The sequence below is a fragment of the Vibrio ruber DSM 16370 genome, from assembly GCF_900163965.1.
Taxonomy (GTDB): domain Bacteria; phylum Pseudomonadota; class Gammaproteobacteria; order Enterobacterales; family Vibrionaceae; genus Vibrio; species Vibrio ruber.
Genome location: NZ_FULE01000032.1, coordinates 1 through 57,671, shown reverse-complemented (window position 1 = coordinate 57,671; position 57,671 = coordinate 1). Strand labels below are relative to the sequence as shown.

Sequence of the window (57,671 nt, the reverse complement as noted above, 5' to 3'; positions counted from 1 at the left end):
ACAGCACTGAAACTCATCACCACAATAAGCGAGTGTTTGAACACCGTTTTTGACCATGCTTCGAAATTATCTGCAGTCATGCGCCGGAATGTCACCCGAGTCCACATGAAACAGACCGCAGAAGCAACGACTAAGTATTCATAACCTGTATTTCCGACCAGGTATAATCCCAGCGCAACGGCATTAAAAGCAATCACATAAGCCATCATATGTTTGCGAGCCTTATCGATCCCGGAAACTACCGGCAGTACCGGAATCCCCGCCTGACGATAGTCCTGAAGTCTGAACATCGCAATCGCATAAGAGTGCGGCATTTGCCATAGGCAGAACAAGCTGAACAGCAAAACACCTTCCAGACTGATATAGTTGGTCACCGCCAGATAACCAGCCAGCGGCGGGACAGCACCAGAAATACTGCCAATCAACGTGCCGTAGACAGACGTCCGCTTGTACCACATCGTATAAAAGAACACGTAAAAGACATAACCCAATAAAACCACAACCGCGGTCAGCGGGTTTGTCTGTTGGTACAGCAGCGCTGTTCCGGCGAGTAATAAGACGATGGCATAGATAAATGCATGATCAACATTAATCTCACCACGCACCAGCAATCTCTGACTGGTACGAGCCATTCTGCTATCGATATCACGGTCAAAAATATTATTAATGACACACCCTGACGCGATGATCAAAGCCACCCCGGCCAGCGTACAAAGCAGTAGCATTGAGGTCGCTGATTCTGCTTTGGCTGCGAGAAAAAATCCCGCAGCCGTAGAGATCAGGTTACCCACGATAATGCCTGGTTTGGTGATCGATAGATACCCTTTAATCATCAGTCTGCGCCTACATCATCATATTGATGTTTAGGTTCCACATAATCCAGATAGAACCAGCGATCAGAATCAGAACGACAATCGCAGAAAACACCAGAGAAATGAAATTCCAGCGACCTTCATCCGTCTTGGTTTCCATATGCAGGAAGTAGACAAAATGAACAATCACCTGAACAATGGCACAACCGAACAGAACAGCAAATGTTGTTCCGGTCGATAGGCTTTGTGTCGCAGCATAGTAGAAAGGAATAATCGTTAAGATCAGAGAGGCAACGAAGCCAATCACATATCCCTTCACTCCTGAGTCAGCGTGTTGGTTACTCATGATGTCACCCCAACTAAGTAAACGAATGTAAATACACAAATCCAGACGATATCAAGGAAGTGCCAGAACAAGCTCAGACAGCCGAATCGAGTTTCGAGCATGTCGGTCAGGCCTTTGGTATTCAATTGCCAGAAACAAACGAACAACCAAATCAAACCAAAGGTCACGTGCAGACCATGCGTGCCAACCAGCGTGAAGAATGCAGACAGGAACGCACTTTGATCGGGGCCGTAGCCTTCAACAATCAGGTGATGGAATTCATAGATTTCCATGCCGATAAAGCCTGCACCTAACAGGAAAGTCACGACCATCCATAACTTCAGAGCACCGAGCTGTTTGCGTTTCATCGCAATCATGCCAAAACCGAAGGTAATACTACTCAACAGCAGTAACATGGTTTCGACAAAAACAAATGGCAATTCAAAGATTTCTTTACCGCTGGGGCCACCAGCGGTTGCATTGGCGAGCACTGCATAGGTTGCAAACAATGTTGCAAACAAAATACAGTCACTCATCAAGTAAATCCAGAATCCGAACAGTTTGTTACCACCGGTATCATGGTGGTGCTCATGCGCGTGATCTGCGACAGAATTAGCCTGCATAGTTCACCTCCATATCATCTTTCGATTGAGATCCGGCTTTTGCTTTCGCAACTTGATCGCGGTGTTCATCTTCAATCGCTTTGATTTCATCCACCTGAACATAGTAATCAACATCATCGTTAAAGCTATGCCAGATACTTGTTACAACAATACCGATAAAGCCGATAGCAGCCAGCCACCAGATATACCAGATCATCGCGAAACCAAAGACCAGAGACCATGCAGAGACATACATACCTGTCGGTGTGTTTTTCGGCATATGAATCGGTTCGTATTCAACTTCTTTATCAAGCGAATGCTCTCCACGCTGTTTCTGATACCAGAAAGCATCGATTTCATCCCCTTTCGGAATCACCGCAAAGTTATAAAACGGTGGTGGAGAAGACGTAGACCATTCCAACGTCCGGCCATCCCAAGGGTCGCCAGTGACATCACGATTTTGTTCGCGATCTCTGATACTGAGAACGATTTGAGTCACCTGACAAAGCACCCCGAGCGCAACAATCGCAGTACCGACGGCTGCTGTGGCAAGCAGTGGGAAGTAATCAGAACTGATATCCTGACTCAAACGACGAGTCATACCCATAAAGCCGAGGGCATATAAAGGCAGGAAGGCCATCAGGAAGCCGATTAACCAACACCAAAAGGCACGGCGTCCCCATGCTTCATTCATCGTGAAGCCTGTTGCTTTCGGGAACCAGTAAGTAATCGCAGCGAAACAACCGAAGACCACACCGCCGATAATCACGTTATGGAAATGAGCCACGAGGAATACACTGTTGTGCAGGACAAAGTCAGCACCGGGAACTGCCATCAATACGCCTGTCATCCCGCCAATACTGAAAGTAATCAGGAATCCAATCGTCCATAGCATCGGTGATGTAAACTGAATGCGTCCTTTGTACATCGTAAATAACCAGTTAAATATCTTCACCCCTGTCGGGATCGATATGACCATGGTTGCGATACCAAAGAAGGCGTTGACATTTGCACCGGCTCCCATTGTAAAGAAGTGATGCAGCCAAACAATAAAGGCCAGAATCGTGATGGCAATGGTTGCCCACACCAAAGACGTATAGCCGAACAGCTTCTTGCGTGAGAAGGTTGCGGTCACTTCAGAGAACACCCCGAAAACTGGCAGCACGAGGATATATACCTCTGGGTGACCCCATGCCCAAATCAGGTTGATATACATCATCATGTTCCCACCCATATCATTGGTGAAGAAGTGGAAACCCAGATAACGGTCTAACGTCAGCAGTGCAATAGAAACAGTTAAAATCGGGAATGAGATAATGATCAGGATGTTTGCACACAATGAAGCCCAAGTGAAAACTGGCATCTTCATCAGTGGCATTCCCGGAGTACGCATCCGCATAATGGTAACAAAGAAGTTTACCCCGGTGAGTGTCGTCCCGACGCCCGATATCTGCAATGCCCAAATCCAGTAGTCAACGCCGACCCCCGGACTCGCAGCAATCCCTGACAGTGGTGGATAAGCCAACCAACCGGTACGGGCAAATTCTCCCAAGCCCAGAGACAAGTTCGTCAGAATCACACCCACAACAAACAACCAGAAACTCAGGTTGTTCAGATACGGGAAAGCAACGTCACGCGCACCAATCTGTAGCGGCACAACAATGTTCATCAAACCGATCACCAGTGGCATCGCCACAAAGAAAATCATGATGACACCGTGCGCAGTAAAGATCTGGTCATAATGGTGTGGTGGCAGATAACCGGCTTCACCAGCAGCAGACAGCGCTTGCTGGCTTCGCATCATTACCGCATCGGCAAAGCCACGTATGAGCATCACAAATGCGACAACAATGTACATGAAACCTAATTTTTTGTGGTCTACTGAAGTAAACCATTCATTCCATAGATACTGCCATTTACCAAGACGTGTTACCCAAATCACGACAGCCAGACCGACAACCGCGATTACAGACAGCGTAATCATGATAATGGGCTCATGGTATGGAATGGAGTCCAGTGTTAATCTTCCAAACATAATCTCATTACCCTTCATGCTCAGCCATCGAATGATGACCCATTGGTTTATCCATATCCTGTCCCTCTCCGTGCATATTCATGCCACCCGGGAACTGGGTTACCACTGAATCGAACAGGCCATCAGGAATATGAGAATAATAAGTGACAGGGACATCGATGCTTGGCTTCGCCAAAGCACGATAATCAGAGAAATCATGGATCTGCTGTTCAGAAGATTTCACTTTCTCAACCCACTGTTCGAAGCTGGCCATGTCCGGTGTTGCCGTCGCAGTGAATTTCATATGAGAGAATCCGTCACCACTGAAGCTCGCAGCAATCCCTTTATAATCCCCGGCATGATTGGCAATCAAATGCAGACGCGTCACCATTCCGGGCATCGCATAAAGCTGGCTCCCCAATCGAGGGATAAAGAAAGAGTTCATGATGTTATCTGACGTCAGTTTGAACTTCACCGGAACATCTTTTGGAAATGCGACATAATTAACCGTTGCAATTTTTTGTTCCGGATAAATAAACAACCATTTCCAGTCAAGCGATACGACTTCAATCGTCATCGGCTTCACATCACTTGCTAAAGGATTAGAAGGTTCAAGATGATGCGTTGAACGCCATGTGATTGTCGCCAAAATAACAATAATGATGATAGGGATCGTCCAGACAACAAACTCAATCTTTGTTGAATGGGACCATTCTGGTGTATATTCTGCGTTCGAATTACTTGATCGATATTTATACGAGAAGTAGAGCGTCATCAGTATCACAGGGATAACAACGATCAACATCAGGAGCAGAGCTGTAATGATCAACTCTTTTACCTGAACACCCACCTCTCCTTTGGGATCAAGTAGCGCAAACTTACACCCTGAGAGCATCAGCACTGTGAGTAACAGTCCGAGTCTCGATATGATGCTTTTATATCGTGAGGCTTCCATTTACTTGTACTTTCTCTTTTTGGCAGAGAACCTGATAACCGACACTACCTTATCAAGACTCTGCGGTTGTTTTTAATAAGAGTATTTGAATCTGTAACAAAATTATCCTTACCTGCGACAAATCCATTCAACTCTACGAAATCGTGATAATTCACATCCAGCTTATCGAGAAGGCAAATATATTTGTTACAAGAAAGAACACTTTGCTACATCCGACACATCATAGTAACAATACGTCGAGGGACACTATATTAAAGTGCAATCTTAAGTTACGCAAATCTGACGTTCAGAAAAAGTGGATCCGCCACATCTGCGATGTCAAATATATAATTCCTTGTTATCTATATATTTTTTAGAACAAATTTCACCTTATTCCACTCTTTCCCCATAGCTGTTTTTTTTTTCGTTATAATTTATGAACTCTATCACGGAATGTAATGCAATTTCTTTTATAAACCCATGAATATGAGAGTGTGAAAAAAATCATGATTTGTGATGGCTGTAGAGAATCCCCAAGGCATAAAAAAACGCCCCATGTCATCAGGAGCGTTTTCATCTGTTTTGTCATGAAAGCGAAATAGAGTGACTACTCAATGTCCGCATTATGATAAACCTGTTGTACATCATCACTATCGTCCAACAGATCAAGAAACTTCTGGAATTTCTCAGCATCTTCTCCGGCAATTTCAGTCCGGTTTTGCGGCACGAATGTTATCTCTTCCACATCCAAAGTGACATCAGGGAAAGACTCAGTCAATGCCGTCTTTGCTTTAAAGAATTCTGTATGTGGGGCAAATACTGTTATCACACCGTCTTCCAGCTCAATATCGGTGACATCAACATCCGCCATGACTAACGCTTCTAATACAGTCTCTTCATCATCACCTTTAAACTGGAATACCGCTTGATGATCAAACATATGGGCAACCGTCCCCGGGCTACCGATCTTCGCACCTGTCTTCACAAAGCACTGACGGACGTCCTGATAAGTCCGGTTACCGTTATCGGTTAAACAGTCAACAATCACACTGACGCCACCAGGGCCAAACCCTTCATAACGAGCAGGCTGGTAATCTTCACCAGATCCTCCCGAGGCTTTATCCAGCGCTTTGTCGATCACATGTCCGGGAACCTGATCTTTTTTCGCTTTCGTGATCAAATGCCGCAAAGAAAGGTTGGTATCCGGATCGGCCCCACCATTTTTTGCACACACATAAATCTCTTTGCCGTATTTGGAATAAACTTTAATCTTTGCGCCTTGAGTCTTCGCCATGGAAGCTTTACGCACTTCAAAACTTCTTCCCATCGGGATATTCTCTCTCATTAATTGAACGCGACGGATTGTAGGAAAAACACAGAACCATTTCAATTTCTGTCGGCTCAGGGAGCGGCTTACATCACGCCCATGATCCTTTTATATTTATCCACTGATTGCTGAAAACATGTCTGTTCATCGGTTGTTCGCAACGTTTCCTGATGTTGTATGAATACATCAGGCCCGGCTTTCCCTTGTTTCAGTTTCCATACTAAAAAGGCAGCCTGTTTATCCAGCTCGATCCGATTCTTCTCTTCAGCACTCAGTTCTGCAAGATTAAAAGACATGAAATCACCCGTCATCTGTAAACAAGTTGTGCAATATACCACAGGAATCAGGAAAATTAAGCGCTAACTGATGACAGTTCCGCTACGCACCATCGAGAAAAAAGAAGGGGCAGCTTGGCTGCCCCTTCTATCTGATATCAAGATTAATGAAGTAAACCTAGTTCTCTTGCTTCTTCAATAGTCAAACCACTTTCACGAATCTCTCTCATCACCTCAATCCTACGTCGGGCTTCAGCTGATTTAAGATTTTTCGTGGGTTTTTGCAATTCAACTTCGTCCGTGAAGTCCCATTTATTTGCGATATTCGTCATGTCATCATGGTCGATTGAATTGATAGACATAAATCACCTCCGGACAAACCATGTTAGGGACACGTATTCTATAGCGAAGCTGAAAAACCTTGTTAAGCAAAATTATCCAAGAGTGTGATAGTGGCTATAGTTCTGTAAAAATATTGATAGATGTAAAAATAAAATTTTGCGTCTATTTGAACAGCACAGTATTTTTAGAAGATTGCTATCAATCTTTTGCTCAACTCATCCCGCCACTTTTCCGACAATTTTTCTCATATCACATCTTACCCGGAACAATGATCAAGGACGTCATCCCATGTATCGAACGCTGCGTTGATTTGATGACAGTGGCAGGATTTGTATGAGTTTACTTTTCTGACAGACAAAAAAAAGCGAGCATGGGGTGCTCGCGAAAATGCTAAGTATGAATATAACAACGTGAACCTAACCAATGACATCGGGTAGGATATAGGTTGTCTTTCGGGATAAAGAATAACGGCCTCCCTCCCCTGCTCTGTCAGGAAGATGTCAAAGCTATGCAAAGACGGGGGGGTTTGTAACCTTCGTTCCATTTTAGTGCACATCTGTCTTTGAGAGCTCTAAATACCAATCGCTACTTCATCAAGCACCAAAAACACCGACTCATCCAAATGCCCTTCGCTGATCTGTTTACACACTTTACGCCGCACCGCTAATCCAGAGATCAACCGTTCAATGGACAGATGCTTGTTACGGCTCCGAGAATTGTATAGCTCAATTGTCTTACTCAAAACCTCATAAGGCAGCACTGTATCACCGACTCTTAGCCAATCAAGCTTATCAATCAGCTCCTGACACTCTTCTCTGATTAATGATGGGGAATGTCCGGTCATCGCTGATAAAGCGCTTATACTGCGTTCCAGGGCTTCCTGTGAGGTATATTTTGATAAAGTGATCGTGATTTCATCAGCATTGATCTCAACCAGATGTTTACGCTGTTTGACCCGACGTCCTAAATTGCCTCTGGGAGAAGGCGCTTTACGTTGTATGGGTTCAAATTCACCATCGATAATGGATGAAAGCTCTTCCAGCTTCTGCTTAGAAACCATCTCATGACGAAGCGGATTGGGCAGTGTCGGTGCCATATTGCGTTTACCGGCATTGGTTGTTCTCGCTCGGGAAAAACGTAAGACCTCTTCAACATCACATTTAATATCAACCTCATAGTCTGAGATCTTGCCTTTGGTATGTATGGATCGAATGGAAAGATGATATCCCCATAGATTGACGGCAAATAGATCCTCATCCCCTTTCCCTTCGGACAGACGACGTAACTCACGGATGAGATCCATTGAAAAACGGCGCCATTCGATATTGCGGGCTAATTTCTGATTCAATTCCGACAACAGCATGGTTTCATGATGCCGACGGGACATCCGGCTCCGAAAATAAGAGTAGAGTTGGAATACCAACGTATGCTGTTTCAGAATTTCTGGTGGAAACAAGAAAAAATAATCGCGGGTCAACAATTCTTCATAAAATGATGGCTCCCACACCAGAATGTACAGGTTGGGCTTAATCCTGATCTCTCCGTCAGCGCCTTCAACCGGGGCTTCTTCAGAAGCTGTGATCGTCCGAGCCAGAAAGCGAAAACGATCACTTTTAAACCCTTCGGGCATATTTTCACTGAGCCAACGTCCGGTCAGTTCATGCAGCTGAAAGTCCGTAAACTCAATGCGATCGATACTGTCGCGGATGGAATCTCTTGCCGGTCCACTATCCTTTTTGCCCCGTAGTGACAAAATATCTGTGATATAGAGCGGAGTTTTATTCGGGATCTGTTTTGCGTTGAGGTGATATTCTTCTCGCTGATGATCATGGTACTGAACGGTTAACGTAAACAAGGCAAACAGTGTCATCAGATCATCGACGGTCATAATATTTTTTGAGGATCTTGTTTCGATCACTGCCCGAGTTCCGGAAATTGAAACCATTGATTTCTGATAATTTTTACGTGTTCTTGGCGGAGCCAGCGCTTGGTCAATAATTCCGGCCCAATTGGTTGGTGAAACGACAAACTGGTCTGCTTCATCTTTGATTGCCGGAGGCGTATTTAATCCATATTCATTTAATAAGCGCTGATTGACTTGTGTTTGTGCCAGTGCTTTGGAGCGTTTTTGTTTCTCTGACTGCTTTACTGATTCGGTAATCAGGCTGGTACTTCCTAATGAAGAGATAAGCTGACTGGGATTAATAAACTTATGCAGCATTGTTTTCCCGGCAAGGCCTTCTTCGAACCGGACAGGAATTTGTTCGAAGAGACCAATATTAACCGCAGCACGCAATCGTTGCTGAATCGCGGCTCTGGTTAACTGTCCATCTGCGGCTTCTATCAGCTCTGTTGTTGAAACTAAGCCGTCTTTGCTACTCATCCCCTTCAGAGAAACCAAATTCAAAAGCTCAATGATGCTTCTGGTGACACCTTTAAAATGTTGATATTGTTCAATCCAGTTAATCGATGCTTCTGATACCTGAAATAGATGTCCGTCTTTATGATTTCTGGGAGCTTTAATTAATATTTTTTCGTGAGTGCTCATTTTCCTGTCCATATCACATTTGATGTAATATTGATATTTTTCCGAGCATAAAGAAAAATATTCTATAAATAAAGAAAAAAATTATTGCTCTTAAAAACTGATCTTTTTGATTATTAATGATCTTAAATGGTTATATGATCTTATGATCTGAGTAAAAAAATGTCCGTAACTACCTGTTATAAAATAATATTTTTATAAGACTTCTGAAAGCATGATCATGGTATGTCAGGAACGATGATCAATAAGATATTGAAAGCATGATCATTTATTGCCTGAAGCATGATCATTTGCAAGACGGAATCATGATCATTGTCTGCTTTGAAGCATGATCAAGATACACTCACAACTTATCCACATGCTTGGTTGACTGTGGATGGTCTATCACCTCTTCTGTTGTTGTTATTTCGTATATCACCGTAAGCATGATCAAGGGAGATTGGTTTTTATTCCCTTCTCTCTGTCGTTTGTTCAATTTTTGATGGATTGAAAAACACATTTTCATCGTTCGGCTCAGTATATATATCATTTGTTCAGCTACGTAAGCATGATCAAGGTATGATGTTGTACGACGTTTCAACTAATATGTCATTTCAACTGAGATACAGACCCTGATAAATTCTACCAATCCCCCAATTGAACTGACATCATCCGTAGATACAGGTGAAAAACTCATGCTTCCGAGCGGCATTTATTCTTGATCATTGTTCCGATCAATTGATCATAAGATCATGAATGTGTTGACTGAATTTACATCCGTGATTCCCCTTGATCATGCTTCTATATTATCGATAGAGCATGGAAAGATGATCATGGCATGCTACCTTGATCATCTTTCCGAGATGGTTATTGCTACTGTCCTGATTCATCATGATGTGGTTTACCTTGCATGTTGGCGATTTACGATTGATATTTTTCTTTCCTCTGGCATTTCTGGTGATTTTTTTGGCAAAATAAACTTAATCTTTGTCTGACAGCCCCTAGTATGCAGTTGAAATCACAATCACCGTAAGTATTGGACTTCTTTCAATCGTTCCGGTATGGAAGATTGATGGATCGGCACGAATCGCGTCATTGTGTTGTGTGTTGATAGAAACAACTGATCTCCCGTTTTTTACTCTTAGAAAAAAGACTCACAGGGATGAGATGAAATTTACAATGTAAAGTGTGACGCTGTAACACTTTCATGAAAAGTTGTTTTGAAGGCTGGGTAAAGTGATTTTTTTTGATGTAAATTTTCATTTTTTCATTAAATCGGCACTTATTAGACACTTTACTGTGATGTTTATCTAAAATTGATTGTACACCTTTTTATTGTCAACAAATAAAATTGCTGTACAATAGTAATATGTCACTCATTATGGATATTGGCAATGAAGAGAGAACAAACCATAGATAATCTCTACCAACTCGCTGAACAAACCAAACAAGTTCAGGCTGACCGGATTGAAATCGTTCTTGAGGAGCGTAAAGATGACCACTTTCCCCCAATGTCCAAGGCATTGATGGAAACTCGTTCCGGTCTCACACGAAGAAAACTAGATGAAGCCATTGCAAAAATGGAAGCTGAGGGGCATCAGTTTACTAAAAATAATGCCAATCATTATTCTATCTCTCTTGCTGAAGCACACATGCTGATGGATGCGGCCGGCGTATCTACTTTCCATCAACGTAAAAAGAACAGTGATAATAAACCTTGGATTATTAATGTTCAGAATCAAAAAGGCGGGACGGGAAAATCGATGACAGCGGTTCATCTGTCTGCCTGTCTGGCTTTAAATTTAGATAAAAGATATCGTATTTGCTTAATCGATTTAGATCCTCAAGGATCATTACGTCTGTTCTTGAACCCTCAGATTAGTACCGAAGAAAATGAGAATATTTTTTCTGCGGTGGATATCATGTTAGACAATGTGCCGGATGGCACGGTAGTCGATCGGTCGTTCTTGAATAAGAGTGTCCTGATGTCCACACAGTACCCGAATTTGAAAACTATTTCTGCTTTTCCTGAAGATGCCATGTTTAATGCTGAAGCATGGCAATATCTGTCACAGAATCAGTCTCTGGATATTGTACGTCTGTTAAAAGAAAAGCTAATTGATAAAATTGCTGACGATTTTGATATTATTGTGATCGACACAGGGCCACATGTTGATCCTTTAGTCTGGAATGCGATGTATGCTTCAAATGCACTTTTAATCCCATGCGCAGCGAAACGTCTGGATTGGGCATCAACCGTTAATTTCTTCCAGCATTTGCCTACGGTTTATGAAATGTTTCCGGAAGACTGGAAGGGCCTTGAATTTGTGCGTTTGGTCCCGACGATGTTCGAAGATGATAATAAAAAGCAAGTTTCTGTTTTAACGGAGATGAACTATCTGCTCGGGGAGCAGGTTATGATGGCAACGATACCGCGTAGTCGGGCATTTGAAACCTGCGCTGATACCTATAGCACGGTGTTTGATTTAACTTCCGGAGATTTTGAAGGAGGCAAGAAAACACTGGCGACAGCGCAAGATGCTGTTCAAAAAAGTGCATTAGAGCTTGAAAGAGTGCTCCATACGCATTGGTCGTCGTTGAATCAGGGGTAAGAGAATATGGCAATGAAAACATCAGAATTAAATGCAAAACTGTTTGGTAAAGCAGATAAGCGCCGGGCAACGACCCCACAAGAGGCGCAAAACGCTGCAAAAGAAAAAGCCCATGTCATTGAATTGGCTGTGGCCGGTAAAGATTTAGTGACCTTTGAATTACAGCGTATACCAGCAGACAGTATTGCGGCCCAGACGACCGTTTTTGAACGTAATGCCCGTGAACAGTCGTTCCTGAACGAACATGCATTGTCTGATATTCTGAGCACATTGCAAGATCGGGGACAGCAGTATCCAGCCGTCGGGCGACGCTCGGCTGACGGTATGATTGAAGTGCTCGACGGTAGCCGGCGTCGGATGGCCTGTATTCTGGCGAATCAGGATTTCCTTGTTTATGTTGCCGACGGGATTAATGAAGAACATGCCAAATTCTTATCCGACGTCGCGAATGCACACAAGCCGTTGTCTCTTTACGAGAAAGGCAAAGAGATGCAGGCGAAGCTCGATAGTGGTGAAGCTGAGGATCAAAAAGCCTTGGCGAAAATGTTTCAGTGTAGTGAAGCGCTCGTCAGTGGTGCGCTCAAGGCTGCTGCTTTACCACTTGAGTTACTTCAGGCCTACCCGAATGTTGTTGAGCTTGGCCGACCAACGATCGTTAAGCTTCATAAGCAATATAGTGTGCTGGATGAAGAGCAACGAGAGCAGCTCTTAGATAAATGTCGTGACGGTGGCGGATTTATCTGGCAGAAAAGTGATGCTCAAGGTGTCGCTCGATTGACAAAAGAAGTGACAGAAACTCTGGAACAGTGGATGGCCTCACTGGCACCGAAGCAGAAAGCTGCCTCGCATAAAATTGAACTCATCAAAGGACGCGCGAGTTATACTCGTAAAGGGAGTCAGTTAGTGCTGAATCTGAAGCGAGTCGATGATCAGTTGATGGATGAATTGTTTGAATTTATTCAGAGTAAAATGAATTAAAGCTCCGATACTTTCCTAAAATCAGTCAGCCCGGTGAATTTGAATTTCACCGGGCTTTTTTTAGCCCGGAATTCCTCACGAGAAACACTTCCCTTTCCGTAGATGATTTGTATGATGTGATATCAATATTCTTGTTTTACGGTCTTGCAATGATGTCTGCTTTTTCTGAGGTTATTTCTCCATTACAGTCTTATCTAGAACAAACGTTTTACCGTGCCGGTATTGTACTGAGAGGGACACCTGAATGGACTGAAGCTCAACTACTACAATTAAAAGACTATTTTGATGGTCGACACATACAGCTCGGTGGGTATCCCAGACAATCCTATGAATGGTTTGATATCAAATCTGGTCGCCGTTTATTAGGCCAGGAATGCGGACTGTTATTGATTGATTTGTCGGCCGGATTTGACGCCGATAGTTTTAATGCTGTACTTGGGACGCTACAAGGTGGTGGGCTGTTGGTATTTATTGGGGCGCCAGAGTTGGCTGATAATTTAAATCCAGCCGAACAATGGTTACGCCGTGCACTGGATAAACTGATATTAGTGGATGAATTACAGCCGCCTGCAAAAATGGACTTTCCGCGGATACTACCGACACCGATCGATCAGTTTGAGCAACAGGAAAAAGCAATTGAAGCAATTGTTCATGTTGTCGAAGGACATCGTAAACGCCCTTTGGTATTGACTGCGGATCGTGGGCGGGGAAAGAGCAGTGCATTGGGCATTGCAGCCTCCGAGTTAATGAAGCGTCGTTCCTCCATTCAGATCATCGTCACTGCCCCAGCCTTTGCCACGGTTGAGCCAATGTTTAGCCACCTTCAGCGAATGCTTCCGGAAGGACAAGCGCAAGCAAAGATATTTACCTATCAACAAGCGAAGCTCCGGTTTATCTCACCGGATGAACTCCTTCATCAGCGTCCGGGCTGCGATGTTTTGTTGATTGATGAGGCAGCTGCGATTCCTGTACCGATGCTGACTGCTTTAACCAACCACTACCATCGTTTAGTTTTCTCTACAACAATTCACGGTTATGAAGGATGTGGCAGAGGATTTACGCTTAAATTTTTACCGTGGTTAAAAGAAAACAGACCCGATTTAACACACCAGAAATTATCAACTCCGATTCGCTGGGCTGAAGGTGATCCGCTTGAGCAGTGGCAATATCAGACATTTCTGCTTAATGCGGAGTTACCGACCATAGAGGCAGCCGGAGATAACCCGATTCAGTATCGTTGTCTGACGCGTGAAATATTACTGAATGAACCTGAACTGTTTGCAAATATATTTGCTTTGCTAACCAATGCCCATTATCAAACGACACCGAATGATTTAATGGGGATTCTGTCTGATTCCAATATCTCGGTTCTTGTTGCGCAGAGCGCTCACCATGTTGTGGGGTGCATTCTTGCGATACAAGAGGGGCCGTTATCGCCTGCTGCCGTTGATAAGATTCAACATGGTCTGCATCGCCCTAAAGGACATCTTGTGCCGACATCTTTGGTGAATCAACTCGGGCTGTCGGATGCGGCTGGCTTGTCTTGTTGTCGAGTGATGCGTATTGCGATCCATCCGGCTTGGCAAGGGCAAGGATATGGTTCTGCGCTTCTTTCTGCACTGACTCGTCAATACCCTGCTGATTATATTGCCACCAGCTTTGGAGCCACTTCCGCACTACTTCAGTTTTGGGGGAAAAATGATTTTCATCCTGTGAAAATTGGCTCGCGCAGAGATCAGGCAAGTGGCTGTTATTCTATCGTCATGATTTACCACAATGCATATCCGTGGTTTGATGCAGCAAAAAGACAATTTTCATACTATTTCCCACATGCCTTGAAAACTGAACTCACTCGGCTAGAGTCCGATATTGTCCGGCAACTGCTAAAGATGAGAGCCAGTTTACCGATAATAGATATACCGACAGCATTGATTGAGAATTATGCTCAGGGAGGCTCCAATTATGAGAGTGTCGCTGTATGGATTGCACTTTATATTTCAGCGCTTCCCCGTGAGCATATTGATATGATTGATGACTTATTGATAGAGAAAGTGTTACAGAATCAGACATGGTCAACGATTGTTTCTCATACATCCGTGACTGGCAGAAAGCAAATTGAGCAAAAAATCCGAGATAACCTTTCATCGATCAATATGAGTTTACACTGTAAATTGACTCATAATCAGTAAATCGAACTTGCTTATTTACACTGTAAATCTGCTAAGTTGGTGACCCAGCACTGAATTTTCAATGGTGCTTATTTAGTTGCTGTAATGAGATGAGTAAAATGTAAGCGAGCAGAATGGATTGCGATACGTACGATAAGGGCGACTAGATGTGGAAAAGAATCTTATCTATTACAGAAGATAAAAAGTCAGTCATCGCGAATCTGAAACCGATAGAAACGCTGAGTAAGAAATTATCGAAAAGCGGAATCATGGAAGCTTTAGCAAACTTAGGTGCCTCTGAGTTCTATTTGGATCACGATGTATTAGAACGCTTTATCAATGATGCGAATGAAGGCAAAGGAGAAGCTTATAAAGACTGTGTCATTGCAAAGCGTCTTCATGCGCAGGTGGTAGTCGAGCTGGCTGAGCAAGATATGCTTGCGAGTATGGTTGTTACAGGTGCATATGGTGGTCGGGGATTACTCGGCAGTGATTTGGTTCATGCTCTTGCCCAATCAAAAGTCATCAAAGGTATCAATAAGGCTGCGCTAAAAAAAGTTTTAATTATGAGTAGAACGCTCTCTCCCGGAGAGGTTTTCGTTCAACCTATCGCGCAAGGGAAAATGCCAGTCAATGGTGTCGATACGAAATTCATCCCGTTAGTTGATGATGTGAATAAACGGGTATTGGCGCCACAGCAGAAAGAAAACTCATCAAAACTCGATATGAGAAATTTGGGAGAAACCATCACGGTAGGAGAAGGCGATGAAGTGATGCGTCGGATTCCTGCGACAAAAGGAACGCCCGGCTATACGGTTCAAGGAACGATGATTCCTGCAAAACCGGGAAATGACTCGATGATGAAAGAGGGAAAAGGAACCGCTATTTCATCGAAAGACCCTAATATTTTAGTTGCCACGATCTCTGGAATGCCGCTGATCAAAGAACGAAGTATCGATGTTGATAATGCATTATGTATGCAAAATATCAATGTAGGAACCGGCCATGTGAAATTTAAAGGGGCTTTGATTGTAGCCGGTAATATTGAATCCGGCATGATTGTACGCGCGACAGGTTCGATCACTGTCGGTGGCTTTATCGAATCTGCGGATGTTCAGGCTCAGGGGGATATTCAGGTCGGGAAAGGGATCATTGGCCATACGACGACTGATAACGAACCACGCACCTGTACAGTGAAGTCTGGCGGGACAATTAAAGCCAATTATGCACAGTATTCTGAACTGCAGGCACATGATGATATTCATCTGACCGTGCATAGTATCAGCAACAATATTCGTTGTGGTCAGGATTTGTATGTTATCGATGAAAAAGAGAAGCAAGGGACGTTAAGTGGTGGCATGGCTAAGGCCGGCGGTAAAATTATTTGCCTCAATCTCGGTGTTGAGGGAGATACAGCCACTCGAGTTGAAGCGTTCGGGTGTTATGCGAGTCATCGGAAACGGTTGGAACAATATAAAGAACAGTATAAACAGACTCAGGCGACAACGATGGATATCGTCCGTCGGGAATTAGAGTTTAATAAGAAACCGAAAGAAAAACGCACAGAAGAAGAGCGTGAAGCGATTGAGCGCCTTAAACAGGAAACGAGCGAGCAGATGGTTAAAGAAAAAGAGATGCTCGCTGTGATGGAAGATGAATTTGAAGACATGCTGAGAGAAAATACCATTGAGGTCAAAAGTAAAGTATTCAGTCATGTGATCGTTCAGTTTGGTGATGAACGGATTGTGATCAAGCGTTCTCATGGTCCTAGCATCTTTAATTTCACCCAGTACGAAATTAAATGCCGTTCTTTATTAGATGAAAATGATGTGGTCTCTGAAATTTGAATGCATCACATGACCAACATCACTTTGCTTTTTACTGGCGTGTTAAACTAAACGGCTCGGACATTTCCCTGCCGCAGATTGTTTAGCACTTCTTCTTTGGCACCATCTGCAATCACATACCCTTTTTCCATCACGATAATTCGATCAACAATATCCAGCATTGATGTTTTATGCGTGATGAGTATCAGAGTCTCGTTCGAAGAGAGTTGTTTAAATTGATGCTTCACATGCATTTCTGAGCGGTTGTCCATCGCACTGGTGGGTTCATCCATTAATAGCACCGGAGGGCGGCCTAACAGCGCCCGGGCAATCGCAACCGCCTGTTTCTGTCCGCCGGAAAGTAATTGTCCGCCTTCTCCGACTTGGCGCTCCATGCCTGCTGCATCCTGTTGAGTAAACATTGTTACACCGGCACGGTTTGCTGCATCAATAACATCCCGGTCATCAACCAATGGTCTTCCGAGCGTAATGTTTTCTCGAATTGTTCCGTAAAATAGCAGGCTGTCTTGTGGTACACAGCCAATATTTCTACGAATATCAATGTGGTGTAGTTGGGAAATATTGGTGTCATCAATACGGATATGCCCTTCTGTGGGCTTATATAATCCCATGATTAAGCGTTCTAATGTGGTTTTCCCTGAGCCCACTCTGCCAATAATTGCAACTTTTTCTCCGGGGTTGATAGTGATACTGACATCCCGAATCGATGCGTTAGCTGAGCCCGGATAGTGAAAAGTCACATTATCTAACTCGATTTTTCCTTTAAAAATTGGTCGATGAATATAGCGTTTGCCTTCCTCTTGTTCATCTGGCATAGACATGATGTTTTCGATCAAGGTGAACGCTGATTTTGCCTGAGTATATCGAGTAGAAAGTAAGGAGAGCTGAATCATCGGTGCGATGGCCCTGCTGCTGAGCATTGTGGCTGCAATCATGCCCCCCATGGTTAAGTCACCTTCAGAAATTAAATAAACACCAACAATAATCATCCCGATGTTACTGACTTGTTGGACAAATCCCGCAGCGTTTTGAATACCATTGGTTATTTTTCTGCTTTTAATATTCCAGTTCGCCATGTGTGCGACGGCCTCTTCCCAGCGGTATTGGAACTGACTTTGTGCACCGAATAGTTTGACCGTTTCTAAACCGGCAAGGCTTTCAATCAAGTTGGCATATTTCTGAGATGCGAGCCTGGAGCCTTCTTCAATGGCAACTTTCAGTTTGGCCTGAATCAGATAAGAGTAACATGCCAGTATCACCACACCGATAATCGGTACGATGACCAGAGGGCCCGACATTAACCAAATGAGAAATAGAAATAAGAATGCAAATGGTAAATCAATCAGTGATGAGATTGTCGCAGAGGTAAAAAATTCCCGAATCGATTCGAATTCTTGCAGGTGTCTGGCAAATGCACCGACAGAAGGGGGGCGATTCTCCATCCGGATGCCCAGTACCTTACTGTAAAGCTTGGATGAGATCAGGATATCTGATTTTTTGCCTGCAACATCAATGAAATAACTTCTGAGCAGTTTTAAGGTGATATCAAACAGAAAAATACAGACGATACCGCTGGAAAGCACCCAGAGTGTTTCAAATGCAAGGTTCGGGACGACTTTGTCATACACTAACCGGGAAAACATTGGTGCCGCAATGGCAAAGGCATTGATCAGCAATGAAGCAATCAGGACATCACGGTAAATATTTTTTGATTGCCAAATGGTACTCCAGAACCAGTGTCCTTGGTTTGTTTTTAAAACCTCCGGAGAGCGCTCATCATAGCTAAACTGCTTTTTAACCATAAAATAGCGGCCGATATAGCGCTGTTCCAGCTCCTGAATAGAGTAGGATATCGGCACCATACCGGATGACTCTGTGACGACTTCAGCTTCTTGTTGATCTTCATGAATACTGAGTAATACACATGACTCACCGCCTTTAAGTAACAGTATGACCGGAAATATCAGTCGGGGAATATCGGTCAATGTTGCGCGGTTTTCTTTGGCAACTAACCCAGCTCTTTCCGCAGCCCGCGGCAGCAAAAATGGCGTGAGCTTTCCATCTGCTAACGGTAATCCGTTAATCAGTGCTTCTGGTGAGTTGGCTAAGCCATAATACCGACTGATATAAATCAGCGAATTGAGTAATGTATCTTGCATTCAAGCTGACCTTTTCTATTCTTCCATCACTTATCGACAATAAAGCCTTGGAATACATCAATAAAGTGTTCAGCCAGAAAGTCTAGCTGCTCTTGTGTTTCTATCCTTGACGCTACTGTTGTAATGTCGAGGTTATGTGCGGCTCTTGAAATCGACGCTAGTGTATATGTCTGTTTCTCATCTTTTAGATTGTGCGTGAATAAATAATCCAGTTTTACGTAATGCGGTCTGAATTCATTGAGATAATCCAGTGTCTGGAAATGACGGCCATAGTTATCGACACCAAAATCTGCACCCGCATCTCGAATGGCATGACAGAACAGTGCTGTATAGCTGGCATTTTCAATAAAACAGGCTTCGGGAATTTCAAAATGGAGCCGCTTCGCGACTGATGGATTCTGTGTGAGCAATTGAGATATCCAGCGAATGAAGCTCGGATCCGAAATACTGCTTTCAGAAATGTTAATTGCCAGAATGTCGTCACCGTCTTCGTGAACTAATTTGTCGAACATTTGCTGAATCACATACTCGTCGAAAATGTGGCTGACATTCAGTTGCTCCAGCGCGAACAGATATTGCGCAGCACTATATCGCTGACCATCTTTTTCGATTGAGGAGAACACCTCTTGGTGTAAGGCATTACCATTCTTATCACATGCAGCCTGAAACCGAAAATGTACCCAATCTTTTTCCATTGCTTCGTCAACCAGTGCTTTCCACTGTTGTTTACCCATCACCAGTTGATTTTCGTCACTATTGATATAATGGTATGGCTTCGCCCGATCTGCTTTTGCTGAAGCTAACGCATTATCCAGAAGTGATAAAATGTTCGATGTCGTTGTTTTTGAGCGATTCAGCACTATGCCCAGATAAGCTTCCGGCGAAACGAATCCTGTCGGATCCGGTGTCATGTCAGAGACGCAATTTATAATATCTTCTGCGATCGACTGAATTTCATCGTCCTCAGCATGGGGGAAAAGAAAGGCAAATTCACTACTTGATAAACGCGCAATAATCGTCCCCGGAACGTTGATCGACAGCTTGAGGTGCTCTGCCAGTGTTTTCACCTGAGCATCTCCGCTCTCATAGCCTTGAGCGTCATAACTTTCCTCAATGAAGGCAGCTTGCAGCATCGCAACGGCACCGTATCCCCCTTCACTTAACCAACTTTCCAGCTGATTCATGTAGTAAGAGCGATTGCCCAGCTTTGATACGGCATCGAGATAGGCTCTATCCCGAAGTTGCTGCGCTTCTCTTGCCTGAGCCATGAAGGATTTTTCAACCTGAGAGGACATACGGTTGATTCCATCAACGACATGGACAAGATCTTTCGTCATCGGGGGCGGTAACGGTTTACCAAACTGGCTGCGCGCGACTTGTTCCATTTTTATCACGATTGCGTGAAGTGGCCGTAGAGAGTGCTTAATAATCAGCGCAATTGCGATTAGCCCGAACAGGAATACACAGCCGAAAACAATGCTCAGGCGGATGAGAGCATCCCATAATTGCCGGTAGGCTTCGCCCGGATGGCTGACGATTTCGACTTCGGCCAACTGCATCCAACCGCTGGTTACCACGCGACTTTCATTAATTGGTTCGAATAAATCAAGGTGAGTAAACCATGCCGGCACACCGTTTGGTGTGATGGGATACGTTCGCACAATGGCTGGCCGGTCATCGAAAAAGGTTAATTTAACCAATGAATAAGTGCTGCCATCAAAGAGAGCATTGATAACCGACTCGGCTGCAACCGTGTCTTTATCTTCTAAATATGGCGCCAGTGCCAGCCCTACAGTATTGATGGTATTACTGACTTCTGAACGTTGCTGTTGTTCAAGGTTGCTGCGTGTCGTATTAAATTCAATAATAAATACACAACTAATCAGCAAAATAAACAGCGCAATCATTCCCATAACGATTTGCTTGTAAAGAGTCATATTTCCCTACCCATCGTAACTAACTATCGGTTTATTCAAAATGAGTGCCCGTTCCCGATCTCTTAAATCATTCCATAGGCTGAGTCTAGACGAATCGCCCGCCAGCTGACCATTTTTCGATTTCATCAGCCATAGGTTTCGACCATTGAAGCTGTAGATCGGCAATAAATCTGTCCTGCTTGTCGCGGGTTTGATTTGAGGTATCAGATTATCGAGGATGAGAGGCTCTGCATCGGGTGTGTTGTAATAAGCCAGTACCATGTGAAACTGGTTTAGTTTTATCGCCTTAACATAGACTAATCTCAGTTTGCCATCCGGTATGCCTATTTCTCTGAGAGAGAAATATTTGGCAATTGTAAAATCTTCGCAATCACCGGCATTGGCTCCCAGAAATTCCAGTGGGGTTGCCCAGTAATCTTGTTTACCCCATAAGTTGATATCGCTGACAAAGTGGAGTTGATTGAAAAAGGCATTTACTTTTTCCAGTTTTTCTTGCGTTGAAAGCGGTTTATATTCAGCCAAAGCATTACGCCAGGCTTCTACTCGTTTACCCGCCCGCTCACCGTAAACATTTGTCACGGCAGTGATCCACTTCTGTTCCGTGGTATCAAGGGCCTGTAATGACGATACCATCAGTAGTAATAGCATAAAGATGACTGTCAGCCAGCGTTTCATAATGCCTCTATTTTTCTGATCGGATTGTTCATTGGCAGATGTCGGGCTCCATTATTCTTTCAGTGCATTTTCCTGTGCACCGAGTATCGGCTGTAAGAGATACTCCATCACGGTTCGTTTTCCGGTGATGATATCTACTGATGCGGTCATTCCCGGGATTATGGGGAGGTCTCCGTCATGATGTAATGTGGTGGAAAACGTCCTGACCCGAACAATATAGAAACTGTTGCCCTCTTCATCCTGAGAGGTATCGGCGCTGATATGTTCAAGCGTACCTTCCAATCCACCATATTTACTAAAGTTATAGGCACTAAATTTGACGATAGCATGTAAATTCGGACGGAGGAAAGCAATGTCTTGCGGGGCAATTTTGGCTTCAACGAGTAATGTATCTTCTGATGGAACAATTTCAACAATGTCCATCCCCGGTTGAATAACGCCACCGACTGTATTGACATTGAGTGTTTTGACCGTGCCGGCAACCGGAGAGACGACCACGGTCCGGTTGACTCTGTCTTCCAGGCCGACGGCTGATTCGGTGAGTGCCGATAACTTATCCTGAGCCTGATTTAACTTGTCTTGTTGTTCGGAACGGAAGGTTTGTGCTGTATCGATACGGCTATACATCGCTTCTTTGAGGGCTGCTTTTGCCAGTGGGATTTTTAATTGACCCGATGTCATATCACGACGGATATCATTTACTTGCCGTTGTAATTTTAAGATCTCAATCTCTGGCACAACCCCTTCTTTTGCCAGCGGTTCAGTCATCTGAAGTTCTTTTTGCACGTACTCATAGCTTTGCTTCAAATTTTTGACTCTGGCTTGCAATTCAATCAGATCCTGATTTTTTTGTTTGATTTGCTGGTCGACCACCGAAAGTTGGTTTCTCAAGTTATCCAGTGACTGAATGTACTGTGCTTTTTGTCTTTCCACTAATTCGGTTTTTTTTTCGGCCAGTGTCGGCGGAAACTTTAAACGATTGTAGGTGACGACAACACTTTTCTGCCAGTTGGTTTCGTCAAATTTCTCATTAATTTGCACACTGTCAATCGATGCAGACAGTTGGACAACGCTGGCAGTCAAGTTGGCAACTTCTTGTTCCCGTTCGCGGTAATCGGACAAAAAACGGGTGTCATCAAGGAGTATCAGCTGTTGGCCTTTTTCGACGTGCTGACCTTCTTTAACCAGAATTTTTTTGACCAGACCACCTTCTAAGTTTTGGACAACTTGGATCTGAGAAGAGGGGATGACTTTTCCACTGCCGACGGTCACTTTGTCAATTTCAGCAAAAGAGGACCAGATGGTTGCGATGACAAAAAACGCAACCATGACCCATAGCATAATCCGAGCACTATTCGGGGTATTGAGCAGAAGTGCCGCTGTTTTATCGTCAACATATTCTAACTCTTCTGAAGAAAGCGCGCTGTAGTTGTCTTTACGCATCAAGACATCCTGTTTGGTTCGGATTACTTTATTGATTTTATTACTAGTCCGGTGAAATGTTAAGAATTGACACCAGACAGATGCTGAAAATCGCTGAATTCCGCTATTTTCGGTAGAAACTGTACCATATCTTCGTGAGATTGCTTGGTTTTTCTGAAATTTGTTGCCGTTTTGGTCGGGGGGTAATGTGATACTTGTTTTATCGATATGAAAGGCGCACAATCACGAAAAAAACGCAGGAGCGCTCATGAAACTCTCAGATATTCGTCGGGAATATATTCAAGGTGGTTTGAGAAGAAAAGATTTGATGCCAAGTCCTTTTCATCAATTCGATTATTGGCTACAACAGGCGATTGATGCCAATATTTCTGATCCGACAGCAATGACTGTGGCGACTGTTGACCCCGATGGACAACCTTTTCAGCGAATCGTTTTGCTGAAAGACTCCGGAGAGCATGGGTTTATTTTTTATACCAATCTTGGTAGTCGCAAAGCGCAGCATATTGAACATAATAATCGCGTGAGTCTTCATTTTCCGTGGCATATGCTTGAGCGTCAGGTTCATATTACCGGGCGGGCTCAGAAGCTTTCAGCGATGGAAAACCTCAAATATTTTTCCTCTCGTCCGAAAGACAGTCAGCTTGCAGCGATTGCGAGTCATCAGAGTCAGCGTATCTCTGCGCGCGGTATACTGGAAGGGAAGTTTCTGGAATTAAAGCAAAAGTTTGCCAAAGGTGAGATTCCTGTTCCCAGCTTTTGGGGGGGGTACCGAGTGGTTCCTGAAAGTTTCGAATTTTGGCAGGGTGGGGAGCATCGCTTGCACGACCGATTCCTTTATTCCCCAAATGAGGGGCTTCAAAGTGAAGGGACGTGGGAGATTAACCGATTGGCTCCTTAACCGCGCTTGATGAATTCCTCGCTAACGCGTTCATCAACAATCCGTTGACGACAGATACAGAAAAGGGAAGCGATGGCTTCCCTTTTTGATTGAATGATGGGTGGCTTACTCTTTAATTTCTCTTACGACCCGAAAGCCAATGTAATTAGCGGCTGTTGAGGGTTCTGAGAAGAGTTGGCTATAGAGTACGGCATTGAGCGGTGAGAAGCTCCAGGCGCCGCCTTTGAGAATGCCTTGAGGTGCGCTGGTCCATTCCCAGACGTTGCCGACAACGTCATACAGCCCCAGAGGGTTGGCCGGGAATGATTTGACGGGAGAGGTACTTTTGTTTGCCCAGAAAGAGCCGCTCCAGCCTGTATTGGCTAAGCCAGTCGCAAAATCATCGCCCCACCAGTAATCAGTTTGAGTGCCGGCCCGGGCTGCAATTTCCCATTCATCTTCGGTCGGAAGGCGATACTTAAACCCGGTTTGCTTTGAAAGCCAGTTGGTAAATGCTTTGGCATCATTTTGGCTGACGCAAACAACCGGAGAACGTGAGGATTGCTTAAATCCGGGATTGCGCCAGTAATGGCCGGACTGTGGGGTCATTTGGTTATTGATCATCGCCACGCACATTTTCGTGAGTTCTGCATCAGAACGGTAACCTGTTTGAGTGACAAATGCTTTGAACAGTCCAACAGTAATCGGGGTTGATGAAATTGCGAAAGCATGATCAAGGAAGACTTGAGTCGATGCGTGTTCCCCGATAAAGAATTTTCCTTGGGTGATTGTCACCAACTCTGGTCCGGAAATGTCTTGTGATAATGCGTCCGCGAATGCATAGCCTGTTTTCAACTGGTTATGCTCTTCTTTTAACACTGCCCGAAGCTGACTGTCTGACTTCAGATCAATCTCCGTGTGATATGGAATATAACCTGTTTTTTCGATCCGAACCTGATGAACACCTTCTGATAATGTTAATGTCAGTGGTGTATGACCATAACGAACATCATCAATGATCACTTGGTCGTCATATAGATTGGAACGCAGCGTCAGGTTAAACCAAGCTACTTCCTGTTGGATTGGCTGTTGCTCATCAATAATACAATACTGGGCATCGATATCTAAAAGCTGGCAAGGTGCCGCATTGTCTGGTCTTGCCCCGAGCCGCGCTTCAACAACCGTTTGATAACGGCTGGCATCAGAAAAACCGGATTGAACGGTCTGATGTTGAAGCACATGAATATTCAGGGAAGCTTTCGACGCGTTTTTCATTGCGACCGAAGATTCGCTAACACTATTGAGTAAAGAAGTCTGAAACTGTTTGACTGCTTTTTGCAAAGCCAGTTTGATAGTTTGTTGCTCACATGCAGCAATGGTCATCGATGGATGACAACGGTTCGTAAAACTAACTTTTTCGGTGCCTTCTTTTAACAGCTCGATTCTCAAACGTTTCGCCCGGGCCTTCAATTTATTTCTCTGAAGGTCTGCGATATTTTTCTTGAGCAGCGAAACGGTTGTTTCCTGATCTTTGAGTAATCCTTTCTGTTCTTCCAGCTTGTTATCCAATTCAAACAAGCTCTTCTGGTTTTGTTTGTATTTTGACCAAGCATTCTGGTAAGTGGACTGATAGGAGGTGATATCCAGTTTGGGATCCGAAATCATCTTTTGATAAGCGCTTTCTAAATCTTTTTTAGTCTGATTCAGTTGGGCCGAAAGTTCTTTATCTTGCTGACGAAGTCTTTTTAGTTCGGTCTGTTGATTTGCGACAGTCTGTTGCTTTTCTTGCAAAACGTGCTGGGCTTTGTCCAGCTCAGTATTTTTACTGAAAAGGGCATCGTCAATTTGATTGACTAAAGGTGCGGCTTTTTCTGGCAATGCAGTATCTTCAGCCAGAGTGCTGAATGATACAAAGCCAAGCAGAAGGGTTGATAATAGAGCAGTTATTCCTTGTCGCATGCTTTTGTACTTCAATGTTGGATCGTCAAGTCGTCTGATCGATTGTAAACGAAAACGCCATCCGGCCATAAGTCATCATCAATAACTTACAGACAAAATGGCGTCGTAACCATATGTTTGTGAATCGTACCAAAAAATAATTCACAAATTGGCATTTAGCTTTGCTTATTCGGACGAAGTTTGACCCATACCGTGTCATTACTATTGACTGTAATGACCTGATTATATGTCTCATACCCGTCTTTGGAGACTGTAAATTGATGGCGACCATGCGGTAAAACAATCTCAACCGGGGTACTGCCATAACTGACACCATCAATCGTCACAGAATCCTGATATTGGTCAGAGCGAACGGTAATGTTTGCCCACTGTTTTTCTTTTTTCGGTGTATAATTTTTCTGTCCTTGCAGACAGTATCGTGTTGATACACCCAACAATTTACATCCGGCAGTTGCTTCCGGCCGCGCCTGAAGTTGTGCCTGGATTTTGGTGTAATAATCGTTGTTACCCTGAAAACCACTCGACAAAATCTGGCTATCCTGAATCGAAACATTCAGATCGACATTTTTCAGATTTTGCTTGGCTATGACAGACTCTGTCAGATTATCGAGTAATTTATCCTGAAAAGCAGAGACCGCTTTCTGTTTGGTTAGATAAACACCTTGGTTCGCACATTCACCCAACGTCATCGTCGTCGAACACGTTGTTTTATAATTGGCTTCAATGGTGTTGCTGTCCATCAGCTCAGCATTAATGCGTTTGACGCGGGCTTCAACCCGTGACTCTTTCAGATTATCAAGCTCGCTCTTCAGACGAGCCTGTTTCTGTTTGAGCTGAGAAACTCGCATTTCACTTTCAGTAATCGTCTGTTCGTTATCCAGTCGCGCTGCCTGATTTTGTTTCAACTCATTCCAGACTTCTTGATATTTTTTCTGAAAGGTTGCTAAATCGATGTCCGGATCTTCGAGAAGTTGGCTATATTGTTTGTCCAGATCTGATTTGGCACGATTTCTTTTCGTTTCCAGCTTATCGCCTTCACGTTTCAGACGCTCTTGATCGTTTTTCAACTGCTGGAGTTTGGTTATCTCCGTGTCGTACTTGGATGAAATGGATTTTATTTCATCTTGTTTTGTATCTATTTTTGCATCAATTGTCGCAACAGGATCAGTCTGTGCGACATTTGCTTCATCAGCATATACAAATGCTGGTCCCAAAAGAGGGCTGAGCGCCAATACGAGCGCTGGGATGTGACGTACTATCATAGGTCCCTGCAACAATTTTTAACGTTTAGCCACAGTAACTCTGTGGAGAAGACAATGACTCGACAACTAGAGAAATAATGAAGTAGCTGTCTCATAATTCTTACTCTATTGGAAGCATAAATAACACAAAATGTAACCTAGGTCTCTGATTTTGTATATTTTAAACATGCTATTTCCATTTTGAGCCGAATGAGAAAATATGCAAGTATTTCACCTCAATCTCTGCTCTGGTTTTGCGTTTGAACAAACATTCTCCGTAATTTATGTGCACTTGATCATTGTTCCGGATTCTGCTCAAACGTTCAGCGTCAGACTTACTCGAAATTTACCGACCTGCCTAATATACATGAACGGCAATTATTTTCACGGAATTAGTTACAGATTTGAATTCATCACTTCTGATAATCATCAGTATGCTTATCTATTTTTGTTATGTTTGAAAAAATAGCTGTTCTGAGGTAAAAATCTACTAAGCATATTGTTGATACTATATTGCGCATCGCGATTGTTGCACCGGATTTTGAGGAGGATGTGGGATGTCTGTGCAAAAAAAAACTTCCCTGCCTGTGTCCAATCAAACTCCGACACCGAAACCGGCGGAAGTCATGACGCTGCCTTCGGGAATGGACTGTCATGCTCATTTCTATACACAGATCGTTGTGTGCCTCAATGGGATGACCGAGTTTGAAATCAGCGGATATGGCAACCGCGTTGGTCCGGGGCAGGGATGTATTGTCCACGCCGGGGCTAACCACGCTTTTGGCGGGATTGTTGAAAGTGCCGATATTATGGTTCTCAATTTGCCATTTCCGACCACAGAAACACCAATTATGATGCAACGACTCAATGATCTGTCGAATTCCGGGTGCTATTTTTGTCTTGATGAACCGTTTAAAAACCTGATTCGAATTTTGGGACAGGAGATGTCTACCACACCGGAAGATTATCGGTTGAGTCAGGCTTGTCATGATACGCTGGTCTCGATCTTACCTCGCCATATCACCGGCTATGCACCGCATGTGAAAGAATCCCGGTTTGATATGGACATCATTGATCATTACATCGAACGCAATATCGGACGCCCAATCACGGTTGCCCAACTTGCCGGCAGCGTGTTTCTCGGCGAAAGTCAGTTCCACTCCCTTTTTAAAGCGACCACGGGTGTCACACCGTATCAGTATGTGCTGAATAAGCGGGTTCAAATGGCGAAGCGATTTATTGAGCAGGGCGGGTATACATTGGGACAGGTTGCCGATATCACCGGTTTTTCTGGTCAGAGTTCTTTCTCTCACGCATTTATCCGGCTGGTGGGTGTCTCTCCGTCTGCTTACAAAAAACGCTATCAAAAATAAGATATTACTCTCAAATTACACTTCTCTTCCTTTTTTTTCTTCTCATCTGTTTTTCATCTCATCGAGCGGATAAACAGCATTGTTACCGAATCGTTTTCCCCTGCGTTAATGTATTTATTTCTTTAGATATTCGCTAAAAAAAGATGTCGATACGTTGGCCTAATTGATGTGATTGTGTTTTTAATTTGTTAAATATCGGAGCTTTTCACAAAAAAAACGGAGTTTTTGACAAGTAATCCTCAGATGCCCAGAATACACTGCTAGCTATTGTAAAAGACCCGTTCGGGATGACGTTGAGGGAAAACGCATGTTTACTGCAAATGATGTGTTGAAGTCGGAGTTTGTTGAGCAGCCACTGAACAAACTTTGGGCTCTTATCTCGCCACTGTATATGGCAGATGAGTCACAATGGCTACAGGAGTTGTTACCGCTGGCAACACCGACCAATCAAGAAAAGCAAGAAATCACGGAAAAGACGACTCAGTTGATCAAGGCGATCAGAGCCGATAAAAAGTCAGTGCAAATGATCGACGCGTTGCTTCTGGAATATAGTCTGGACACGCAGGAAGGTATTTTGCTGATGTGTCTCGCGGAGGCATTGATGCGTATTCCAGATGCTGAAACAGCAGATGCTTTTATTAAAGATCGGCTGAGTGTTGCAGACTGGCGTTCTCATTTAAAGAACTCTGACTCGGTTTTCGTCAATGCTTCGACTTGGGGACTGATGATTACCGGCAAAGTGCTCGAGTTGTCAGACATTCAGAGTACCAGCCCGATGCAGGCATTAAATCGGTTAGTCAATCGCTTCTCTGAACCGGTGATTCGTCAAGCAATGCATCAAGCTATGAAAGTCATGGGGCGTCAGTTCGTGTTGGGTCAGTCGATCGATGAAGCGCAGAAAAATGGCAAATCAATGCGTGACAAAGGATATACATACTCCTTCGATATGCTTGGTGAAGCGGCACTGACCAGTGCCGATGCGGATAAGTATTGTCAGGATTACCTTTCTGCAATTGAGTCGGTTGGTAAAGCTTCAGAAGCGGGAACGCTTCAGTCGTCGCATTCTGTGTCGATCAAGCTGTCTGCATTGCATCCCCGCTATGAAGTCGCGAATCAGGAACGGGTCATGACCGAGCTGTTAGAGACGCTGGTGGTACTGGTGAAGCGGGCAAGAGAGGTTGATATCGGTATTTCGATCGATGCGGAAGAAGCGGATCGGTTGGAACTGTCCCTGAAACTGTTTGAGAAATTATACCGCCATGATGTCAGCCGCGGGTGGGGTAAACTTGGGATTGTGGTTCAAGCTTATTCAAAACGAGCTTTACCGGCACTCACCTGGCTGACTGGTCTGGCAAAAGATCAAGGCGATTTAATTCCGGTCCGGTTGGTTAAAGGCGCCTACTGGGATAGTGAGATTAAGTGGTCACAGCAAAAAGGTTACACAGGGTATCCGGTATTTACCCGCAAAGAAGCATCGGATGTTTCTTATCTGGCTTGCGCTCGCTTTTTATTATCGGAGCATGTTCGGGGGGCGCTCTTCCCTCAGTTTGCCAGTCATAACGCTCAGACGGTGACCGCCGTTGCTGTGATGGCGACGCATCGTGATTATGAGTTCCAGCGTTTACATGGCATGGGTGATGCGCTGTTTCATCAGGTAATGGAAACCTATCGACCTGCGATCAGAATTTATGCGCCTGTGGGCAATCATAAGGATTTATTGCCTTATCTGGTTCGGCGTTTGTTAGAAAACGGTGCTAATAGTTCTTTTGTTCACCGTTTGGTGGATGCACGCTGTCCGATTGATTTACTGAATCGTCATCCTGTTGATGCACTACAGGAATTTGAGACATTGCATAATGCTGCCATCCCGCTGCCGCCGGATATCTATCCTGACCGTCGCAATTCTTACGGGGTCAACATTGATATCGAAAGTGAAGCCGCTCCTTTTGAACATAAAGTCTCTGAGTATTTACACCAGCAATGGCACGCAGCACCAATTATCCAAGGCAAAGATCAATACGAAAGCATGATCAAGGAGAGTGCGCCAGTGACTCCGGTCACTGCACCTTATGATCACCGCATCGAAGTCGGAAACGTGATCATGGCAAATGAGCAGCAGATTACGGAATCTATTGAAATCGCGCAGGCCGCATTCCCGCAGTGGCGCGACACAGGACTTGCCGTTCGTTCCGGCTATTTGACACATTTTGCCGAATTGATGGAAGCGCATTTACCCGAGTTTGTCGCCTTGTGTCACCAAGAAGCCGGTAAAACGATTCATGACAGTATTGATGAAGTCCGGGAGGCGGTCGATTTCTGTCGTTATTATGCCACTCAGGTGATGCAACTGACGCCGACATCACACCCTGATTTTAATGGTGCCGAGCGGCATACCCAGTATCTGGGACGTGGTGTTTTTGTATGTATCAGCCCGTGGAACTTTCCGTTAGCGATTTTCGTTGGTCAGGTGGTTGCTGCTTTGGCTGCGGGAAATACGGTGATCGCCAAACCGGCGGAACAGACATCACTCATCGCGTTTCGTGCCATTCAACTGTTGTTGGAAACAGGAATTCCTGCCGATGTGGTCCATTTATTGCCGTGTCATGGTAAAGAAAGTGGTCACTTACTTACATCTCACCCTTCAATTGCCGGTGTTGCTTTTACCGGTTCAACCGGAACGGCTCAGCGGATCAATCAAACATTAGCAGCAAGACCTTGTGATCCGGTTCCTTTAATCGCTGAAACCGGCGGGCAAAATGCCATGATTGTTGATAGTACGGCATTGCCTGAACAAGTTGTGAGAGATGTGTTGCGCTCGGCATTCGCTTCGGCCGGACAACGTTGTTCTGCGTTACGTGTGTTGTTCATCCAAGAGGATGTCGCTGAGCGGGTCATCACATTGATTCGCGGCGCAATGCAGGAGCTTGCCGTCGGTGATCCCAAACTTCACTGTACCGATGTGGGGCCGGTGATCGATAAAGCTGCCCAGAGTCGGTTACAGGCACATATTGCTGAGATGAAACAGACTCAAACTCTGGTTGCTGAGCTGGCGTTGGATGGTGAATGTAGCCACGGCGTATTTGTTCCGCCGACAGCATTCGAAATCAGCGGCATTGAATGCCTCAAAGAAGAACATTTTGGGCCGATTCTGCATATTGTCCGTTATCGGGCAAAAGATTTACCCGATATTGTTGAACAGATAAATCAGACAGGCTTTGGTCTGACGCTAGGTATTCATAGCCGGAATGAAACCACGTATCGGTGGATTGAAGCACATGCCCGAGTCGGAAATTGTTATGTCAACCGTGATCAGGTTGGTGCTGTCGTCGGGGTTCAGCCGTTTGGCGGGCAAGGATTGTCAGGAACAGGGCCGAAAGCTGGCGGGCCTCATTATCTCTATCGGTTTACCCGCCCTTTTTATAGTGAAACAGCGATAAAACAAGGAGGGGAGCATGGTGAATAAAACAACATATTTTTCCGATGCCGCTTTAGCATGGCAGCCGTGGAATTTAACGGATTTTAGTTCTAAAAGTGAGCATTTACTTCGTCTTGCTCAGTCTTTGGAACTTGATGCTGCTGATTTATCGCAGGTTATCACTTATCACCTTAATAATGCGAGAACCCGGATCGCTGATACACAGCTTTTAGTCGGTCCGACAGGGGAAACCAACGAACTCTATAGCTCTGGCCGAGGTGTTGTCGTGCTCCTGAACAAACGCAGTGGCCCTGATGCTTCACGGGCTGTGGTTGCTCAGTTAGCAGCAGCTTTAATCGCCGGAAACAGCATTTTACTGTGTTCAGATGATGAGACGCTGAATTCGCGTTTGGCGTCAGCATTGGAAAACAGTAGCTTTCCTGTCCATCTGGTACAAATCGTTGCGGTTGATGCATTTCATCAGATCATGGCGTGCGATGTGCGTCAGGTCGGAATGATTTGTGAGCCGCAAGATGCAAGACAGGTCAATCAAGAACTGTCCAAGCGCCCGGGAGTGATTATTAGTCCGGTTATCGAAACGGACTTGGATCAGCTCCCGATGGCGCATGATGCAGCACTCGTGTTACGTTTCATCACGGAACGGACACGCACTATAAATATAACAGCGATAGGGGGAAATGCTTCTTTATTAGAAATGGGAAGCTCGAACCACTAAAACCTGCTTTTCTGGCGTCTGTCGGGCTTTAGACCGGCAGACGTTCGGAGAGGAACAGGGAAGGCGATCAATATATAAAGAGGAATGAATTATGGAAAATAGCTTTGCTATTACAACAACCTTTATCGTGTACCTCATTATGATGTTAGCGATAGGGGTTTATGCATACTTACGAACGAAAAACTCAACCGACTACTTTCTCGGTGGACGTTCTCTGGGGCCTTGGCCTGCGGCATTGTCAGCCGGTGCATCCGATATGAGTGGTTGGTTGCTGTTGGGGCTGCCCGGGTATGCTTATGCTGCCGGATTAGAATCCTTATGGTTAGCTGGCGGATTACTACTCGGGAACTGGTTAAACTGGTTCATTGCAGCAAAACGTCTCCGAACTTACAGTATTACCACCGATGCGATTACCATTCCTGAGTTCCTATCTCGCCGTTTTAATGATCAGTCGAAGTTGATTCAAACAATTTCTGCATTTTTCGTTTTGTTATTTTTCCTCTTTTACACAAGCTCTGGCTTAGTGGCTGGTGGGAAACTGTTTGAAACAGTCTTTGGTCTCGATTATACCACTGCGGTGATTATCGGTACGATTTGTGTGGTGTCATATACACTGTTTGGTGGATTCCTTGCCGTTGCATGGACTGACTTAGTTCAGGGGCTGTTAATGGCAGCGGCCTTGCTGATTGTACCGATGGCTATGATGCAAGATGGTTTTTCGGTGTTGGGTGACAATTTAACCAGGATTAACCCCGAATTGTTGACCATCTGGCGTGGGATTGACGGGCAGCCATTAGGTGCGATTGCGATTATTTCTCTGGCAGCATGGGGTCTTGGATATTTTGGCCAGCCGCACATTCTGGCGCGTTTTCAGGCGACCCGTTCAAATAAAGACTTGCGCACGGCACGCCGGATTGCAATTGGCTGGTCTGCACTAGCGATGTTTGGTGCAGTGATGGTCGGGCTTGTTGGTTTGGTTTATACCACAAACCACCCAACGATTACCTTAGAAGATGGCGAAAAAATCTTCATGCTATTGGTGAATGCCGCTTTCCATCCGGTGATTGCCGGTATTCTGTTAGCTGCAATCCTTGCTGCAATCATGAGTACAGCCGATTCTCAGTTGTTAGTTTGTTCATCAGCATTAGCTGAGGATTTTTACAAACAAGTCATCAAGAAAGATGCAACCTCTGAAGAAATCGTCCGGGTTGGCCGTCTTTCTGTCATGGCAATTTCCATCCTAGCCTTGGTGTTGGCGATGACACCAGATAGCTCTGTTTTGGGATTAGTTTCTTATGCATGGGCTGGTTTCGGCGCGGCATTCGGTCCTGCGCTCGTGATTAGCCTGTTCTGGTCTCGTATGAACCGTAATGGTGCTCTGGCGGGAATCATTGTGGGTGGTGTGACGATTGTCGTCTGGAAGCAGTTCACCGGTGGTATTTTTGATGTCTATGAAATTGTACCGGGGATTATTTTCTCAATTATTGCAATTGTTGTGGTCACATTGCTGAGCCGCGAGCCGGAGTCATCCGTTCAGGCACAACACCATACATTCTTAAAACAGCTCGAAGAGCTGGATTAAGACACGAAAATGATATCAGAAACCCCTCTCATGAGGGGTTTTTTTCGATGTGGCTTAACGGGTTTAGCGATTCATAATTACTGTGGATATAAACGATTCGGATGATTTAGGAATAATCAATAAAATTTTAGTGATTTATGCCACAAAATTAATGTTGAACTTTGAGAAAGTGTTTCTATATGGATAAATACGCTTATTATTAGCAATAAGTAGTTTACTTGATGAGGTTTGTCATGTCTGAAGCATATTGTCCTGTGTGTCATAAAGTCACCCCACATAAATCAATAATGCGACGCTGTCAGACTGGACACTGCTCGCGGTGGCAAGAGATTCAATTGTTCATTTCTTCACTGATGCGAGGGAATCACTATTACAAGATGGAAAGACTACATTTCTGCCGGGTATGCAATCACCAGAATGTCAGACCTGCGCGCGCTCTCCCGAATAACCCACAGAATGAACCGCGAATTTCTTAGCCTTGTTGTATCGATTACTCAGGCTAAAATCTCCCTCTGACGCTTTACAGTGTAAATTGAAGCGATAACCGATATGGTTAGTCAGACGCCACATATCGTGATTTAAAGCGCCTCTCGTTTAGAACATGGGACATTAACCTTATATCGTAGCACGACATATTCCCGCTTGGCGTGCTACGTAGTAAAAGGGCTTTCAACATTGAGCATATTACATATCTCGACAATCGCGAGGGATAGGCTTGATTTAATGACTTGTTGCCGGCGGTTCAACTGTAATTGATAAAGTTGCGTATCTGTGCCTTCATCTTCGTTTAGCGCTGGTGTTAACTGAAAGATTCCCATTTTTTTGAAAGCGCTAATTTTGTGAATCGCATCCAAGATTTTGGGATCCGTAAAATGATACTCAGTGCCATCTTTGTTCAACTGATTTCTGAGACGAATGATTGCCTCGATGTCATGATAGATGTCATCCGGTATCACTCCTAACCCGAACAGCAGTTTGATCCGCACACTTAAATCGCCAAGTGGTCCCGAAGACTCCAAGAGTGGATTAATCACGGCTTTGACTGCGAGATAATCACTCCGGAAAATACGTTGTACCAGTGAATCGATAGATTTTTCAAAGATATTGACAGCTGCAATGAAAAAACCTCTGACCGATGAGGCTGCATTCAACTGCTCAATAATGTCTGCTTCGTTAATTTTCTCTACCATAAAGAAAGCATCATAGTTAAAAAGGAGACGGGGGCAGGAGCAGGCCCCCAGCCTCACTTATTATTTTTTAGAGGGTGTTATAGATAGCTTCGACTTGCTTAGCTTCTGTCCCGTGTTCATCCAGATTGGCATAGTGAGCTAATGTTGCCAGGACACCATGCTGACTCAGATATGCCTGTAATTCGACGGCCTGAGGATCTGAAGCGTTTGTGTATTTTAATGCAGCAGCAATACCTTTCAATAGTGCTGCGTTTGCAATACCGTACCCCATTGTACCACGTAATGGTTTGATTAAGCGGTCATTTTCTCCGAGCTTACGGATGGGCTGACGTCCGACCCGTTCAACATCATCGATTAAATATGGATTGGCAAACCGGGACAGAATTTTTTCGATATAAGCGGCATGAGCCTGACGGTCAAATTGATAACGATGGATTAAAACTTCTCCGCTTTCGGTCATTGCTTGTTTTACATCAGCATAGATTGCTGCATCTTCAATTGATTCTTTAACCGTCTGAAATCCCTTGAGACAGCCCAGATAAGCGGTAATACAGTGACCGGTATTGAGCGTGAACAGTTTGCGCTCGATGTAGGCCATCAGATTATCCGTTTTTTCCATGCCCGGAATTTCAGGAATATCGCCGACAAATTGTAATTCATCAACGATCCATTCACTGAAACTTTCGACGGTGACATCCAGAATATTGTCGGATGTTTCTGCCGGAGGGACAATGCGATCAACGGCTGAGTCCACAAAGCCAATTAAGGTATCAGCCTTGGCATGGTAGTCTGCCGCCAGATGCAAATAGACTTGTTCTTTAAGATGTGAGGAACCCCGGATCATGTTTTCACAAGCAATGATATTCAGGGGAGTTGTGTTACCGCTATCGAGCCGTTTTTGAATGCCTGTCGCAATGGTTTTTGCGATGATATCCAGTACGTTTGGCCCGACAGCCGTGGTAATTAAATCAACCTGAGTGATGTGTTCATCAATCTCGTCACTGGCAGAGTTCACTGCCGTGACATTTTTGACCGTTTGCCACTGGCACTCAGAGCCAACTATTTTGACTTGATACTGTCCGTCTTGACGTAGTTTTTGGACGATTTCCTGATTGACGTCTGCAAAAATAACGTGGATTCCCGCATCTGCCAGAAGTTTGCCAATAAATCCCCGTCCGATGTTACCGGCACCAAAATGAATTGCCTTTTTCATAGACTTTTACCTACAAATTGTAATCAAAGAAAAGTAGAGGTGGATTCCCTCTACTTATGAGCCTTATGCGGTGGGATTTCCCAACACTTCCAGAATGGCGTTCACATCATTGGTTGACGTGAGCGTGGTGATCGCATCCGGGTCATCAAGCGCATTGGTGATCGTAGAAATGACCGCCATATGTTCATCGTTCTGTGCTGCGATACCGATAACCAGTTTGGCAATGCCATCTGGCTCATCGGTAAACTGAACACCGTCCGGGTATTGGCAGATGACAATGCCCGTTTTCAGAACGTGATTTTTCGCTTCGATGGTTCCGTGCGGTACCGCGATGGATTCACCCAGATACGTAGAGACCATCTTTTCTCTTTCAAACATGGCATCGATATAGCTGGGATCGGCATATCCGAGTGCGACGAGCTGTTCTCCCGCATAACGGATGGCTTCTTCTTTGTTACTTGCTTTGAGGTTTAAGTGAATGTTACGGGCTTCGATTTGGAATGCCGGTTGGCTCTCTGCGTCCGTGTTTTGAGGCGCAACGGATTGACCGGCATCAGACTTTTTTATCTCATTGACGAGATTGTTATACAGTTCGTTATCCAAAAAGTTGGTTAAGGAAATGTGGCGTGCCGATGGTGCATGTTTTCTTGCCCGATCGGTTAAATCTTTGTGCGTAATGACGATATCAACATCCTGGGGAAGATTATTAATGGCCAGATTGGTGACCTGGATATCCAATTCCGCTGCCTGTATTTTTTTACGCAGCATACTGGCGCCCATCGCACTTGATCCCATGCCTGCATCACACGCAACAATAATCTTTTTGATATCACCTGTGAATGACTGTGCAGTTGATGAACCTTTAGATTCAGCTTTCATGCCTTGCATTTGAGCGGTCGCTTTCTCCAAAGAATCATCGTCATCGGTTTCTTGATTTCTTTGGGTTTTCATCAACAGTGACGCAACGATGAATGAGACGGCCGCTGCGGCAGTGATTGAACAAAGCACGCCGATAATTGAGCTCTTCGGTGTCATGAGTAACACGGCAAAAATCGAACCGGGTGATGCTGGTGATACCAAACCGGCACCAAATACAGTTAATACAAAGACTCCTGTCATACCGCCGGCAATCGCTGCGAGAATTAGACGAGGGTTCATCAGGATATATGGGAAGTAAATCTCATGGATTCCGCCCAAAAAGTGGATGATGGTTGCACCACCGGCTGTTTGTTTTGCGGTTCCTTTTCCGAACACAATATAGGCCAGCAGAATACCCAGCCCCGGCCCCGGATTTGCTTCAATCAGGAAGAAAATAGATTTCCCGGTTTCACTGGCCTGTTGGATACCCAGTGGTGAGAAAATGCCGTGGTTGATGGCATTATTCAGAAACAAAATTTTAGCGGGTTCGACAAAAAGTGAAGTTAAAGGAAGCAGCTGAGCTTTGACTAAGACATCCACGCCCGTTGCAAGCGCTGTGGAAAGAACTTTGACGAATGGACCAATCAGGAAAAAAGCGATGATCGCGAAGATCATTCCGATAATACCGGCTGAGAAATTGTTGACCAGCATTTCGAAGCCACTTCTGACTTTTCCATCGACCTTTTTGTCAAACGTTTTAATCGCCCATCCACCGATTGGACCTGCAATCATCGCGCCCATAAACATTGGAATATCTGCACCAACGATAACGCCCATGGTTGTAATCGCACCGACGACAGCGCCTCGCTCACCACCGACGAGTTTACCACCGGTATAACCAATCAATAGCGGTAATAAGTAGGTAATCATCGGGCCGACAAGTGCAGCCAGTGTTTCATTCGGTGTCCATCCTGTCGGAATGAACAATGCTGTAATAAATCCCCATGCGATAAATGCCCCAATGTTCGGCATAACCATGTTGGACAAGAACCGGCCAAAATTTTGTATCTTGACCTTTGCATCTGGTGATATCATATGGATTCCCCGTTCGATGTACTCATTTGATGTTGTTGTGTTGACGGCTCGCCAAAGCCGTGGAATTGAATCGTTCAAAATCAATCTAGCACACAATTTTTCAATTAAACTGAGAACGGGTTTTTTGTGACTGAACTCAAAAATTTATGGGGTTCCAAGTGTCTTTTTAGTGATTTAAATCTATTTTTAGCATTGTAATTTTGTTACATATTTTTTAATTTTAAAAAGTCAATTTGTTTTTTGATGTCAATGTCTCTTTTTTGATAATTTGTTTTTTGCATTTATAGTGATATCGATCACTATTTTAATAGTTTTTATCTGTGGAAAAAATATAAATGTGATTTATATCTTGTTTTGCTATTTATTTTAATGTGTGAAATAAATCAGCTAAGGATTGGCTATCTATTTTGTAAGAAATGAACAGTTTTTGTCGGAGTTCGTGGCTATCTTTATCTCAGGTGAATGATGACGGAACAATTGATTATGGAAGAAGAAATGGTTGGTTTGGCGTTCGTCGGGAAATGGCACTGCAACATCATGACAGAGAAGGGAAAACGAGAAGAGCACCCCACAGTAGTTGAGGGGCGGGACAGACCGGATCACAAAGAGCAGAGAGAACTCTACTCTATGTATGTTCTATGACAAGTTATCCGGGCGCTCAGCTTTCTGTCTCGATATCTGAATCATCAACAAACTCGTCGAGCGCATCCGGTTTGTTACGACCATTCAGGGTATGGAAGCGTTTTCTGCCACGCGCAAGACGGACATATTTTAACCAGACTCGCTCAAGTTTTGTCGTCGCTTTTTCTGGCTGTTCGAGCACGAGAAGAAAGCGTCTTTCATCGGCATTAACCGGTTCAAGGACACCGGATTCCAACTGGGACATGGTTTCGCCAAACTGAATGAGCAGCTCTTCTTCAGCCAGCGTGAAATCCCCTGATTTAGCAAATCCCCGCGGGAATTTCTTATTGTCGTAAAAACGCTTCTTTCCGTAACGGAATTCAGTCTCAGACATATCAACCTCGCATCAATGCAGCATTACACTTTTGTATTGAATTACGGCGAAAGTTAGGCGTAATCTAAGGAAAAGAAAAACAAAAATTTTTTATCGTCATCATTGCATTTCATTATGTATATGCGTATATCGTAAATCACTTTAAGATGCAGTTTCAGCAAGAATAAAGGGTTGCTATGGACGTCAAAGTCTTTCGTACTTTTCTGGAGTTGGCTCGGGTGCGCCATTTTGGCCGGGCAGCAGAAAATCTATATTTAACGCAGGCAGCAGTCAGTGCACGTATCAAGCAACTTGAAAGTTATTTTGATACCCAGTTGTTTACCCGGGATCGCAATAATATCAAGTTGACCTCCGCCGGAGAGCGTCTGATTAGCTATGCTGAAGTCATGGTAGCGACCTTACAACAGGCGAAGTTCGAACTGTCACTGGAAAGTGGTAAAGCGCTCCAGTTAACAATTGGTGGGACGCCAAATATTTGGGATGCTTATTTACAACACTGTCTGAGTAAAGTGACGGATACGTTTACCGGCTACGGATTTATCGCTGAAGTGATGGGGCGGGAGCAACTGAGCCGCGGGTTGCTTGAGCGTACACTGGACATGGCATTTGTTTTTGATCCGATTAAAGCTGAAGAGCTGCATTGCCGTAAAGTGACGGATCTGACGCTTTTATTTGTTTCAACCCAGCCGCAGTTTATCGATGATGCATTTAAACATCACTATGTCTATGTGGATTGGGGAGCCCGGTTTGCCGCTGAACATGCGGAACGACACCCACATGTGACAACACCGTTTTTACGGACGTCAACGGCCAGAATCGCCCTCGATTTTATTCTTGAAAAGCAAGGAAGTGCTTACTTACCTGCATCACTCATCGAACCCTTTCTTCGGACCGGCCAGCTTCACTGTATTGAAGGGGGATCTGAATGGAAGCGGCCCGTTTACCTCAGTTATCGTAAAAACAGTTCATCTGTTGATGCGATCGGGCAAGTGGAGATGTTGGTAAAAGATATCGACCCGCTGACGGCTTTTTCATTGCAGCAAGCGGGTGATATCGGCAGGGATTAGTGTAAATCGGTTATGATTTGAGGGTGCGCAGGATAGCTTGATCCAGACTCAGTTTTCCGGAACCGGAGAAAATGAGCGAGGTACAGACTGCCAGAAGGGCAAGCGCATACTCATAACCGTTATTGGACAGAAACAGACCGTTATTGATGTGTACGGAGAAAATCGCGACGAGCATCGTAAAAGCGGTTACACATGCTGCCGGTCTGGTGAGGAGTCCCAGAAGCAGGAACATACCGCCGAAGAACTCACCGCTACCGGCAAGGAATGCCATCAGCATCCCCGGCTCAATGCCAATCGAGGCCATCCATTGGCCTGTCCCTTCGAGACCATATCCACCAAACCAGCCAAAGAGTTTCTGAGCGCCGTGAGCCATCAGAATGATGCCGACCGGAACCCGGAGAATCAGTGGCGCGTACTGCGTATTTGAACTGAGTAATTTACGTAAAAAAGGCATATCATCATTTCCTATATCAAAAAAGTTGAACTTGCTCTGAGGTTGTTGAGTCTATTAAAGGATGAAATTAACGGATGATAAATATATTATTTTGAATAAACTTATTTGAAAAAATTGAATAATGAGTGTGAGACAATCATTGGGATATGTAAATCGATTCGGTCAACGACGGCTATACTGTCATTAACCTCCGGCTATCAAAATCATGAATGATTTGTGAGGTAGTTGGTACGTTTTTTGTTAGGAAATAGCGTACTCTGGTGAAGGAGGAGGAACAGATATGAATCAATTTAAATATACTATGAAGTCGTATCTGGTGGTTCTATTATCTTCTCTGTCACTGTATGGATGTTTTCAGGAAGAGTTAGAGCATTGGATCAATAAAGAAACCTATGCGTTTCAGGGGACTTATGAAAATCAGCACAACACGGATCTGATCGCGTTTCACCAAGCAAAAGCATCGATTCAGAGTGAAGGAAAATCAATGGTTGTACCTTTTCAGGTCGATGGTAATTTTATTTATATTCAGGTCAGACAAAGCTCTAAAGAGAAGAGGGAAGATATTGTCATGCGGATTCACGGTAATGGTGAAGTGCTGACATGTAGTGCCTGTGCGAAATATCATTTGAGTAATATTTGGGTACGGACTGTGCCTGACATACCAACGGAATAACGCTGATCGTTGTGGATTTTAATATGTCATTCGCACCGTCCGTTTACCTTCATTTTTTCATTGTGCAGTATCACCTCCGTTGGTTTTTTATTCATGATAATTTAAATGATGCCACCTGCTGAGAAAGCTTCTGGATAGATAATGTCACTTCACTGATTGCATTATTCGCTTCAGATGCATTAACCGTTACCTCTTTTGAACTTTCACGCATTTGCTCCATATTGCTATTGACTTGATTGACAACCACACTTTGTTCTTCTGTTGCCGCTGCTATCTGGACAGAGAAATCGGTAATACTATTCACTCTTTCGATAATCAGGTTCATTGCTGAGCCTGCAGAATCGGTATAGCCCGATGTTTCCACTGCTTTTTCTGTGCCGGATTTTATGGTATCTACTGCTTTTTGGACACCAGCATTCAACTCCGATAACGTTGTTTGAATGCTTTGGGTGGATTCCTGTGTTTTTTGAGCCAAAGCACGGACTTCATCGGCAACTACAGCAAAACCTCTCCCGGAGTCACCCGCCCGGGCGGCTTCTATGGCGGCATTGAGCGCCAGTAAGTTCGTTTGTTCTGCGATCCCGCGGATGACATCAACAACAGAGTTGATGCTCTGACTGTCTTGCTCTAATTTGCTGATCACACTGGCAGCTCCTTCCATTTCCTGAACCAATTCGGTGATCTGATGAATGGCATTTTGAATCCCCTGATGAGAGTTCGTGACATCGGTTCTGGCATGATTGGATTCATCGGATGAGCGCTGGGACTGTTGAGCGACTTCAGAGATAGCTGTATTCAGCTCAGAGATTGAATGGGCAATATCATCGAGAGCTGCATTCTGATGTGCGGCACTTGTCCCGGTTTTGGATGTCAGACTTTTTAGCTGACTAGCATGGTGATGGATACCCGAGACTTCGTTTTCAATGGTCAGCAACATATTGTGCAGATAAGTGATGAACTCATTGGTTGCTTTTGCAAGCAGGGAAAGTTCATTGTTGCCCGTGTCCGGGAGGCGGATGGTTAAATCACCACCGGACTGACTCAGCTCTTTCATCTTGTCAGTCAACGCTTGTAACCGAGTCGAAATCAAGCGTGGAATATAAAATAGGAACCAGAGCCCGATAACCACAGACACGAGACAAGCCACCGTCGTATATTGTTGTTGCTGTGCTTCTAAATGGTGAATTTCTGCAGCGACTTGTCTACGCCGTTCTTCTAATTTTTCACCGAATTGGTCGTAGTAAATCCTCAGCTCAGAGAACATTTTTTCCTGATCTTCCGTCAGGACGACGTTCGCTTGTTCATATTGACGATTATTGACGAAGCTGATGATCTTTTCTGAGATGTTTTTCCATCCATTGAAGGCATTAATATAAGTTTGATGTTCCTGAGGAATCAGTTTAATCCCCGCAGCTTCCCCGAGTTTTCTTGAAGCGAGCATTCTGTCATAAGCTTGTTGCTGGTTGTCATGATATTCATCGAGTTGCTTTTGTGGGTTTCTCTGCTGTGATGATAAGTAGATATAGTTACGTAATGCAACAGCAGACTGGTACAGATCCCGATCCGCATTTAATACAGTCGCTGTTGCGGGGGATAGATACTCAGTGAGCATCTTGGTATTTTGAGTAATCTGATGGTTTACTTTTAACCCGAGTGCAGATACCGTTAGAATGGCTATTAGTAAGAACGCGATGGGCGTGAAAATCTGATACTTAATTTTCCAACCAGAAAAGAGCCCCATAGTATACCCCTTATTTATTGATAGAATTATGTTTAAATGCTTGCTTCTGTTACATTTTTAAGCATAGCTACTGTATGACTGAACGCTTGCTTTTATTCTCAGGTAGGTATCGAAGCAGGTGAAATTTTCTGATCGATATCACAATCAACAGGGGCATTTATTGTTTGTCAGAACTGGGGTCGGTATAAACCCAAGAGCGATTAGATTTTGCTATTCCTGCACAGAAAGAATAGCTGACGTATACGGAACGAATATCATTGTAGGCGTTTCCCGAGTTGTTTGTACTAAAAATTAGGATTGTTACCGCGTTCGCGGGCAAAACCTGAAAGACTGAACTGACCATATGGTGAGGTTATTCTTTCGGGTTTTTTTGTTCCCAATTTTGTTGTGTTGAATTTTTAAATAATGATTAGAGATTCATCTGAACGTTTTTTGCTCTTTTGGGCGTGTCACTTGTGTAGGCTTGCTTAGGATGGCTAAGCAGCATGCCCCACGACGCGAGCAATACCCGTTCGGATTGAATAAAATTCAACCGCGAAAGGTCAGCAATCCCTCAATAATACGGTAATCACCAGGATTAAAAGGAGAAGACAGAAGATGAGTTTTAAATTTCCCGATTCGTTTTTATGGGGAGGCGCAACGGCTGCAAACCAGATTGAAGGCTCTCATTTGAGAGATGGTAAAGGTTTGTCCACTTCAGACGTTTGCCCCTATGGTGCATTTGGTGAGATTGTTCCCCGTCAGGCGGGTGATTTTAATATTAAAGATCTTGCGATTGATTTTTATCACCGCTATCCCGAGGATATTGCGCTCTTTGCTGAGATGGGGTTTACCTGTTTGCGTTTATCGATCGCATGGAGTCGTATTTTCCCGAATGGCGATGATGCCGAGCCGAACGAAGCCGGTTTAACATATTACGACAAAATCTTCGCAGAGTTAGACAAGCATGGTATCCAACCGCTTGTGACACTTTCTCACTACGAGATGCCATTGAATCTGGCTGAAAAATATCATGGCTGGGCGAGCCGGGATGTGATTGGCTTTTTTGAAAAATATGCTCGGGTGGTGTTTGAGCGCTATGGTCATGCGGTCAAACTCTGGCTGACATTCAACGAGATCAATGTGACATTGCACGAACCATTTACCGGCTCCGGCCTGCCGAGAGACTGTGATGAGCAAACCCGTTATCAAGCGATTCATCATCAGTTAGTTGCCAGTGCCAAAGCGGTGAAAGCGTGTCATGAAATGATTCCCGATGCGAAAATCGGTAACATGATTCTGGGCGCGATACAGTATCCGTTCACTTGTAATCCTGACGATGTGATGCATACCCTGACACAAAACCGAGAGTGGTTGATGTTCGGTGATGTTCAGGCAAGAGGCTATTATCCGAGTTATATGACGCGTAAGTTCAAAGAACTGGGCGTTGAAATCAACATCACGGAAGATGATCGGGAAGCCCTGAAAGAAACCATCGACTTTGTTTCGTTTAGCTATTACATGAGCGGTTGTGCCAGTGCCGATCCGAATGAGCAGGCGAAAACGGAAGGAAATATGTTGAATATGGTCGCAAACCCGTATTTAAAAGCGTCTGAATGGGGGTGGCAGATTGATCCTGTCGGATTGCGTTATCTGCTTAACTTCTTGTATGACCGCTATCAACTGCCGCTGTTTGTGGTTGAAAATGGTTTTGGGGCGAAAGATGTCGTCAATGAGTCAGGTGAGATTGTTGATGACTACCGGATTGATTATCTCAATGATCATCTCTTCCAATTGGGTGAAGCCATTCAAGATGGTGTTGAAGTGATGGGTTACACCAGTTGGGGGCCGATTGATTTGGTCAGTGCCAGTACGGCACAGCTTGCCAAACGTTATGGCTACATTTATGTCGATCGCAACGATGATAATCAGGGAACACTGGATCGGATTCGTAAGAAAAGCTTCTATTGGTATCAGTCTATTATTGAGTCTCAGGGCGAAAAATTGACGCCGCCGAAAGCCTAAAGAGACCAGCCTGTCGATTTTGTCTGTGTGACATTGGTGACGGGTGATTGAAACTCTGCGATCACAAAAGATAGGATTGAGCGTTACAGAGCTCAATCCTTTTTTTGTGACTTTACAGTGTAAAACGGTATGTATTTCGTCATGGTGTACGAGCGTCAGTGCCCGTATTTGGTCGCTTCAACGCCATTCAAGAGACGATGCAGCAGATAAGTGGCAATTAATGTGGCTACTATTGCAAACAAAATACTGCTAATTCGATATAAGGCATTGAATGTTAAGTCGCTGGTTGGTGTCAGATACTGACCGAATAAAATGCCTAACGTCGTTAGCCCACCAAATCCAACCCCGGATCCACTTGCTTCTTTCATGTGCAGATAGCCAAATAACATGGTTCCGATCCACAGCAGTGGGATGACGAGTATCAACTGATTTGAACGGTCATATAAAATAATCTGACAGCTCAGCCCAAAAACAACGCCTAAAATCGTCCCCATCGCTCTTTTTCTGGCATAGCCTAAAGCACCATTCCAGTTCATCGGAAATAGCAGAAGCAGGCTGGTGGATTGTGCTGACATTGAATCATTGAGATTGAAAATCTGAAACACGAGAAACGAGAAGGTTGCGACACCGGTCCCCAGCAGCGTCTCATGGCGAAAACGATGTGATTGCTTCGGTTCTGATGGCGGTGGTGGCAACTGTCTGGGAGCCTTGTCCGGAATAAGATAGTGCATCAGATAGGCAATCCCAATTGCCAGAATATTCGCGGCCATGTTGCAACTGATCATGTCATTAATGTCGGTGGCTGAATAACTGGCAAAATGCAGCATGATACTCAGGTTTAACACACAGTTTGCCCCGAACAGAAATAACGATCCGCGAGCCATGCAGGCAAATTTAGAGAGAAAAAGTAACACGACAATTGGTGTTATCAAGCCCGGGTGGGCTCCGAATAAACCACCGAGCAAGCCGACTTCCAATGAACAGATCACCGCAGATGCAATCATTTGCCGGGCGATATGTCCGTTGAGTACCGGAACCATCCCCAGCAATAACATCGGAAGCACGGTAAAAAAGACACCAAAATCCCAGGCAAAGTATTTACTAAAGGTAAAACCGAGGGTTGCGCCCGTCGCAATTCTTAAGCATTGCCGGAGATCGTTTTCATTGAGAGGATGAGTCCATAAGCGCATCATGTTCTCCGGATCAGTAAATGTAGTGTAATAGGCTCAGCGCATTAATTTGCATCCGCGCAAACCAAGCAAACACGGGTTGTTGAGGAATTAGTTGTACTGTTGCTCTCGCTCCGGCCGGCAGATTCTCTGGCAGCTGTTGATTGAGCGTGAGATGGAGTCGAATCCGTTGCGCATCTCTGACCCAGCGATTAGAACTTGTCGGGGTAGCAAGTGAACCGTTGGCATCAAACTGACCATTGCTGACTCCGGCATCAATGGTACTTACCTTAGCTGTATAAAGATGGCCCGGATCGCGGTCAAAGGTAATCAGTGCCGGCGTGTTATGACTAAAATTGCGCAGACTCTTCTCTCTGAAATCAGCAATGATATCCAGTTTGTTATCGACCAGTGCAATCAGCGGCGTGCCTTTGTTGGCGTATGTTCCGACCATAAGTTGCAGGTTTGTGATAATGCCGGCATGTTCTGCTTTGACTTGGGTATAAGAGAGATTGAGAGCCGCTTGCTGAAGACGGTTCTGTGCCATCTTCACAGTGATATTCTCATGGGTCGTTGTACCACGACGGACTTGTAGCTCTTTCAGTCGGGCTTGCGCGGCCATCAGGTTTGCTTTTGCTGCGGTTGCATTACTCAATGCATCATCGCGCTGTTGTTGGGAGACGCTATTGCGGGCAAAGAGTTTATCCAGCCGTTTGGCCTCCCGGACTTTTTGGTTAAACACAATTTGATTTGCTTCGGTGTCTGCTTGTGCAGCTACGATCGATGCATCTAATTGTTGGTTGTCCTGAATGGCCTTTTCCAAATCGATTTTGGCTTGCTCGACCGCAAGCTGATAGGGCACCGGATCTATCTCAAACAAGATATCTCCCTGCTGTACCTGTTGGTTGTTATGGACATAAACTTGTTTGATTTGTCCGCTGACTCGGGGAGCGACTTTGGTAATGGCACGGGTTGCCATCGCCTGTGGCGTCAGTGGCATTACGGTATCGGCCAGTAAAAAATAGGCAAAAAGGACAATGAAAAGCGCACTGGCGTATTTCACCCAGCGTGCAAATTTTTGATCGGGGGTCATCTTGTGAAACTTCCTTCGTTATTCTTTCGTTATTATTCTGGGTGGTGCAGGTTTTCCTGAGCGTTGTGTGCAATTTTTTCCAGCGTCTTGCTCAGTTGGCTGAGCTCGGCTTCGTCAATGTTGATGAGCATACAACGTCTGACGTGCAGTACTTTTTCTTCAATCTGTTTTAAAAGTTCTCTGCCACTGTCAGTTAAATGGACAATTCGGGCACGTTTGTCGTGTGGACAGCAGTGGCGTTCAATGAGGTTCTGCTCTTCGAGCAATTTCAACGTTCTCATCAGTGAACCGAGTTCGATTTCAAGTGCATCAGCCAGCACCTTTTGACTGATTTTGTCACCGAGACGTTGGAGCTTCCAAAGCGCAACCCAGCGGCTTTGGGTTAACCCAAGTGGTGTAAGTTCCTGATTGGCTACGCTCTTCCATAAACGAGCTGCCCGGGCAAGCTGTTCGGCAAGCGATAGATTCTTCAGCATATTCAGATCATCGACCATGGAGGTATCTCTATTACTAAGCGTGCTCAGTAATATATATTAGTTAGCAGGCTTAGTAAATATTTTTGACTCAAGTCACATAAATTAAAATTGAATCTGTCAATAAGCATTATGTGTATTGATGTTATGTAATCAACTTCACAGGGTGAGTGGGAAACATTTGAGTTAAAAACCGTATCTCACTAGATTAGTTGCATAACCGGATTGTTACTGTGGTATTTCTCAGACGCCTGACTTTGGTGGGCGCCTGAGGGCGATGCAGGCAAAACCTAGCTGTTCCTGAAGTGTTGCTTCTGGAGGCTAGGTTTTTTTATGGATTCGTCTTGCGAATCTTATGTTGCCGACGTTGTCGTGGATTGTGGTACTAATTCACTTGGTTGTCGTCCGGGTTTTATAGCTCGCTGTTGTGCTACAAGCGAGAGAAACAACAGGTAATTTGAACTCGGTGAGCCTGCTGGAATTGAACATAAAAACCGAGAATAAATTGATATTCCAATCGATGAAACGGAGAGTACTTGAAATGAAAAAGAACCGCATTTATATGCTGGCACTCGCAATTGTGGGGTTGAGCGGCCATGTGTATGCACATGAGGATACGATCGTGGAAATTAAAGATGGTCTCATGCAGGGGGTGCACAATGGCTCGGTTATTTCCTATAAAGGTATCCCTTATGCACAGCCCCCCGTCGGTGACTTACGCTGGCGAGCGCCACAACCCGTCAATGCTTGGGATGGTGTTTTACAAGCGAAAGACTATGGGAGTGACTGTATGCAAGTGCCTTTCCCGGGCGATGCCGCACCACTCAATGGCAAGTTATCCGAGGATTGCCTGTTCCTGAATGTGTGGCAACCCGCAGAGCCAAGTCGGACATTACGCCCTGTCATGGTATGGATTCACGGAGGTGGTTTTGTCAACGGTGGTTCTTCCGCTGCAAATTATGACGGAACATCTTTTGCTAAAAACGGGATTGTGATGGTGAGTATCAACTATCGCTTGGGACGTTTTGGCTTTTTTGCCCACCCGGCCTTAACCGCAGCAAACGAAGATCCTGCACTGGGGAATTATGGACTCATGGATCAGATTGCTGCATTGCAATGGGTGAAAGAGAATATCGCTTCTTTTGGCGGTGATCCGAATCAGGTCACGGTCGTCGGTGAATCGGCCGGCGGTTTGTCAATTCATGCACTTTTAACCTCTCCGATGGCTGAAAACTTGTTTGAGCGAGCGATTATTCAATCAGGAGCTGGTCGCCGCCATTTCAGTGGCCGTTATCTAAGTCATGAAAATACATCCGGTGAAGCGTCTGCTGAAACTGCCGGATTGTTGTTTGCGCAGAAGTTTCATATTGAGGGGCAAGGACAAACTGCGTTAGATGCTTTACGGGCATTACCTGCTGAAGATGTTGTTGATGGTTTAAGTATGATGAATCTTGACGGTGTGACATACACCGGGCCGATGATTGATGAAACATTGACCACTGCGCATCCTCAGAATATTTATAACTCTGGGAGTGGTGTTTCTGTCCCACTATTGGTGGGGGCGACAACTTCAGAAATTCCGGTTTCATCTCCGTTTACCAAATGGCCTGAAACGATAGAAGAAGCGCTGGCTATTTTTGGTCCGGTTGGTTCTAAAATTGCGAAATATGCCTATGGTGTGACACAAGAGACATCGGTCACGGATCTGGTACTGGATATTATCCGGGATACCGGGATGGTTGAGCCTGCCCGTTTTGTCATGAAAGCTGCTGAAGCGCAGGGGCAACCGGTTTATGGTTATCGTTTTGCTTATGTAGCGGATGTCCTCAAGCCAACATCAAAAGGTGCGGCTCATGCCAGTGAAATTGTTTACGCATTCAATACTCTACAAGCACAGTATCATGATGCTGTGACAGAAGCTGATCAGGCAATGGCTGAGCGAGTGCATCAGTATTGGGTTAACTTTATTCGCTATGGCAATCCCAATGGCTTAGGTGTGTCACATTGGTCCCGATACCGTGGTTGGGCTGACAATCTGATGATGTTCTCCAATCAGGGCGTTGAGCAATCCGGCATGGTCTTTGACCCATGGAAAGTACGCCTGACGCTGATTGAGTCAATCCAGCCACCATTGTGAACGACGACTGTGAGCAACAACTGCGATAACATCAAGGTTTGAGTCTCAGTGACCCCGCATGGTCAACAAATGCAAAAGCGCACCTTTAAAGGTGCGCTTTTGACTGAATAAACCCATATCTTTCATTGTTTAAACAGGGTATTCAGGTTTAAACAACGCAATTAGAGTTTAAAGCGTCCGACGATATCGATCAGGTTATGGTTGACACTGTTGATGCCTTCCATGCCCGATAATGATTTCTGCCCGTTAAGGTTCAACTCATTGACAATATCATTTAGCGCGGACATATTGCGGCTGATTTCATGAGTGACACTACTCTGTTCTTCTGCTGCCGTAGCGATTTGAGAACTTAAGTCATTAATTTTATAAATGAACTCGGTCATTTTTTCTAAGCTGACTGCGACATTGTCAGAACCGGTGGCGGTCTCCTGACAGCGCTCTCTGGTATGTGTCATCGATTCAACAATCGTTTCTGTTCCCTGAAGCAGGCGAGACAGGGCTTCTTCGATTTCTTCGGTACTTTGCTTGGTTCTGCTGGCCAGATTTCTGACTTCATCTGCCACCACAGCAAATCCTCGGCCTTGTTCACCGGCCCGGGCTGCTTCTATTGCGGCATTGAGTGCCAGTAGATTGGTTTGTTCTGCAATGCTGCCGATCACGGTCAGAATGGAATGAATACTCTGCGTCTCATTACTCATATGCTGAATATGATTTGAAGAGTTATCTACATCATTCATTAATGCTGATACCGTATGTTGAGACTGCTCCATAATTTGCTTTGATTCGGTACTGGTATCGTTGGCCTGCTGGGTCAAATTGGCCGTATGGGAGGCATCTGATGCCATTGATTCGGCAGTGGCATTCATCTCTTCAATCGCAGTGACGATTTGCTCTGTTTCGACGACATGGCTTTTCAGAATCGCAGAATTATGTTCCGAGAGCTGTTTCATATCTCCGATACTGGTTTGAAGCTGACCTGATGCACTTTGAATTTCCTGCATCATCTTTTGTAAGCTCTCAATGAACTGATTAATACCACCGGCTATCTGACCCAGATCATCGTTGGAATGGACTTTTAGGCGTTGGGTCAGATCACCATCACCACGCGAAAGGCCGATGATCATATTTTTAAGAGAGATAATGGGACGATATAAGGTGCGAATGACGAAGAAGGCAATGAGCACACTGACGATGGTGGCAATAATGGTGGTGGTAATAGCCGTATGTTTTGCTGAGGTGAGGCCTTTAAATGCAACGGCTTTATTGAGACCAATGACAAAATACCAGTTTTTATTGGCCACCTTGATTCGGTGTGTAAACAAAATTTTATCTTGTCCGTTGAGCACATAATCTTGTACGGTTTGTTCCTGCTTGACCGCTTTGGATACGGCATCTTTGAACCAGTCAAAATCAATACCTTTGTCCCCGGGTTTTAAGATTTCGGAAGAGGAAGCCAGCACGGTCGTGTCTTGATTCAAAATTAAAGCAACAGAACCTTCAATATCGTTTGCTTTTTTAACCAGTTGACTCAGAAACGTAAGCTTCATATCAACCCCGATCATGCCGTCTTTAATTTTCTGAACAATACTGACCCAGTAGACATCCGGATTGGCTTCATCCGGATAAGGTTCGGTCATCGATGGATTGATCGCCTTGCGACCATCTATATAGTAGCTCCTGGTTCTGATATCCCCGTTGAACTTATGATTGGGCCAGGCGTCACTGACCTGATTCCAATACGCATCGCCGGTTGCTTCAAAACCGATGAATGAGCTGCCTGTATTGAGGGTGGTCGCAAAAATTGTGGCTTGATCAATATAGTCCTGAGGAGACTGGCCGGGGAGTGAGGTATCTTTATATATTTCACCAATGCCCTTTATCCCTGCTACTTTTTCACTGATAAACTGCTCAACTAAATCTGCTTTATTGGCTGCGTAATCTGTTCCGGATTGTGTGATCAATTGAGAAATCGTTTCAGCTTGTTTCACATAAGCAATGTAGTTGGAAATTGATACAGAAGCACCAACAAGTAAAATAACGGAAATAAGTAGTATTTGTTTAAGTCCGAACTTTTTCATATAAAATCCTTCCGGATAATAACCCTAATAGAGTTGTCGTCATGACATATTAAAAGTTTAGTATTATTTGGGGCGGCTGAACTAATTTTTATTAGTGTTATTTATCAATAAAGGGTATTAAATTTGAATGGCTTATACTGAATTTGTTGCACAGTGTGCTTTACAAAGTATGTTACATGATAATAGCCACCCATAATCTTGGGTGGCTATTATCATGAGATTAAATGAGCTATTTGGCTAATGTAGCGAGGGTGATATTGCTCAGTGAGAGCTTGCCATCAGTGACGCCGATACTCAGTTTGGTTCCGGGTTTCTGATACATTCTGACACTTAAGGCCGTACCGTTGATGTAGAGCACTGCGATATCATCATCAACGACCAGTTGCAGCGAATAGTCAGTCTTCTCTTGGAGGTTAATTGGTCTTTCGAGCCCTTTATCCATATATTGGAACCACGGCCAGTTCGGTGTTTTATCGAAAGTCAGCCGTTTTTCATTGAGGGCAAAACGGTATTCATAAGCCTCTTCTAGTTCATTTCCATAAAGGAAGACCGAGAATCCGCGAGTCCCCGGAGCGATGTTCACTGTCGCTTCAATACTAAAACAAGTTGAGGTATCTTCTGCCAGAACTTGTACCTGATGTGAATCAACGGTTTGCAGTTGAGCATCCGCCAACGGCGTTTTGATACAAAAAGCGTCCAGCACAGATTTGAGAGGTTTCACACCCAGCGTATTATCTGTTCGCTGATAGACTTCTTGAGGAACAAACGTTCCGCCCCATTCGTAATTGCCCAAATCGTCATTGTTTTCTTTGGTCGGAACCCATCCAAAAAGTACGCGTCTGTCACCATCGGTCGCTGTGCGGCCTGCATAATAGGCCCGACCATCAAATGCATCATCTTCCGGTGCTAGCCAAGGGCCGTCTAAGCTCCGGCTCATGCGGTAGATCATCTTATTCTTATCACTGAATTCAGAAACAATCAGATACCACCATTCGCCAATTTTGAATAGCTCTGGCATTTCAATCATGGTGAACAGGCCGGGATACCAGAAATCTCCCTGAAATGTCCATTTCGTCATATCTTTACTGGTAAAGGAGACTAGACGTCCTGTACGTTTTCGGTTGTCTCCCGGCGCTCTGGCACCGAGCACCAGCAAATATTCCTCTTTTTCGTCATTCCAGACAATAAAAGGGTCTCTCCAGGCAAAGACGTCGTATCCTTCCTGTGGCACTATTTGATCCGCATTCCCGTTTTTTTCCCAGTGAATTAAATCTTGGCTTGTCGCCTGCATTAATTTTTGAGAGGGGATTCCCTTTTTCTTGAATATCTTATTCGCGCCGGTATAAAAAGCGGTGTAAGTATCCTCTGATGTCTGATACACGCTGCCTGCATAGATGTATTGATCCTGATCGTCATTTGAACCATGTTCTATTGAGGTGCCGTGTTCTTCATAATGAAGAAAATCCTTGGTAGTACATAATGACCAGCCAAAAGGTTCACCCATCGGGCCAGGATTGCGGGTATCTCGCTGATGGTACAAATAGAAAACACCATCTTTGCAATAAGGCATACAGTCACCAAACCAATGCCCGTCAGGCTGATAAAAAATCTTATACATAAAATAATCTCTTTATTCTCACTGAGAATCTGCGGTTAATGTTTTACGTTCATTACTGTGAATGACGGAAATGAGGTAGGAAATAACAAAAGCGCTTCCAAAGGCAATGACCATACCTAATATATAATTCATCAGGCTGCCTGGTTGAGCGATAACCATTCCGGGAATACCGGTCATGCCCACAGCGGTCATACCTACTTTTGTGTACACAACAAAAGCACCACCTAATGCACCACCGATCAGTGCTGCCAAAAATGGTTTGCCATAACGAATGTTAATCCCAAATATTGCTGCTTCAGTAATACCCAACAGGCACGAAATACCTGCCGGGACAGCGATTGCTTTCACTTTTGCATCTTTTGCTTTAAACGCAACAGCGAGACATGCACCGCCCTGAGCAACATTAGCCATTGACCAAATTGGCAATAGGAAGTTAACACCGACTTCTGGGTTGGTTAACAGGCCAGCTTCAATGGCATGAAAACTATGATGAATACCTGTAATGACAATCATCGAGTATGTACCGCCAAACAGCAATCCCGCAAGCCATCCGATATGTTGATAGATGAAATTCAGAGATAATGTGATGCCATCACCTAAGGCTCGTCCGACGGGGCCGATAAATAGCAGCGCAATGAACCCGGTCAGAATGATAGTAACGAAAGGCGTCACGATCAGATCGAGGGAATCAGGAACGACCCGATGTAATTTCTTCTCCACGAAACTCATGAACCATGCCGCTAATAGCACCGGGAATACTGTGCCTTGATAGCCGATCATCGCAACGTCGATGCCAAAGAAATCCATGGTATTAAAACCAGAGGCGACACCCCATGCATTTGTTAATGCCGGATGGGTCAGAATGCCACCGAGTACAGCGCCTAAAAATGGATTTCCTCCAAATTCTTTTGCGGCAGTAAAACCAATCAGAATGGGCAAAATGATAAAAGCAGCGGAACTGCACATATCAAGCATGATAAACAGCGCACTATCTGGAGAGACCCATCCATTGGAACGGACTAATCCGAGTAACCCCATCAGCAACCCAGCAGAAGCAATCGCAGGGATAATAGGGACAAAAATATTCGATAAAAGTCGGGCTATCCGCTGGAAAGGGTTCAGTTTCTGGGTGGCAATATTGGTTAAATTTTCTTTTGATGTTTCATTGATGCCTGTTTGAGCGACAAACTCAGCATAAACTTTATTGACTAACCCTGTTCCGAAGATGATCTGGATTTGTCCTGCGTTGATAAAGCATCCTTTCACACCATCAACATTTTCAATGTCCTCTTGATTCAACTTGCTTTCGTCAGCCAGAACTAGTCTAAGTCTGGTTGCACAGTGTGCTGCACTGGCGATATTGTCTTTCCCTCCCAGCAATGGGATCAGTTCACGGGATATTTTCTCTATATTCATTGCATGACCTTGTTGCATATATTTTGTATTGGATGTTTGGATTGTTTTAATTTGTATTTAATTTGTATTAGATATTACTCTTTTTTAAATGACAAATAAGATAAATTAAAAACGAGAGGATGATCAATATTCGAATGTTGATATCAATAGATAACAAATTATGAGTAAGAATCTGGTAGATCACATTTGTTATGCTGTTAATTGAATAGGTTCTTGATTTGTTTGAATTCTGTATGCTAGTTTTAGCCGAGATAAGGAGCGCAAATGCTGTATAAAAAAGTGATGCTGGATCTGAAATCTCGGATTGACTCAGATGAATTGAACATCGGTGATATGTTACCGACAGAAAAAGCACTGATAGAACATTACTCGGTCAGCCGGAGTACGATTCGTAAAGCTATCGATGAATTGGTGAAACTAGGATTAGTTGAGAAAAGACAGGGCTCAGGGTCGAGTATTGTTAGTAAAACACTAGCCAATTCAATGTCAAACTTGGTCACAACCCAAGAAATGCTCGCGAACTCAGATAAGAGTTTGGTGTATAAAGTTGTCGAATTTCAGTTAATGTCAGCAGATAAAGAAATTGCAGAATTCTTAAAAGTTTCGCCAGCGGAAAAAATTTACTTCATCCGTCGCATCAAGTTGATTAATGACGTGCCTTCGATATACGAAGACTCCTACATTCCGGTTACGCTACTTCCTCAAATTAATTTGCTCTCCTTAGAAGGATCGAAATACAGCTATCTGGAAAATGAGCTAGGGTTTGAGATTGATGGTGCCATTCAAGATTTTGAGGCGATCATGCCAGATCAGGATATTTGTGAGGCCTTGAACGTGTCACCTGAACGGCCACTGATTCGTATTCATTCCATCGGGAAACTTAAAGATGGGCGAGTTTTTGAGTATACAAGAACGAGCTTAAATCCCGAAACATACACTTATAAACATTATTTAAAACGTTAATATATAAGAGAAATCCGCCAGTTGAGTGGCTTTGAAAAAGTCACTCTCCCGAGTCTAAATGAAACGCTTAGCATTTTGGGTGTCTGGTGGGGTGAATCTGTAAATCTTCCTTACTCCTTTCTCGTCCGCATACTTGAATGTTTCTTCCATGTTTTCGAAGGTGTTATTCAATAGATAAGGGTTTTATCACGAGTCTGTTGAGCCGTATGATGAAGTCTCTAAAAAGTTGCGAGTGAAGAGAGGCAATCATGAATCATACGATCATGCCGACACTGTTTGTTTCCCACGGTTCACCGATGATGATTGTGGAACAATCTGAAACAACAGATTTTTTTAAACGAATGGGTCAGAGCATCCCAAAGCCGAAGGCGATTGTCATGTTCTCTGCCCATTTTGATGTGGCAGGTCCGGTGATGATTACCAGTGGGCAAACCTTGGGAACGATTCATGATTTTTACGGTTTTCCTCAACCGCTTTACGAGGTTGAATATCCGGCTCATGGTGCACCGGATTTAGCACAAAAGGCTGGTGAATTGTTGCAAAATCGTGGTTTCTCCGTCGAACTGGATGATACTTTGGGGCTGGATCATGGGGCATGGGTTCCGCTGCAATATATGTTTCCGCATCGGGATATTCCGATTATCAGTATCTCTATTAATCGTCAGGCGAGTGCTCAGACTCACTATGAGTTAGGGCAAGCTTTATCATCTCTGCGGCGAGAAGGCGTTCTGTTCATCGGTTCCGGCGGAATCAGTCATAACCTGAGAGCTGTATTTTCTGCCGCATCAGATCCGGAAAGCATTCATAAAATGCAAGTGTTCACCGACTGGGTCGCTGAAAAAATAGAGCAGCGGGATGTTGACGCGATTAATCACTATTTACAAACAGCCCCTTATGCGCAGTTTAATCATCCGACACCGGATCATTTTCTACCACTGCCCTGTATTCTGGGAACCAGTGACATATCCGAAAACGGGCAAGTGTTACACCGCTCGGTGGATATGGAATTGCTGGCGTTAGATGCATATGGGTTTGGATTTGCGGCATAAATAAGTTGTGCGTTCCAAATTGCGGTATCGCAAATTTTCCGGGCGCCCAGCCCGGAAAAGCGACCCTGATTATGTGCGCTGAACTTAAACCTAGGCATTTTGGGGTACTTTTTCGGCCTTGAAAAAGTACCTGGGGCGCGTTCGAGGATGCTAATGAAATCGAGGAAAGTGATTGCGTCCCAAACCGCAGATCTATCATTTCTCCCCC

At 44.4% G+C, this 57,671-nt stretch carries 42 protein-coding genes (1 of these 42 running past the window's edge); 15 read left to right on the top strand and 27 right to left on the bottom strand.

What is annotated here, in order from left to right; translation table 11 throughout:
* The 9 genes from cyoE to VR7878_RS12670 all read right to left on the bottom strand — a co-directional run.
* Positions 1-833: the 5' portion of a heme o synthase gene (cyoE, locus tag VR7878_RS12710; RefSeq protein ID WP_077336468.1), read on the bottom strand. It extends 34 nt beyond the left edge of the window; the window shows 833 of its 867 coding nt (coding positions 1-833); its start codon is at positions 831-833; its stop codon lies off the left edge, out of view.
* A gap of 10 nt (positions 834-843) precedes the next feature.
* Positions 844-1,158 (bottom strand): cytochrome o ubiquinol oxidase subunit IV, encoded by a 315-nt coding sequence (gene cyoD, locus VR7878_RS12705; RefSeq protein WP_077336467.1) that lies wholly within the window; start codon positions 1,156-1,158, stop codon positions 844-846.
* Positions 1,155-1,760 (bottom strand): cytochrome o ubiquinol oxidase subunit III, encoded by a 606-nt coding sequence (cyoC, locus tag VR7878_RS12700; protein WP_077336466.1) that lies wholly within the window; start codon positions 1,758-1,760, stop codon positions 1,155-1,157. Before cyoC ends, cyoD begins: the two co-directional genes overlap by 4 nt.
* Entirely contained in the window at positions 1,750-3,774 is a 2,025-nt protein-coding gene (gene cyoB / locus VR7878_RS12695) for a cytochrome o ubiquinol oxidase subunit I (protein WP_077336477.1), read from the bottom strand. Before cyoB ends, cyoC begins: the two co-directional genes overlap by 11 nt.
* A gap of 7 nt (positions 3,775-3,781) precedes the next feature.
* The gene (cyoA, locus tag VR7878_RS12690; RefSeq protein WP_077336465.1) at positions 3,782-4,708 is read right to left on the bottom strand and encodes a ubiquinol oxidase subunit II; all 927 of its coding nucleotides are present in this window, start codon (positions 4,706-4,708) and stop codon (positions 3,782-3,784) included.
* 586 nt (positions 4,709-5,294) lie between these two features.
* On the bottom strand, positions 5,295-6,014 hold the full coding sequence (locus VR7878_RS12685; protein WP_077336464.1) for a YebC/PmpR family DNA-binding transcriptional regulator: 720 nt from the start codon (positions 6,012-6,014) through the stop codon (positions 5,295-5,297).
* Between the two features lie 86 nt (positions 6,015-6,100).
* Positions 6,101-6,310, bottom strand: a complete 210-nt coding sequence (locus VR7878_RS12680) for a DUF3283 family protein (RefSeq protein ID WP_077336476.1) — start codon at positions 6,308-6,310, stop codon at positions 6,101-6,103.
* Positions 6,311-6,453: 143 nt separating this feature from the next.
* Entirely contained in the window at positions 6,454-6,651 is a 198-nt protein-coding gene (locus VR7878_RS12675; protein ID WP_077336463.1) for a PA3496 family putative envelope integrity protein, read from the bottom strand.
* Between the two features lie 551 nt (positions 6,652-7,202).
* A complete protein-coding gene (locus VR7878_RS12670) occupies positions 7,203-9,179 on the bottom strand; it encodes a replication initiator protein RctB domain-containing protein (RefSeq protein WP_077336462.1) in 1,977 nt (658 codons plus the stop codon).
* A gap of 1,370 nt (positions 9,180-10,549) precedes the next feature.
* On the opposite strand from VR7878_RS12670, the gene VR7878_RS12660 reads away from it, so the two are divergent.
* The 4 genes from VR7878_RS12660 to VR7878_RS12645 all read left to right on the top strand — a co-directional run bounded on the left by VR7878_RS12660 (position 10,550) and on the right by VR7878_RS12645 (position 16,760).
* Complete coding sequence (locus tag VR7878_RS12660) at positions 10,550-11,767, top strand: AAA family ATPase (RefSeq protein WP_077336460.1); 1,218 nt, start codon at positions 10,550-10,552, stop codon at positions 11,765-11,767.
* 6 nt (positions 11,768-11,773) lie between these two features.
* Positions 11,774-12,745 carry a ParB/RepB/Spo0J family partition protein gene (locus VR7878_RS12655; protein WP_077336459.1) on the top strand — a complete coding sequence of 324 codons (972 nt, stop codon included), beginning with the start codon at positions 11,774-11,776 and terminating at the stop codon, positions 12,743-12,745.
* Positions 12,746-12,894: 149 nt separating this feature from the next.
* Positions 12,895-14,934, top strand: coding sequence for a tRNA(Met) cytidine acetyltransferase TmcA (locus VR7878_RS12650; protein ID WP_077336458.1), 2,040 nt, complete (start codon positions 12,895-12,897; stop codon positions 14,932-14,934).
* Positions 14,935-15,080: 146 nt separating this feature from the next.
* Positions 15,081-16,760 carry a flagellar assembly protein A gene (locus tag VR7878_RS12645; RefSeq protein ID WP_077336457.1) on the top strand — a complete coding sequence of 560 codons (1,680 nt, stop codon included), beginning with the start codon at positions 15,081-15,083 and terminating at the stop codon, positions 16,758-16,760.
* A gap of 47 nt (positions 16,761-16,807) precedes the next feature.
* Here VR7878_RS12645 and VR7878_RS12640 read toward each other — a convergent pair whose 3' ends face one another.
* Genes VR7878_RS12640 through VR7878_RS12625 form a run of 4 tightly spaced genes read right to left on the bottom strand, consistent with a single transcriptional unit; the run spans position 16,808 to position 22,974 of the window.
* Positions 16,808-18,919, bottom strand: coding sequence for a type I secretion system permease/ATPase (locus tag VR7878_RS12640; protein WP_077336456.1), 2,112 nt, complete (start codon positions 18,917-18,919; stop codon positions 16,808-16,810).
* 26 nt (positions 18,920-18,945) lie between these two features.
* Entirely contained in the window at positions 18,946-20,856 is a 1,911-nt protein-coding gene (locus VR7878_RS12635) for a bifunctional diguanylate cyclase/phosphodiesterase (RefSeq protein WP_077336455.1), read from the bottom strand.
* A gap of 6 nt (positions 20,857-20,862) precedes the next feature.
* Entirely contained in the window at positions 20,863-21,531 is a 669-nt protein-coding gene (locus VR7878_RS12630; RefSeq protein ID WP_077336454.1) for a transglutaminase-like cysteine peptidase, read from the bottom strand.
* A 51-nt stretch (positions 21,532-21,582) separates the two neighbouring features.
* A complete protein-coding gene (locus VR7878_RS12625; RefSeq protein WP_077336453.1) occupies positions 21,583-22,974 on the bottom strand; it encodes an HlyD family type I secretion periplasmic adaptor subunit in 1,392 nt (463 codons plus the stop codon).
* 247 nt (positions 22,975-23,221) lie between these two features.
* On the opposite strand from VR7878_RS12625, the gene pdxH reads away from it, so the two are divergent.
* Positions 23,222-23,872 carry a pyridoxamine 5'-phosphate oxidase gene (gene pdxH, locus VR7878_RS12620; RefSeq protein WP_077336452.1) on the top strand — a complete coding sequence of 217 codons (651 nt, stop codon included), beginning with the start codon at positions 23,222-23,224 and terminating at the stop codon, positions 23,870-23,872.
* A gap of 105 nt (positions 23,873-23,977) precedes the next feature.
* On the opposite strand, the gene VR7878_RS12615 is transcribed toward pdxH, so the two are convergent.
* Positions 23,978-25,810: an SUMF1/EgtB/PvdO family nonheme iron enzyme gene (locus VR7878_RS12615; RefSeq protein WP_077336475.1), complete on the bottom strand. Its 1,833-nt coding sequence runs from the start codon at positions 25,808-25,810 to the stop codon at positions 23,978-23,980.
* A gap of 155 nt (positions 25,811-25,965) precedes the next feature.
* Positions 25,966-27,072, bottom strand: coding sequence for a PEGA domain-containing protein (locus VR7878_RS12610; protein ID WP_077336451.1), 1,107 nt, complete (start codon positions 27,070-27,072; stop codon positions 25,966-25,968).
* A 536-nt stretch (positions 27,073-27,608) separates the two neighbouring features.
* Here VR7878_RS12610 and VR7878_RS12600 point away from each other — a divergent pair.
* The 4 genes from VR7878_RS12600 to putP all read left to right on the top strand — a co-directional run bounded on the left by VR7878_RS12600 (position 27,609) and on the right by putP (position 34,157).
* Positions 27,609-28,424 carry an AraC family transcriptional regulator gene (locus tag VR7878_RS12600; protein ID WP_077336449.1) on the top strand — a complete coding sequence of 272 codons (816 nt, stop codon included), beginning with the start codon at positions 27,609-27,611 and terminating at the stop codon, positions 28,422-28,424.
* A 307-nt stretch (positions 28,425-28,731) separates the two neighbouring features.
* Entirely contained in the window at positions 28,732-31,887 is a 3,156-nt protein-coding gene (gene putA, locus VR7878_RS12595; RefSeq protein WP_077336448.1) for a bifunctional proline dehydrogenase/L-glutamate gamma-semialdehyde dehydrogenase PutA, read from the top strand.
* On the top strand, positions 31,877-32,575 hold the full coding sequence (locus tag VR7878_RS12590; RefSeq protein ID WP_077336447.1) for a 1-pyrroline-5-carboxylate dehydrogenase: 699 nt from the start codon (positions 31,877-31,879) through the stop codon (positions 32,573-32,575). Before putA ends, VR7878_RS12590 begins: the two co-directional genes overlap by 11 nt.
* 91 nt (positions 32,576-32,666) lie before the next feature.
* Positions 32,667-34,157: a sodium/proline symporter PutP gene (putP, locus tag VR7878_RS12585; RefSeq protein WP_077336446.1), complete on the top strand. Its 1,491-nt coding sequence runs from the start codon at positions 32,667-32,669 to the stop codon at positions 34,155-34,157.
* Positions 34,158-34,807: 650 nt separating this feature from the next.
* On the opposite strand, the gene VR7878_RS12575 is transcribed toward putP, so the two are convergent.
* The 4 genes from VR7878_RS12575 to VR7878_RS12555 form a co-directional block, all read right to left on the bottom strand.
* Positions 34,808-35,347, bottom strand: coding sequence for an MltR family transcriptional regulator (locus VR7878_RS12575; protein ID WP_077336444.1), 540 nt, complete (start codon positions 35,345-35,347; stop codon positions 34,808-34,810).
* 67 nt (positions 35,348-35,414) lie between these two features.
* A complete protein-coding gene (locus tag VR7878_RS12570) occupies positions 35,415-36,560 on the bottom strand; it encodes a mannitol-1-phosphate 5-dehydrogenase (RefSeq protein WP_077336443.1) in 1,146 nt (381 codons plus the stop codon).
* 63 nt (positions 36,561-36,623) lie between these two features.
* The gene (locus VR7878_RS12565; protein ID WP_370737087.1) at positions 36,624-38,456 is read right to left on the bottom strand and encodes a PTS mannitol transporter subunit IICBA; all 1,833 of its coding nucleotides are present in this window, start codon (positions 38,454-38,456) and stop codon (positions 36,624-36,626) included.
* A 715-nt stretch (positions 38,457-39,171) separates the two neighbouring features.
* Entirely contained in the window at positions 39,172-39,528 is a 357-nt protein-coding gene (locus VR7878_RS12555) for a MaoP family protein (RefSeq protein WP_077336440.1), read from the bottom strand.
* A gap of 176 nt (positions 39,529-39,704) precedes the next feature.
* Between VR7878_RS12555 and VR7878_RS12550 the strand changes: the two genes are divergently transcribed.
* On the top strand, positions 39,705-40,595 hold the full coding sequence (locus tag VR7878_RS12550; RefSeq protein ID WP_077336439.1) for a LysR family transcriptional regulator: 891 nt from the start codon (positions 39,705-39,707) through the stop codon (positions 40,593-40,595).
* Between the two features lie 10 nt (positions 40,596-40,605).
* Here VR7878_RS12550 and VR7878_RS12545 read toward each other — a convergent pair whose 3' ends face one another.
* On the bottom strand, positions 40,606-41,049 hold the full coding sequence (locus VR7878_RS12545) for a DoxX family protein (RefSeq protein WP_077336438.1): 444 nt from the start codon (positions 41,047-41,049) through the stop codon (positions 40,606-40,608).
* 280 nt (positions 41,050-41,329) lie between these two features.
* Here VR7878_RS12545 and VR7878_RS12540 point away from each other — a divergent pair, with 280 nt between their 5' ends.
* Positions 41,330-41,722, top strand: coding sequence for a hypothetical protein (locus VR7878_RS12540; protein ID WP_077336437.1), 393 nt, complete (start codon positions 41,330-41,332; stop codon positions 41,720-41,722).
* A 91-nt stretch (positions 41,723-41,813) separates the two neighbouring features.
* On the opposite strand, the gene VR7878_RS12535 is transcribed toward VR7878_RS12540, so the two are convergent.
* On the bottom strand, positions 41,814-43,463 hold the full coding sequence (locus VR7878_RS12535) for a methyl-accepting chemotaxis protein (protein WP_077336436.1): 1,650 nt from the start codon (positions 43,461-43,463) through the stop codon (positions 41,814-41,816).
* A 597-nt stretch (positions 43,464-44,060) separates the two neighbouring features.
* Here VR7878_RS12535 and VR7878_RS12530 point away from each other — a divergent pair.
* The gene (locus VR7878_RS12530; protein WP_077336435.1) at positions 44,061-45,467 is read left to right on the top strand and encodes a glycoside hydrolase family 1 protein; all 1,407 of its coding nucleotides are present in this window, start codon (positions 44,061-44,063) and stop codon (positions 45,465-45,467) included.
* Positions 45,468-45,622: 155 nt separating this feature from the next.
* Here the strand turns inward: VR7878_RS12530 and VR7878_RS12525 are convergent, their stop codons facing one another.
* Genes VR7878_RS12525 through VR7878_RS12515 form a run of 3 tightly spaced genes read right to left on the bottom strand, consistent with a single transcriptional unit; the run spans position 45,623 to position 48,223 of the window.
* Complete coding sequence (locus VR7878_RS12525; RefSeq protein WP_077336434.1) at positions 45,623-46,657, bottom strand: DUF2955 domain-containing protein; 1,035 nt, start codon at positions 46,655-46,657, stop codon at positions 45,623-45,625.
* 13 nt (positions 46,658-46,670) lie between these two features.
* Complete coding sequence (locus tag VR7878_RS12520; protein WP_077336433.1) at positions 46,671-47,729, bottom strand: HlyD family secretion protein; 1,059 nt, start codon at positions 47,727-47,729, stop codon at positions 46,671-46,673.
* A 32-nt stretch (positions 47,730-47,761) separates the two neighbouring features.
* Positions 47,762-48,223 carry a MarR family transcriptional regulator gene (locus VR7878_RS12515; protein ID WP_077336432.1) on the bottom strand — a complete coding sequence of 154 codons (462 nt, stop codon included), beginning with the start codon at positions 48,221-48,223 and terminating at the stop codon, positions 47,762-47,764.
* Positions 48,224-48,743: 520 nt separating this feature from the next.
* On the opposite strand from VR7878_RS12515, the gene VR7878_RS12510 reads away from it, so the two are divergent.
* Positions 48,744-50,339: a carboxylesterase/lipase family protein gene (locus VR7878_RS12510; protein WP_205409464.1), complete on the top strand. Its 1,596-nt coding sequence runs from the start codon at positions 48,744-48,746 to the stop codon at positions 50,337-50,339.
* Between the two features lie 161 nt (positions 50,340-50,500).
* Here VR7878_RS12510 and VR7878_RS12505 read toward each other — a convergent pair whose 3' ends face one another.
* The 3 genes from VR7878_RS12505 to VR7878_RS12495 all read right to left on the bottom strand — a co-directional run bounded on the left by VR7878_RS12505 (position 50,501) and on the right by VR7878_RS12495 (position 55,451).
* Positions 50,501-52,417, bottom strand: coding sequence for a methyl-accepting chemotaxis protein (locus tag VR7878_RS12505; protein ID WP_077336430.1), 1,917 nt, complete (start codon positions 52,415-52,417; stop codon positions 50,501-50,503).
* Between the two features lie 229 nt (positions 52,418-52,646).
* Positions 52,647-54,035 (bottom strand): glycoside hydrolase family protein, encoded by a 1,389-nt coding sequence (locus tag VR7878_RS12500; protein ID WP_077336429.1) that lies wholly within the window; start codon positions 54,033-54,035, stop codon positions 52,647-52,649.
* Positions 54,036-54,053: 18 nt separating this feature from the next.
* Positions 54,054-55,451, bottom strand: coding sequence for a sucrose-specific PTS transporter subunit IIBC (locus tag VR7878_RS12495; RefSeq protein ID WP_077336474.1), 1,398 nt, complete (start codon positions 55,449-55,451; stop codon positions 54,054-54,056).
* 264 nt (positions 55,452-55,715) lie between these two features.
* Between VR7878_RS12495 and VR7878_RS12490 the strand changes: the two genes are divergently transcribed.
* Together VR7878_RS12490 and VR7878_RS12485 are read left to right on the top strand one after the other, a co-directional pair.
* A complete protein-coding gene (locus tag VR7878_RS12490; RefSeq protein ID WP_077336428.1) occupies positions 55,716-56,414 on the top strand; it encodes a GntR family transcriptional regulator in 699 nt (232 codons plus the stop codon).
* Positions 56,415-56,662: 248 nt separating this feature from the next.
* On the top strand, positions 56,663-57,463 hold the full coding sequence (locus tag VR7878_RS12485; protein WP_235862879.1) for a dioxygenase family protein: 801 nt from the start codon (positions 56,663-56,665) through the stop codon (positions 57,461-57,463).
* Positions 57,464-57,671: the final 208 nt, after the last annotated feature.

Excerpts from the sequence above, each read along its gene's own strand:
- cyoD (WP_077336467.1), bottom strand. The coding sequence starts at position 1,158 with ATGAGTAACCAACACGCTGACTCAGGAGTGAAGGGATATGTGATTGGC.
- cyoC (WP_077336466.1), bottom strand. The coding sequence starts at position 1,760 with ATGCAGGCTAATTCTGTCGCAGATCACGCGCATGAGCACCACCATGAT.
- cyoB (WP_077336477.1), bottom strand. The coding sequence starts at position 3,774 with ATGTTTGGAAGATTAACACTGGACTCCATTCCATACCATGAGCCCATT.
- cyoA (WP_077336465.1), bottom strand. The coding sequence starts at position 4,708 with ATGGAAGCCTCACGATATAAAAGCATCATATCGAGACTCGGACTGTTA.
- VR7878_RS12685 (WP_077336464.1), bottom strand. The coding sequence starts at position 6,014 with ATGGGAAGAAGTTTTGAAGTGCGTAAAGCTTCCATGGCGAAGACTCAA.
- VR7878_RS12680 (WP_077336476.1), bottom strand. The coding sequence starts at position 6,310 with ATGTCTTTTAATCTTGCAGAACTGAGTGCTGAAGAGAAGAATCGGATC.
- VR7878_RS12675 (WP_077336463.1), bottom strand. The coding sequence starts at position 6,651 with ATGTCTATCAATTCAATCGACCATGATGACATGACGAATATCGCAAAT.
- VR7878_RS12670 (WP_077336462.1), bottom strand. The coding sequence starts at position 9,179 with ATGAGCACTCACGAAAAAATATTAATTAAAGCTCCCAGAAATCATAAA.
- VR7878_RS12660 (WP_077336460.1), top strand. The coding sequence starts at position 10,550 with ATGAAGAGAGAACAAACCATAGATAATCTCTACCAACTCGCTGAACAA.
- VR7878_RS12655 (WP_077336459.1), top strand. The coding sequence starts at position 11,774 with ATGGCAATGAAAACATCAGAATTAAATGCAAAACTGTTTGGTAAAGCA.
- VR7878_RS12650 (WP_077336458.1), top strand. The coding sequence starts at position 12,895 with ATGATGTCTGCTTTTTCTGAGGTTATTTCTCCATTACAGTCTTATCTA.
- VR7878_RS12645 (WP_077336457.1), top strand. The coding sequence starts at position 15,081 with ATGTGGAAAAGAATCTTATCTATTACAGAAGATAAAAAGTCAGTCATC.
- VR7878_RS12640 (WP_077336456.1), bottom strand. The coding sequence starts at position 18,919 with ATGCAAGATACATTACTCAATTCGCTGATTTATATCAGTCGGTATTAT.
- VR7878_RS12635 (WP_077336455.1), bottom strand. The coding sequence starts at position 20,856 with ATGACTCTTTACAAGCAAATCGTTATGGGAATGATTGCGCTGTTTATT.
- VR7878_RS12630 (WP_077336454.1), bottom strand. The coding sequence starts at position 21,531 with ATGAAACGCTGGCTGACAGTCATCTTTATGCTATTACTACTGATGGTA.
- VR7878_RS12625 (WP_077336453.1), bottom strand. The coding sequence starts at position 22,974 with ATGCGTAAAGACAACTACAGCGCGCTTTCTTCAGAAGAGTTAGAATAT.
- pdxH (WP_077336452.1), top strand. The coding sequence starts at position 23,222 with ATGAAACTCTCAGATATTCGTCGGGAATATATTCAAGGTGGTTTGAGA.
- VR7878_RS12615 (WP_077336475.1), bottom strand. The coding sequence starts at position 25,810 with ATGCGACAAGGAATAACTGCTCTATTATCAACCCTTCTGCTTGGCTTT.
- VR7878_RS12610 (WP_077336451.1), bottom strand. The coding sequence starts at position 27,072 with ATGATAGTACGTCACATCCCAGCGCTCGTATTGGCGCTCAGCCCTCTT.
- VR7878_RS12600 (WP_077336449.1), top strand. The coding sequence starts at position 27,609 with ATGTCTGTGCAAAAAAAAACTTCCCTGCCTGTGTCCAATCAAACTCCG.
- putA (WP_077336448.1), top strand. The coding sequence starts at position 28,732 with ATGTTTACTGCAAATGATGTGTTGAAGTCGGAGTTTGTTGAGCAGCCA.
- VR7878_RS12590 (WP_077336447.1), top strand. The coding sequence starts at position 31,877 with ATGGTGAATAAAACAACATATTTTTCCGATGCCGCTTTAGCATGGCAG.
- putP (WP_077336446.1), top strand. The coding sequence starts at position 32,667 with ATGGAAAATAGCTTTGCTATTACAACAACCTTTATCGTGTACCTCATT.
- VR7878_RS12575 (WP_077336444.1), bottom strand. The coding sequence starts at position 35,347 with ATGGTAGAGAAAATTAACGAAGCAGACATTATTGAGCAGTTGAATGCA.
- VR7878_RS12570 (WP_077336443.1), bottom strand. The coding sequence starts at position 36,560 with ATGAAAAAGGCAATTCATTTTGGTGCCGGTAACATCGGACGGGGATTT.
- VR7878_RS12565 (WP_370737087.1), bottom strand. The coding sequence starts at position 38,456 with ATGGTTATGCCGAACATTGGGGCATTTATCGCATGGGGATTTATTACA.
- VR7878_RS12555 (WP_077336440.1), bottom strand. The coding sequence starts at position 39,528 with ATGTCTGAGACTGAATTCCGTTACGGAAAGAAGCGTTTTTACGACAAT.
- VR7878_RS12550 (WP_077336439.1), top strand. The coding sequence starts at position 39,705 with ATGGACGTCAAAGTCTTTCGTACTTTTCTGGAGTTGGCTCGGGTGCGC.
- VR7878_RS12545 (WP_077336438.1), bottom strand. The coding sequence starts at position 41,049 with ATGCCTTTTTTACGTAAATTACTCAGTTCAAATACGCAGTACGCGCCA.
- VR7878_RS12540 (WP_077336437.1), top strand. The coding sequence starts at position 41,330 with ATGAATCAATTTAAATATACTATGAAGTCGTATCTGGTGGTTCTATTA.
- VR7878_RS12535 (WP_077336436.1), bottom strand. The coding sequence starts at position 43,463 with ATGGGGCTCTTTTCTGGTTGGAAAATTAAGTATCAGATTTTCACGCCC.
- VR7878_RS12530 (WP_077336435.1), top strand. The coding sequence starts at position 44,061 with ATGAGTTTTAAATTTCCCGATTCGTTTTTATGGGGAGGCGCAACGGCT.
- VR7878_RS12525 (WP_077336434.1), bottom strand. The coding sequence starts at position 46,657 with ATGCGCTTATGGACTCATCCTCTCAATGAAAACGATCTCCGGCAATGC.
- VR7878_RS12520 (WP_077336433.1), bottom strand. The coding sequence starts at position 47,729 with ATGACCCCCGATCAAAAATTTGCACGCTGGGTGAAATACGCCAGTGCG.
- VR7878_RS12515 (WP_077336432.1), bottom strand. The coding sequence starts at position 48,223 with ATGGTCGATGATCTGAATATGCTGAAGAATCTATCGCTTGCCGAACAG.
- VR7878_RS12510 (WP_205409464.1), top strand. The coding sequence starts at position 48,744 with ATGAAAAAGAACCGCATTTATATGCTGGCACTCGCAATTGTGGGGTTG.
- VR7878_RS12505 (WP_077336430.1), bottom strand. The coding sequence starts at position 52,417 with ATGAAAAAGTTCGGACTTAAACAAATACTACTTATTTCCGTTATTTTA.
- VR7878_RS12500 (WP_077336429.1), bottom strand. The coding sequence starts at position 54,035 with ATGTATAAGATTTTTTATCAGCCTGACGGGCATTGGTTTGGTGACTGT.
- VR7878_RS12495 (WP_077336474.1), bottom strand. The coding sequence starts at position 55,451 with ATGAATATAGAGAAAATATCCCGTGAACTGATCCCATTGCTGGGAGGG.
- VR7878_RS12490 (WP_077336428.1), top strand. The coding sequence starts at position 55,716 with ATGCTGTATAAAAAAGTGATGCTGGATCTGAAATCTCGGATTGACTCA.
- VR7878_RS12485 (WP_235862879.1), top strand. The coding sequence starts at position 56,663 with ATGAATCATACGATCATGCCGACACTGTTTGTTTCCCACGGTTCACCG.